The following is a 57,671-nucleotide window of genomic DNA, read 5'->3' as shown; positions in this document are numbered from 1 at the left end:
TTTGCTATCACCAATAAAAAAGCCGCTATTTTAACGATAGCGGCTTTTTTATTGGTGATTTCTCAAACCTACAAACTTGTTTAGATAATCCATCTTATTAATAGGTCTATCAAACTTTTAAAAAATTAGCCCATTAAATCTGCTTGCACGATTTCAATCCAGTAGCCGTCAATATCTTTAATAAAGACGATATTTTTCATACTGCCCTCATCTGGGCGTTTTTTAAACTCAACGTTATTTTCATCGAACCAAGCAACCGCTTCATCCAAATTGGGCACACTAAAGCAAATATGACCAAAACCTTGCGGTTCAGCATTGCCATCATGATAACTAAAATCCGCTTGGGTCTCGGTGCCATAGTTATGAGTCAATTCTAAAATACCGCGTTGACGGAAGGCAAAAATCTCTAAATCAGCACCAGCTGGCAAGTTTTCACGCTCGCTTTCAGTCAGCTTGGCCAAGAAGTACAAATCAAAACCCATCGCTGGGAATTTTTTCACCGCCAATAAGGTCATTCCTAAGACGCCGGTATAAAAAGCCAATGACTTAGCAGGATCTTTTACCCTCAGCATCGTATGATTAAAGGTATAGCCTGTGGTTTGAGCTGAAATCGGCTGAACGCCGTCAGTTTTTACACTGCTTGCAGGTTGGGCTATGGCGTTTTGATGATTAGTTGCTTGGTTATTAACTGCTTGGTTACCTGTTTCTTGATTGCTAATTAAGCTTTCTGAATCAGTCATAATTTCCCCAATATTTCAGTATTTTTAATCGTTAATAGTGGATACGGCGTCGATGTTATCGCGTATCAGCCAGCCGTATCCTAACTATGATAGACATTTCATGCTAAATGTCTATTAAACATCTAAAAACCGTACCTTGCCTGTCTCTAAATTATACTCGGCACCCACAACAAGCAGCTGACCGCTATTGGTTAGGTCTTCTAGCGCGCGCGAACCATGTTTTAATTGGCTAACCGACATGCGTACATTGGCGCGGATAGAGCGATCGACCAGCTCATCTGCATCGACATCTTGACCATTGGCAGTAGCAAGTTCATGCAAGTTATAGACGCTGGGACGGATACGATCAACGATTGATTGCAAGTTTGGTGAGTAGTTTTGCTCAGGATTAATCAGCGCCTCAACACATGCGGTCACCGCGCCGCAATGCGAATGCCCAAGCACTACCACCAACTTGGTGCCAAATTTTTCGGCGGCAAACTCAACCGAACCAATTTGCGATGGCGCAACCACATTGCCCGCCACGCGTATGACAAACAAATCGCCCAAGCCCTGATCAAATACAATCTCAACCGGCACACGTGCGTCCGAGCAGCCCAAAATAATCGCTAACGGGTCTTGATCACTGATTAATTCTGGACGTTTTTGGGTACAAGGGTCGGTGCTGGTCAAACTATCGACATAGCGTGCATTGCCTTCTTTAAGCAGCGCTAATGCTTCTTGACCAGTTTTTGGGCGGGTATCGTTAGGCATAAAAAGGGATCCTTGATTATTAATGTGGGTAATATTCTAATTGCGCTAGCGTACTGCTTTTGACGTTGACTTATCTTTAAGCTCAGCCGTTTGCTATGGCAAATATCACTGTATTTAGCATACATAAAATGATTGTATAGGAAGCAAGCCAAAAAAATGGTAAAAATTCTTTATTTTAATATCACTCGTTACTTTGCCACTTTATTAACAACCATGAGATAACTTTGGCACATAGATACAGCCCCTATGCTAAAAACGAACAAGCGCTACCAACCAACGGATAACGAACTTGCACTAATTTACCGCAAGGGTTTGTTATAATACCCAGCAAGCAGACCCCATATAGCCATCGCTTATCGCCATGCTAAATAACGTGCGATACCAAATGACTCAATAAGCCATTAGCTACCTTAAATAATTCGTTAAACCAAAAAGCCATTATGCTACTGACATTGCTGACAGTATCTAATATTCATAACGCTACTGAGCGTTTGGTATTTTAGGAATCAACCTTATGACCGAATCAAATTTACAGACGCAGTCCACGCCTGCCTCAACCCATACTGACAAGGTGCTGCTGCAACTGACTGGTCTAAAAAAAATCTATGACCAAACCGAAGTATTAAAGGACATTAACCTTGATATTCAGCATGGTGAATTTATAACCTTGCTTGGTCCATCAGGCTGCGGTAAAACGACTTTATTACGGTTGATTGCCGGTTTTGAGCAGCCTAATGCTGGGGCGATTTATCTCGATGGCGTCCAGATGGCAGGCTTGCCCGCGGATAAGCGTCCGGTCAATACCGTGTTTCAGCAATATGCGCTATTTCCGCATATGACGGTGGCGCAAAATGTCGCATATGGGCTTAAACTTAAAAAAGTGCCAAAAGATGAAATTCAAACGCGGGTGCGTGAGATGCTAGCGATGGTACAACTTGAGCATTTAGCCAACCGCAAACCGCAAGATTTGTCTGGTGGTCAGCAGCAGCGGGTGGCGATTGCGCGCGCGGTGATTAATCGTCCTAAACTATTATTGCTCGATGAGCCTTTATCGGCGCTCGACCATAAGCTGCGTCTGCAAATGCAATCTGAGCTTAAACGTCTGCAACGGGAGCTTGGCATTACTTTTGTCTTTGTCACCCACGATCAAGAAGAAGCGCTGTCGATGTCAGACCGCATTGCGGTAATGAAAGACGGCAGATTTCAGCAAATTGGTACGCCGATTGAGATTTATGAAACCCCTGCCAATTTATTTACCGCCAAATTTATCGGTGAGACCAATTTATTTAAAGCAGAAGTCAAAGGCGTTTATCCTGAACAGCCCGATCGTGATGGGCGCGTGACCAATGGGCGGATTGAAGTCGAGGTCTGCGAGGCGCAAGCGCAAGAGGGTCCGACGACCTTACGTAATCTGCGCCGTCCTGACTTTGCCAATGACGTGCAAGTTGGCGATATCGTCAATTTATTGCTACGTCCGGAAGATTTGCGCATTTATGATCCCAATGATAAAGAGCATGGCGGCTTACTTGGGCGGGTAATTGAAAGTAATTATAAAGGCAGCACCTTAGACTCGATTATTGAGTTGACTAACGGTCATATTATTAAAGCCTCGGAATTTTTTGATGAAGATGACCCAAGTTTTGATTATAAGCTGAATGAAGGCGTCAAAGTATCGTGGGTAGATGGCTGGGAATGGGTGTTGCCAGAAGAACAAGATGGTACACTTGATAGCGGCATTGATAATGGAATGAATAATAGCACTAGCAAATTAGCTGCCCAAAAGGATATCAGCTAATGGCGCGTCCTAACTTAAGCAACAACAGCCCTTTTCGTACTGCAACGCTATGGCTGATTTGGGGTTGGCTACTCATCTTTGCCTTATTGCCAAATATACTGGTGATTGCGGTCAGCTTTTTGACCCGTGATAGCACAGCTTTTATTAGTTTGCCGGTCACTATCGACAGCTATGTGCGCATGATTGACCCACTTTATTTCGATGTCTTTGTGCATTCATTATGGATGGCGGGCATCACTACGGTCATCTGCTTATTACTCGGCTACCCGTTTGCTTGGTTTGTATCTCGAGTCAGTAAACGCTGGCAGCCACTGTTGATGCTCATGCTGATACTGCCATTTTGGACCAACTCCTTGGTACGAACTTATGCGCTAAAACTCTTATTTGCCAGTAATGGCTTGATTAATAAATCCTTATTAGCAATCGGCATCATCGATGCGCCCATTGATATTTTATATACCCAAGGCGCAGTCATTGCGGGTTTAACTTATTTGTTATTTCCTTTTATGGTGCTGCCTTTATATGCGGTATTTAGCGACTTACGCAATGATATGCTGCTTGCTTCGCAAGATTTGGGTGCTTCAAAACGACAAACCTTTTGGCATGTGGTATTACCCTTAACCACACCGGGGATTATCTCAGGGGTGCTGTTGGTACTACTGCCAGCGATGGGTATGTTTTACGTCGCCGATATTTTGGGCGGCTCGCGTAATTTACTCGTTGGTAATATTATCAAAAACCAGTTTTTAGATGCGCGTGATTGGCCATTTGGTGCGGCCGCCAGTGTACTATTAACGCTTGCCATGGCGGTATTATTACTCGCTTATCGCGCCAGTAGCCGCCGTATTGGCAAGACTGATTTTAGCGAGGTGGCTTAATGTCTGGTAATTCATCTAATAACTCGTCAATCAATAGCTCACCCATAAAAGCCAAACGCTCTATCAAGCGACCTAGTATCGGCAGTATAGCCGCCAAAGGCTATCTCGGTCTGATTTACACTTTATTATATCTGCCCATCATCGTATTGGTGGTGATGTCATTTAATAAGTCAAAAATTGGCTATAACTGGGGCGGCTTTAGTTTAAAGTGGTACGAGTCGCTATTTAACAATCAGGCGATGCTTGATGCCTTTTGGCATTCTATTGTGCTGGGCTTGGTTGCCGCCACGGTTTCCACCGTTATCGGCACCCTGACTGCACTGGCGCTACATCGCTATGACTTTCGCGGTAAAGGGCTGCTAAACGGGCTGCTATTTGTGCTGATGATGTCGCCTGAGATTGTCCTAGCAATATCGCTATTGGCGCTGTTTTTATTAATCGGACTGCAGCTCGGTTTTGTCTCGCTGCTACTGGCGCATATTACTTTTTGCCTGCCGTTTGTCGTTATAACCGTCTTTGCGCGTTTAAGTAGTTTGGATGAGCGTTTAATGGAAGCAGCGCGAGATTTGGGTGCTAGCGAATCTATGATGGTACGTACGGTCTTGATTCCAGTGATTTTCCCTGCGGTGATGGCAGGTTGGTTGCTTGCCTTTACCTTATCGCTTGATGATGTGGTGGTATCGACCTTTGTCACCGGCCCTAGCTATGAGATTTTGCCATTACGTATTTATTCTATGGTACGCGTGGGACTTAAGCCTGAGGTCAATGCTATTGGGACAATTTTACTCGTCGCTTCGTTAATTTTGGTGGTTATCTCGCAATTGCTCCTACGTCGGCGCTGATGTTAAATTTTACTTTAATAACAGCTTTAACATCATTAGATAAAAAGCTTTAACCGTTTTTTCAGCCTTTATTTTTAAACCTTTATAAGTCGCAATTTCTCATTTTTTTAACGTCAGTGGTTAGGTCATTTTATGCTAGAGCTTCGTCATCTTAATACACTAACTGCGCTGCGAGCCCATGGCTCATTGGCCGCTGCTGCCGATGAGCTGCATGTCACCGCCTCTGCGGTCTCCCATCAGTTAAAAGAGCTGGAAAATTACTACGATATCAGTTTGGTCAACCGTCGCACGCGTCCGCTGACTTTTACGCCAGCGGGCAAAACGGTATTGGCGCTGGCAGACAGTATCATGCCGCAGGTTACGCGCACCAAAGCAAACTTAAAACGCTTAGCCCATGGTCAAGCGGGCAGATTGCGCTTAGCGTCTGAATGTCATAGCTGCTTTGATTGGTTGATGCCGATTCTCAATCACTATCGCCGCGAATGGTCGGATGTCGAATTGGATTTCGCTACCGGTTTTGAGCCTGAGCCGCATCATTTATTGATGGAAGGTGATATCGATTTATTGATTACCACCAGTAATTTACCAATAGAAGGTATCAGCTATCAGCCATTATTTGAGTATGAGAGCCGTTTGGTACTATCGCCTACCCATGACTTGGCTGAGCAGGCATTTATCCACGCCAAAGACTTGGTTGATGAAACCTTGATTGCCTATCCGGTGGAAGCTAAGCGCCTCGATATCATTGCTAATTTTATGACGCCAGCACAGGTCAGCTTTAAAAGCATGCGTACCACCGAACTGACTGCGATGCTTATTCAGTTGGTTGCTAGTGAACGCGGGGTGGCGGCATTACCTGATTGGGTGGTCGCTGAATATGAGAAAAAAGGCTGGGTGGTTTCGCGGCCATTAGGCAGTGGCGTCTACTGTCAGCTCTATGCGGCGACGCGCACCTCGAGCCAAGATACGGCGTATATGCAAGGGTTTGCGAGTTTATTAGAAGGGATTGTAAAACCGGTATAGCTAGTGCTTTTTTTAAAAAGTTGTTTAAAAAAAGAGCCGTATTAAAAATTAATATGGCTCTTTTTTATTGCTGCATTTTTATTATTACAAAACCAACTTAAAGAAATAAAAGCCAATTGCCGTTGCTAATAACGTCAGCCCCACATGTAGCCCAATCAGTCCTAAGCCCGCAAGCAGTTTGCCATTATGGATAAAGGTAAATACTTCGACGCTAAAGGTGCTAAAAGTTGTCAGCCCGCCCAAAAAACCAGTTATCACAAACAGTCTAATATTGGGAGACAAGCCGCTGCCCACTCGTTCAAACCACACCAAGGCTAGCCCTATCAATAGCCCACCTAAGACATTAGCGCCAAGCGTCCCAAGTGGTATCCAGTGATGCAGCGGATTAAAACGCGCCAGCCACCCTCGCAGGCAAGCGCCAATAGCAGCACCTAGTCCAATTGCAAGCCACTGCATAAGTTATCCTTGAGTGAGATAAAGTTTAATAAATTGGATACAAGCGACTTTTTAGCGCTTATACCGCAGGCAACTCGGTCATCGGCCAACGTGGTACGCAGCTGACAGCCAAATCATCTGCTTGACCCGCTTGCAAACGCTCGTAACCTGCATAGGCAATCATCGCCCCATTATCGGTACATAAAGCTGGTGGCGCGTAATGAACCGTAGCATTTATTTTAGCAAGCTCGCTTTCTAAGGTTTCACGCAAATGGCTATTAGCACTGACGCCGCCTGCAATAACCAAGCGATTCATATCGACCTGTTTAAGGGCTTTGACGCATTTTTTCACCAAGGTATCGACCACGGCATGCTGGAAACTGGCAGCAATATCGGCGCGAACTTGCGGATCACTAGCAGAGCCATTGCCCGAGCCCCCTGAGAATGGGGTGTCCTTGATAAGATTATGTACCGCAGTTTTCATACCGCTAAAAGAAAAATCCAAACCACGATGGAGCATTGGACGCGGTAAATTATAGGCATTTTGATTGCCCGTTTCCGCTAATTTAGCGATGTTTGGACCGCCCGGATACGGCAAACCGAGCATTTTCGCCGCTTTATCGAAACACTCACCCGCCGCATCATCGATGGACTCACCAAGGATTTCATATTGTCCGATACCGTGTGCGGCAATCAGCAAAGTATGACCACCAGAAACCAGTAACGAGACAAACGGAAAAGCTGGCGGATTAGCACCCATGAGCGGCGCTAATAAATGCCCTTCCATATGGTGAATACCAATCGCTGGTACGTCCAAACCATAAGCCAAGCTGCGACCAAATAATGCGCCCGTCATCAGCGCACCGATAAGCCCCGGACCTTTAGTATAAGCAATAGCATCAATCTCATCTTTAGTGATATCACATTGCTCTAGCAATTCGTTAAACAAAGGCACCAGCTTACGAATATGGTCGCGGCTGGCAAGCTCGGGCACCACACCGCCATAAAGGGCGTGCAGCTCTATTTGTGAATACAGTACCTGCCCTAGCAGACCTTTATTGTCGCTCGTTATCTGCTCGCTATCAAAAATCGCCAGACCAGTCTCATCGCAAGAGGTCTCTAAACCCAATACTTTCATCTATATGCCTTTATATTTGCCTTGTAGCATTAATAAAAAACCGCCACTGTTAGCTTACAATGGCGGTCAGTCGAGCAAATTTCAACAAGCAGAGTTAACTGGCTGCAGCGACCATATAATCAACTGCGGCATGCACTTGCGCTTCACTTACTTCAGCATTTGCCTGCGCCGGCATTTTGTTAAAGCCTTTTGCAGAATGCATACGTAGCGTATCTATGTCTTTAGCAAGGTGCGGCGCCCAATCTTCTTTATTACCAAATTTCGGCGCTTCTAACAAACCGCTTTCATGGCAAACCTTACACTGTTTTTCATACAGCTTTGCACCAGCATCAGCGGCTAACACTTCTGTCTCAGCAGCAGCTGCAGGCTCGGCTTCTACTGCTTCAGTTGCTTCTGCTTCAACGGCAGGTTCAGTGGCTACTTCAGTTTCTGCAACTGGCGCTTCAGGCTCTACAACCACTGTCTCTGTTTCATTGACAGCAGCAGGTTCTTCAGCTGCCGTATTGTCGCCGCCACTACAAGCACTGAGTGTTAATAACGCACTAAGACTCAGGCCAGACAGCACCAATTTCACAACTGATTTTTTCTTCATGGTATTTTGTTTCATGGTTATTCCCTCGTCTATAGCTTGTTAGTAAAACAGCTTGTTAATAAAATAGCTGGCTAGTGGCTGTCGCTACCTTCATCACAACGTACTTTTATCGTAAAAGCTACTAATTCGCTACTGCTGTCGCATCTGTAGTGGCTGCATCCGTAGCTGGCGCCTCTGCACTTTTAGTCTCAGTTTCAGTACTAGCCACTTCGGTATCCGCGCCTGCAGTTGCAGTATCTTCTGATGTAGCAGCAGCGCCTGCTTCTGTGCTAGCTGTGGTGGATTCAGTACTTGCCGCGGCGTCTGCTTCAGCCGCTGGCATTGGCGCTGTTTCTGGGAAATTCAGCTCTTCTGCTTCAGGTGCGTTTTTACGCGCAAGCTCTGCTGCTTCATCGACGCGGTCTTTTGCTAAGACTTCGTGCGACTCGCCTTCTTTATCCCCACTGCAAGCACTGATACCAAAGCCAAGGGCAACGATAAATGCTGTGCTTAGCGCCGTGTTTAGTACTGATTTCTTCATTGCAACATCCTTAATAAAGTGCACATAAAACGATTGATATTATGCAAATTATCATAGCATAAACTCTGCCTAAACCGTTATAGACAGTAGGGTTTTTTATTTCTGTTTGTACCATGCAGCAAATTTATCCATTCATACACTTTTAAGGAGCACTATGTTAAGGGCAAGCAAATCATGAGTCTAAATGAGTTACGACCGTTATTGCTGATAATAGCGTGCAACTTAATGATAATTATGGATTAATGCGCAAAAGCCTTTGACTTTACTGCCATTTTTGATTAAAATAAGCGCCCTTGTGCTATTGCGCAAGACTATCCTAGTTTGAGCTGATGCCGATAATCTTGAGATATTACGGCTAAATACTAATACACAGCCAAACTAATGCCCTTACATCTCATCCTAATAAAGGAGCTTTCATGCCTGCAGTTAAGGTTAAAGAAAACGAACCAGTTGACATCGCTATCCGTCGTTTTAAGCGTGCTTGTGAAAAAGCCGGCGTTCTATCAGACGTACGTAAGCGTGAATTTTATGAAAAACCAACGCAAGTACGCAAGCGCAAAAAAGCCGCTGCTGTAAAGCGTTATAAAAAGAAATTACAACGCGAAACTATTCGTACCACTCGTATGTACTAATCACTAATACGATTAGCTAAATACCAGCGCTACACTAACGCCACTGTTATCGATGAATAACAGTGGCGTTTTTTATGCTACAATTTTTGTTATTCATGCTGATAAATGCTCAGCAGATTTTTATTTAACACTTTACCCCAATTATTTTACCAACAGTTATTTTACGAAAAACTATTTTATCCATACTCATAAGGAATAATAACAATGAGCCAACTTAAACAGACCTTGTCTGACAGCATCAAAACTTCGATGAAAGCGCGTGAGCTTGAGCGCGTTAAAGTATTGCGCAACGTCCAATCGGTGGTCAAGCAAATTGAGATTGACCGCCAGACCGAACTTGATGATGCGCAAGTATTGGAAGTGCTACAAAAGCAGCTAAAACAACGCCATGAGTCACTGACAATTTTTACCGAAAATGGCCGTGATGATTTGGCAAATAAAGAGCAGTTTGAAATCGATATCATCACCGAGTTTATGCCAAAACAAATGGATGATGCCGAGCTTGCCGCTTTGGTCAATGCCGAAATCGCTGAGCAAGGTGCCACATCGATGCGTGATATGGGCAGCGTGATGGGCGTGTTAAAAAACAAAACCGCGGGCCGTGCTGACCCTGCACTCATCTCTAAACTGGTAAAAGATGCCCTGCAGGGTTAATCAAAGTTAAGAAAAACTATATATTCTTAATCTGCTTATCGACCCAAGCGATAAAAACAACCGCCTAAGGCTTAAAGTCTTTGGCGGTTTTTACGGCTTTGATTTCGGCATTGATATTGGCAAGTAACGGACGAGCGCTGCTCGCTTGCGCGGTTTTTTGCATTTGCTCAGTCAATTGCTTGGCTTGCGTCAACGAGGTCAGCGCGCGGTCATAGCGGCCACTCCATAGCTGGTCATGACTGCGATAACGCAGCGCATTAATGGTGGCGATTTTTGCCAGCGGCGCTGAATCGGTGGTTTTAGCAATTTTTTCATTGGCCAATTGCAAACTTTGCCATGCATAACGGTCGCTTGGCTGCTGCTCAGTCAAGGGCTTAAGCAGTGCTTGCGCTTTGGTTGGCTGATTGCTATTGGTCAGTGCTTCAGCCAAATAAAGACGCAGGTCACGGCGCTCAGGATAGAGGCGCTGCTGACTCTCTAGCAGCTCAGCCGCTTGTTGCCATTGATTTTGCTCAGTAAGGATTTGGCTTTGGGTAATAGACAATAAAGGCTCTAATACTTGGCGCTGCGGCGCGGGCAACGCTGATAGCTCAGTATATAGCTCATTGGCCTCTTTAAAACGCTGCTGCTCGCCATACCAATACATCAGCGCCAATTTTGCGCCAACGCTATTTTTAGCAGCGGTCGTCAATGCAGTTTCGGAGACGTGTTTGCCGGTACTTTGTACACGCCAATACAGCAAATCAAACAACGCTTGATGGCGCTGCTGCTGGTTTAATGACAATGAGGTATAACGCTGAGCGCGGCTTTGCGACTCACTTAAGCGCTCATTACTTAAAGGATGCGAGCGCACAAAACTGGGTAAGAATTGATTGGCGGTTTGGTTTAATTGGCTTTGTTGATTCATCGTCGCAAAAAAGCGTGGCATCGCCCGTGGATCATAACCAGCTTGGTTCATGATTTGCATCCCAACGCGGTCAGCTTCACGCTCATTATTACGGCTAAAAGCCATACTGCTATTCATCGTCGCCGTTTGGCTGCCCATCATGACGGCAGCGGCTGCATCACCATCGACCGCTGACGCCGCAATCGCCGCAAGCATACCGCCTATTTGCATCAGCAAGGCTTTTTTGCGCTCATCCGCCCCGCTCTCATAATGGTTTTGGCTAATATGTGCTACTTCATGCGCAATGACGCTGGCAAGCTCATCCATACTGCTTGCCGCCAGTATCGTACCGGTATTCAGCCCAATAACCCCACCTGGCGCGGCAAAAGCATTGATACTGGGATTATCAATAATGACCAAGCCGAGTGGCGCTTGCTGGCGCGCTTGAGCATTTAACCGCCAAGTGATGTCTTTGACCGTTTCGTGTATCCAAGGGTCATGCTCCATCTTAGTGCGACCATTGATGTTTCTTAACGACCATTCGCCAAGCAGTTTATTTTGATATTGCTCAGCAAAGCTTAATCCTTGTCCACGCAAATTGGGCAAATCTAACTCGTCTGCATTGCTAGACTGCCATGAATCATAAGCAAAGGGCGCAGCTTGTGTGCTGATAGCGTTGGCAGTGGTTGCCAGCATTAGTAAAGTAGCAGACATACCTAACTTTAGCGCAAACGCGCCTTCTGCTAATGTCTTTACTGGTTTTTTAAGCAGCGATGGTCTATGAGAATAATACAAGTGCGTATCCTATACGAGTAATCATAACGTTTTTTTGACTATACGAGCTTGTTTATCCAAGGTCAATTGCCGTCTGCTTCTGGCTACCAATCACGCTGCCGTGCGTCACGATTGTGCAACATGGTTGTGTAAATCTAGACGGTGTAAATTTATAGTCCGAACTTAAGGTTTAAAACATAAATCTATTGCTTAATGCTAGGGCGTGTCCTCACTTTAAAAATGGTGATAAAAGTGAGATAAATTGTAGCCAAACGAGGAAAATAGTGCAGTTAATATCGGGATATTACCCAGCTATTTGACGAGGTTTGGCAAAATTTAGCCATTTTTAGCCCATTTAGATGTCCATCGATTGAATTGAGTACACGCCCTAATAAGGTGTTCTGATTGACCAAACATTATGATGACTATATTCAACTGCAATTACATAGTGGCAATTTGCTATAATGGTAGGCCATGCTAAAGGCTTCTGGGCAGTACTATACCAAGCCAAGCTCTCTTAAACAGCCGTACTGTCTTAAATACTGCTACCTTAAACATTGATATCTTAAAGGTTAATTTTATGTCTGCTGATAACCAATCCATCATTGTACAAGGCTCGCATGCTGTGCATCTGTCAGAAGCTTTATCAGATACCTTGCCTGAAGCAAAGCAGCAAGCGATAAGACAGCTGTTAGAGTTATTGTCAGCAGACACCTTTAGTGCAACCGATAACGGTAAACTAAATGATAGCGCAGGTTTGAAGCACGAGACGATTATTATTAAAGATATGGTAGACGGGCGCGGACTTGCCTGCCCGATGCCACTGCTCAAAACCAAAGTGGCGCTGCGTCATGTAGCCGCAGGCGAATCGTTATATGTGGTTGCAACCGACCCAAACTCGCAAGCGGATATCACTGCGTTTTGTGAGCAGAGCCAGAAAACAGATACCGCAAACCCATTATTGTTGGTCATCAATCAGGCAACAGCAGTAAATAGCGAAGAGACTACAGCAACAAAATCTAAATATTCTGTTGATACAATATATCACTTCATCATTACCAAAACTGATAGCAACTAAGCGGCGCTATCCTTTACAATTACAACTATAAAGATTTTTATCTGACTCATTGCTTATCTATTTAACCAAGGTCAAGAATATGGCTAATACTTCTACTAACGCTGCAAATTCCCGTAAAAAAGACAGCGCAGCGCCCGAAAAAAACGAAGCACGCGATGCGGCGCTAAAAGCTGCAGCGGCGCGTCCGCCTTATGACGCCAGCGCGCTTGGCGATACCAGTACTCGCGATTTGGTCCCTGCGATGCCAACGCATTTATCTGCGCCCGGGGTAAATTTGGGTGCTTATATCAATACCGTGCATCAAATACCGATTTTGACACCGACCCAAGAGCAAGAGCTTGCCCATCGCTATTACGATGAAGGCGACGTCGAGGCGGCGCGTTTACTTGTTATGTCGCACCTGCGTTTTGTTATTCATATTGCGCGTAGCTACTCAGGCTATGGTCTGCCGCAAGCCGATTTAATCCAAGAAGGCAATTTAGGGCTAATGAAAGCGGTAAAACGCTTTGACCCTAATAAAGGCGTACGTTTGGTATCCTTTGCCGTGCATTGGATTAAGGCTGAAATTCACGAATTTGTCATCCGTAACTGGCGCATTGTCAAAGTTGCCACCACCAAAGCGCATCGCAAATTATTCTTTAACTTACGTAGCCTTAAAAAGACCAACAACCAGCTAACCCTTGAAGAAGCTGATGCCATTGCCAATGATTTAAATGTGACGCGCAAGCAAGTGCTTGAAATGGAATCACGTTTGACGTCGTATGATGCATCATTTGAAGCGCAGTCAAGCGATGATGACGATGGACGCTATGCGCCGCAGCTGTTCTTAGAGGACGGTATTGACCCTGCCGAGATGGTTGAAGAATCTGATTGGGAAGAAAATAACTCTTCTGCACTACTGGCGGCGATGGATACCTTGGATGATCGTTCACGCGATATCGTCGAGCAGCGCTGGCTTTCTGAGCAAAAATCAACCTTACATGAATTGGCCGCGGTCTACTCTATCTCAGCCGAACGTGTGCGCCAAATCGAGAAAAATGCCATGGATAAAATCCGTGAAGCCATGACCATCGATAGCGTGATATTACCTGATGATATTCAGTAAGCAGCTTGTCAGCTAAAGCTTCTTATTAGATGAAAAGAGCCATTATTAAAGTTCCTTTTATAATACGAGTTTGACCATGCTAAATTGGATAAGTATTGCGGCGCTTAATATGGCTATCGCTGTGGCTTTGGGTGCCTTTGGTGCCCATGGTCTTAAAGCTATCGTCAGTCCTCAGCAGCTTGAATGGTGGCAAACAGCAACCTTATACTGGTTTATACATGGGCTTGGGTTATTGCTGGTGGGCATTCTTATTCGGCTAAATTATGCGACTCAAACCACGGCGTGGTTATTGCAGGTCGGGGTGATTATCTTTGCGGGCAGTTTATATGCCATGACGCTTGGTGCGCCGCGCTGGTTTGGGGCGATTACCCCTATCGGCGGTGTATTGATGATTGCAGGTTGGTTATGGCTTGCAGTAACGACGTCTCGTTTAAATCACGCCGGTATTTGATAGCTACTTTGGTTTAAATAATTAAAACGCACAATCAGTCGTTTAAAATGAATAACACAGCTAACCGTCATCGATAAAATTTCAGTTACAGATAAACATATATTAAAGATAATTTGATAAAAAGGAATCTCAAGTCATTAGGGAGCACATACTATGAGTAATATTAATGTAAACGGTAAGACACTGCAGACCACCCATCAAACGGTACAATTGGTCGTCAATGAACTTGGGCTTAGTACCGGACGCTACGCCGTTGAAGTCGATGGTGAGCTGATACCAAAAAGCGAGCTTGATAAACTGCGTATCGTTGAAGGTATGAATATTGAAGTCGTACAAGCGGTTGGCGGCGGCTAAGATTTATAAACCACACCATTTAAAAAAGACAATAAAAAAGACCTCAACGATAATACGTTAGAGGTCCTTTTTTTGCTTAGCTTATCGTTTGTTTCATTTCAATCATTAACACTATTGATCGTCTATCATCAACAATCCTGCTATTTATACTATTTATTTATGAGCTAAGAATTATCAATGGTTACGACAATAAAGCTTATATGATAGAAAATCCACCTAACATGACAGCTAAACATTGCTATTAAACCGTGTGGCATTTAAAGCTAAACCGCAGGCGCTGCCTCTACATCGGTTAAATCTTCATAGCGTTCATCGCGCCCTGGACCCTGAGTTTTCTTACGGTCTTGACGGGTTTTATATTTACGCACTTGTCTATCAAGTTTGTCTGCCATGTCGTTAATAGCTTTATACATATCGTCTTCAAGGGCTTGGACAAACATCTCTTGACCTGCGACTCGCATAATTGCTTCGGCTTTATGAGTCTTTTTACCGCCATCACTTGCGCCGCTGTTGTCTAGCGATAATATCACTTTAATACTTTGAATCTGATCGAAGTGACGCTCTACTTTTTCAAGTTTTTCGCGAACCGCTTTGTCCATGGCATCGGTAATACTGATATGGTGACCACTGATAGAAACATTCATATTATTGTCCTTTTATTATTGCTTATATTGCTACTTATAATCAACAGATGAGCCAGCACTTGTGCTTTTATCACCCTGCCTTACCAATAACTGACCTAGTATCTTTTTATGTTTAATAAGTATATTTAATAAGATTTAGCGCTTAGCTTTTTAATCATTAACGTCTTTATCCCTCTACTCCTTTAGTAAAATATAAACGCATTTTTATCATATTTTAGATTGATGATTTATACAAATAAGCCAAATCGATACTTGGTTTTCGTTGTTGGTATGACTCTAATTTGTCATGAAAAGCGAATAGTAGCAAGACACTAAACTGTAACTAAATGTAATAAAAACTGATGTTTCCTGCATGTTTCTATATAATCAAAAAATTTTATTTTTTATATTTACGAAAAAACATATTGATAAGAGCAGTACTGCATTGATAAGCCATTGAATCACAACATTTAATACTTTTGTTTGCGCTGGGTAGAGGATCCGATATTCATCGCTTCACGATATTTGGCCACTGTTCGTCTGGCGATATCGATACCTTCTGCTAATAAAAAATCTTTTATGCGACTGTCAGATAAGGGTTTTTTAGGGTCTTCATCAGCGATAAGCTGCTTAATCATGGCGCTGATGGCGGTTGAAGAGATATCACCGTCGCTACTGCTGACGTGAGATGAGAAGAAGTGCTTGAGGGAAAACAACCCTTGGGGCGTTAGGATAGTCTTACTGGTAGTCAGGCGCGAGACAGTCGATTCATGCAAATCAACTTCTTCGGCAATGGCTTTTAAAATAAGCGGCTGCATGGCGGTTGCACCATGTTGCAAAAACTCTTGCTGGTAGCGCACAATACTGGTCGCTACTTTTAACAAGTTTTGATTACGCTCCTCGATACTACGAATAAACAAGCGCGCATCGGTAAGGTTTTCACGCAGATACTGATTGTCAGGGCTGTCATCACCGCGTTTGACTAAACTGGCATACTCTTGATTGACCCGCAGCTTAGGCAAGGTTTCAGGATTAAGACGTACCTGCCAGCCATCTACTTGGGCAGTAATATCACCTCTATTGCTATTGTGACGGCGAATAGGCATAACCAACACATCAGGAATATCATAGCTTGCTGATGGCTGCATATAATCAGGCTGACTGCTTTGGAATAACAAGCCAGGTGATGGATTCAAAGTACGTAATAGAGTAAGAGCGGGTGTGATATATTCAGGTGCGAGTCCCGTCAGCTCAGTCAAGGCTTTGATATTATTACTAACTAAATGCTCACTGGCTGAGAGAAGTGCTTTGGCTTCTTTAAGATACTTTGTATTCGTATCAAGCTTGGACAATTGCAGCGCTAAGCATTCGTTGAGATTGCGCGCGCCAACACCAAGCGGGTCACACGATTGAATAATGCGCAGTACCGCCATGATCTCATCATGCTCAACGCGCTCATCCCATTGGTAAAAGCTTGCCATGGTATCAAAGCTCTGTAACAACTCATCGATATCAAGGCGCACAAAGCCCATATCATCCATAGAGTCCATCAAGTACTCGGCAATGAGCGTATCTGTCTCGGAGAGATGTTTGAAATTTAACTGCCAGCGCACATGGTCTTGAATGGTCGCGCTGGTGCTGCCCTGATAGCTATCAAACTCATCGTTCGTGCTACTGCCTGAACTTTTAGCGACGGACGTATAGTTGTCAGTATCAAAGCTACTATACCCCTCTCCACCCAGCGCATCACTGTCTATTGCATCATCGTCAAAACTGGATTGTTGTAATTTATCCAAACTGTCACTAAAGTCATTATCATATTCAGAGGCATTATCATAATCACCAGATGAGGTGGTAGACGATGTAGAAAATGCATCAATGCCAGTATGTTGATTCCAACTATCCAGCGTTAATGATTCGCCAAACTCATTGAGCGCCTCATCATCACTCTTGTCGTACTCATCATTATCATCATCGTCATCTTCGATACGTTCAAGCAATGGATTGCTATCGAGCTTCGCCTGTACCTCCTGCGCGAGCTCAAGACTAGAGAGCTGCAACAATTTAATAGCTTGCTGCATTTGCGGGGTCAGTTTTTGTGAGGTGCTCAGCGTGGTCGCCAATCCAAACGACATACTCATGGGTGACTTATTACACTCCGATCAGGGTAAGATTCTATATGTTATGCTGGTTAAAGCCTGCGATTATTGACGCTTATACTGATTAAAAATGGGCTTTAAGCGGTCAGGTCATGACGATAGCATTTTTTGCTACAATGTTGCTATGATAATTTATACCCTGTCCAGATAAGCTATTTTTTAGCTCTTGCTCAAATTATAAAAACATCAATAGCTTTATAGGGCTGCTAAGCGCTTAATCATGTAAGACCAACGCAAACTTATGCATAAGAGTCGTGAATAACAATAGGATAAAAGAGCAAATAAGAGGGAAACTCAATACACCTTAAAATCGAGAACAATACTATGAATGAGATAAGAAATAACGGACAACTCACCGTTGCTGCTGTGCAAATGAATAGCCAGCAAAATATCGAGGACAATTTAGCAGATATAAAAGCCGCCATTATCGATGCACGCGCACAAGACGCACAGTTGGTAGTGCTACCAGAAAACTGCTGTAGCATGGGTCGACAGTTTGCCACTGCTGAGCGTTTTGATGAGCTGTCAGCAACGATAGCTGACTATGCGCGTACTTATGGTATCTATGTACTTGCAGGCTCACTGCCCTGCCCTTACCGCCCTGATGGCGTCATCGTACCCGATGGTAGATTACGCCAAGTCAGTCAGCTGTTTGCCCCCGATGGTACGCGAGTAGCGCGCTACGATAAGATTCACCTGTTTACCGCGACTGTCGCCGATAAGCAAGGCAGCTATAATGAAGCGGCAACCTTTGAGCCCGGTACCCAAACAGTCGTTACGACACTCGAAGCAAATGATGGTATTTATCAGCTCGGTATGATGGTTTGCTTTGATTTACGTTTTCCAGCATTGGCGCAGCGGCTACGGCAAGCGGGCGCGGATTTGCTAAGCGCGCCATCAGCCTTTACTTATTTGACCGGGCAAGCGCACTGGTCGCTGTTACTCCGTGCACGTGCGTTAGACAGTCAGTGTATGGTGATTGGCGCAGCACAAGGCGGCGAGCATGCTTATAAGGATGGCAGTAGCCGTCAGACATGGGGTCATAGCACGATTACCGCTTATGATGGCACGATTATCAACAGCTATGAGGATAGTGACTTGAAAGACCCTGCTAATAAAAATTATGCTTTAGTATTAGCAAACTTAGATAAAAAATTACAAATTCAAGGACGGCAAAAGATGCCTATCTTTGACTGCCATCGTTTGGCATAGATGTAGGTTTAAATGATTAAAAATGAAACTGGCACTACATCTGTAACTGCAAATTAAGTAGCTTCAACTTAAGTAATATCTCTGTCACTGTTATTTTTCGCATGAGTCGCGCGCGGATGGGCTCGGTCATAAACTTGGGTCAATTTAGCAAAATCAACATGAGTATAAATTTGCGTGGTGCTGATATCGCTATGGCCAAGCATTTCTTGTACCGCGCGCAAATCGCCACTACCAGATAACATATGCGACGCAAAGCAGTGGCGCAATAAATGTGGATACATATTTTGCGCGATACCCGCACGTGTAGCCGCAACTTTGAGGCGTTGCTGTACCGCCCGTGTTGATAAGCGCGTGCCTAATTTCTCACTGATAAACAAAGCGCTGTCCATCTGCTCTACCCACAGATTACGGTGCGGCAGATAACGTTTAATCGCCTCGGCAGCTTTGATACCTAATGGCACCAAACGTGTTTTATTGCCTTTACCCGTCACGCGCACGCGCAGGTCAACCAAGTCTATATCTGCCATATCGAGCGCCACCAATTCACCGACACGCAGACCGCTGCTATAAAGCAGTTCAAACATTGCTTTATCGCGCAACCACAAGCGTGCTTGTTCGGGCGTATCAGGTATCTCTTGGTCAAGCAGCTGAGTCAATAAATCCACATCGGCGATAGACGGCAGCGGTCTAGGGCTACGCTTAAGCTGATAGCCGGTGGTTGGGTTAATACGTGCTAAATCCTCTTCTATCAGCCAGCCATAAAAATGACGGATAGCCGATAACTCTTGCTGGACGCTCGCAAGTGCCAGCTTGTCTTCATCGAGGCGCTGGCTGATATGCTGGGCTAATTGGCGCTTATCACAGCGCGTCCATGTCAAACGTTTGCCGCGTAAAAATAGCGCCAACTGGTTTAAGCCCGCAAAATAAGCCACCAACGTATGTTCGGAGTGATTTCGCACCGACAGCGTATTAAGCCAACGATGTACCGGTGCTAACAGTCCACGTAGCGCGGCATCCGACTCTATAGCAGCAGCATGCTCAACTGATAGCCACGCTTTCGACTCAGAATCTGAGCTAGGCTCTGTCGTCTGACGGTTTTTATTGAACATAGCCTTCTTAGAGATGACCATAACGTTTACCTAGCAGCAAACCTACACCGCTTGTCATTGTTCATTAACCTATTATCCATTAACCTTCTGGAATAGGTTTGATGCCGGCTTGTGCCATCAGACCATCTGGGCTAAAGACGCCTTCGTAGACGAACGCCGTTGGACCGGTCATCATCACTGAATAACCCGGCTGCCATTTGATAATCATGCTGCCGCCATAAAGCTGGGCGCGTACGTCTTCGCCTTCATCGAGCCAGCCTTCACGGATACCGACCGCCACTGCGGCACAGGCACCGGTACCACAAGCTTGGGTCTCACCAACACCGCGCTCATAAACACGCAAACGAATATGGCGCTGATTCATCACTTGCATGAAGCCGACATTGACGCGCTCTGGAAAGGCAGGATGCGATTCGATAGCTTTGCCTAAAGTCTCAACGTCGGCATCGAGTACGTCGTCAACTTTAATAACCGCATGCGGGTTGCCCATATTGGCAACATAAAGCTGTACAGGAGTGCCATTAACGTCTAAATGATAGGCGTTTTGGATTTTGGTCGTCGCTCTTGGAGTAAAGGGAATCTCGCTTGGCTCGAACTTTGGTTTACCCATATCGACTTCGACCCAGCCATAGCGGTCTGTCGTCAGCGAAATAATGCCGCTTGCCGTCTCAACGCGCAGCCGCTGCTTAAATGACAGCTTACGCGCTTGTACAAAACGGGCAAAACAGCGCGCGCCATTACCACACTGCTCGACCTCTGTGCCATCGGTATTAAAAATGCGATAACTAAAATCAACGTCAGGACGCATCGGCGGCTCAACAACGAGCAATTGATCAAAGCCAATGCCCAAATGGCGATCGCCCAACAGTTGCACCAAATCCTTGGTTAACTCTAAGCGCTGGGTCACCAAATCGATGACCATAAAGTCATTACCCAGCCCATGCATCTTTGTAAATTCTATTAGCATATCCTTGTTATCCTATCCTATTTTTATGTATGCCTTATATTAGCACGCTGTCAGATACAATCATAATTATCACCGCTATCAAAGGCTAAGTTAGTGCTCTACAACCGAACAAATATTTTTGATTAGACTTTGAATTAAAGCAGGCCATAAAAAACCCATTGTCGTTATAACAATGGGTCATTTTTAATGATTAAGCTTTAATCATTAAGCTTTCATCATAAAACTTTAATTATTAAACATCGCGGCGTTTTTAATAGGCTACTTATCTTGCCACAACATTTCATCGGCATATAACGCTTCAAGCGTTTCACGCTTACGAATCAATTGATGATTATCATCGGCTACCATCACCTCGCTGGCACGACCGCGCGAGTTGTAATTGCTACTCATGGTAAAGCCGTACGCGCCAGCACCGGTTATCGCTAAGATATCGCCCGTTGCTAATGACAACAAACGGTCTTTTGCTAAAAAGTCACCGGTTTCACAAATCGCACCAACAATATCCCACGGTTGTGTGCCATCGGTATCGATACCTTTGTTGGGCAGAACGCTTGGAATCACCGCCATTTCAGCTTGATATAAAGCCGGACGAATCAAATCATTCATTGCCGCATCGACAATAGCAAAGTTTTTATGCTCAGTTGGTTTTAACACATCAACCTTAGTTAAGAGCACACCCGCATTGGCCACGATACTGCGACCGGGCTCAAAGAATACCGTTAAACCAAGCGCCGTCAATTTTGGTAATAACGCTTGGGCAAATTCATCGATAGATACGGGCGTCTCATCGATATAACGCACGCCGAGGCCACCGCCCAAATCAATATGACGCAGCGCAATGCCTTTATCACGCAGGCTATGTATCAGCTCAATCACTTTATCTAAAGCTGCTACAAATGGCGCAACTTCCGTCAATTGCGAGCCAATATGACAGTCGATACCAACGATATCGATATGCGATAATTGCGCCGCTTGCTCATAGACAGCGACGGCATTTTCATGGTCAATACCAAACTTGTTGTCTTTTAACCCTGTTGAAATATACGGATGGGTCTTAGCATCGACATTTGGATTGACCCGTAGCGAGATTGGTGCCGATTTATCCAACTGCTTTGCGACATCATTAATCAAGGTCAGCTCGCTAATCGACTCGACGTTAAAGCAGCCAATACCTTGGGTCAGTGCATATTCGATATCGCTATAGGTTTTGCCAACGCCTGAGAATACCACGCGCGCAGCCTCGCCGCCTGCCGCCAATACGCGCATCAACTCACCACGTGAAACGATATCAAACCCTGCCCCTGCTTGCGCCAAGATACCAAGTACCGCCAAATTGGAGTTTGCCTTTACCGCATAACAAATCTGATGCGGTAGACTGGCAAAGCTTGTGGTATAAGCTTGATAGACATCTAAAATAGCTTGCTTTGAGTACACATAGCACGGCGTGCCATAGTTTTTAACTAATTCATCAATACTGACCTGCTCCATATGCAAGGCACCGCCTCGATAATCGAGCGCGGGCAAATGGGCGGTTAAGGCTTCAGGATGCACATACAATCCCTGCTCGGTTTGGGTAGTGACTGACTGACTCATATAAATATCTCTAATATAATCAATGTATTAAGGTTTTAAGGCATAAAGGTGAATAGCTTGTCGGATACGCTAAAAATCGTTTGAGCGTTTGCATTGTAATAAGCAATAATCAATGATTAATAATCGTTGGGATCGGTGCTCGGCTCAGGCAACTGAAAATTATCTGTGTTTTGCTGGTTATTTTGATTGTCGTCAATTTTAGCAAAGGCAGCATCTTGCGGATGACTGCTGCTATCAAGCACCGGACTATTAGTTTCAACTGTTTGGCTGCTAGATTCTACTAGATACAAATCACCTTTTTGCCCGCAGCCTGTCAATACTGTAGAACCTATCACCAGAGTAGCTGCGATAAGCTTATAAGTAGCAGGGCGACTGGCGCTTACACTTGAAGCAGTGCTTAAGTCAGCGCTTTTAATCTTAGGAGTGCGGCGTATAGTAAACATAGAATGGCTAACCTGTAATCTTGCAACCGTTTGGTTTGAATAAGATAGGATAAGAATGAAAATAACTATCAATAAAAAACAACCAAGGCGGCAATAGGGAAATAGGACAATTTTTTAATCATAGCATTATTCGTTAAAGCTGTGCGCCTACCACTTCTGTTTGAGCCATAAATTTATGCAAATAAATGACTGAACGTATGAATAGATGGCTTTGATAGATAGGTCTTACAGCATTAATAAAGCTGCAGCTGATTAACCCAGAAAAATTTACTTACAATTTTTATAGAGTGTATTTTTGTCTCATTATAGCTGATAAACACTCGCGACCTTCGGTGTACACTTGTATTAAGCACTTATGAGATTGCTGATTAAAGCCTTATAGTTATCGTGGTATACGCGCAAAAATATGGTACATTATACTTAACCCTTGTGGCTGTGACGAGGCGCTAGCATGCGTCCTATTAACCTTTAAAAGTACGAAAACCTAAGTTTTGCAAGACCAGATTTCTAAAAACTGGCTTCTAAAAACAGATAGATGCAAACCTTTAACGTCCTTTAAAGCAGTCCCAGCCCAAGAACAATAAAAATCAGCGATGTCATTGTTTACGTATGTCAGCTGTTCGGCGTACGCCAGCAAGGATATGGCTGGTTTTTGTTTATACAACCGGTGATAATCGATGACGATTCACCACTTACAAAATATAATCTAAGGATAGAGTATGAGTGCCAGCCTAACCACGACTTTTGATGACAAAAATACCGAAACATCAAACCTGACCAACCCCACCTTAGTCCTCAACTGCGGTTCCTCTTCTATCAAATACGCGCTCATCAGCGAAGACAATTCTACTCGTATCACAGGTTTGGCCGAAAACTTAGGCCTCGACACCGCCCGTATCAAACACACGACGTTAAATGGTGAAAAACTAGAAATCGCCATTGCTGGTGGTCGCCACGAACTTGCCTTAAAAAGAATCCTTGAGCTCTTAGAGCAGTATCACTTTATCGCGGTCGGTCATCGCGTGGTACATGGCGGCCGTGAATATTCAGAAGCGGTACGGGTCAATCAGCATGTGCTAGAAGAAGTGAAGCGCTTAAAAGTGTTGGCACCCTTACATAACCCTGCCAATGCTTTGGGTATCGAAGCGGTACAGGCCATTTATCCTGAGATTCCACAAGTGGTGGTCTTTGATACTGCTTTCCATCAAACCATGCCGCCGGTGGCTTTCCGTTATCCGCTGCCAAAAGCCTTTTATGACGAACATAAAATCCGTCGTTATGGCTTCCATGGTACCTCGCACGCCTATGTATCAGAGCGCGCCAGCGAAATTACCAGCGCCAAAGGCCCGCACGGTTGGTTAACGGCGCATTTAGGCAATGGTTGCTCGGCAACGGCTGTTTACGATGGCAAAAGTCTTGATACCAGTATGGGTCTGACCCCGCTTGAAGGGCTAATGATGGGCACGCGCAGCGGTGATGTAGATCCAAGCTTACACATTCATCTTAAACGCCAACTCGGTATGAGCTTAGAAGAAATTGATAAAGTACTTAATAATGAAAGTGGTCTGCTCGGTATCTCAGGCTTATCAAATGACTTGCGTACTATTGAGCAAGCAGCCAACGAAGGTCATCAAGACGCCAAGCTTGCTATTGAGATGTTCTGCTATCGCGTCGCCAAATACCTTGCTAGCTTAAGCTGTGCCCTACCTAACTTTACGGGTATTGTCTTTACCGGTGGTATTGGCGAAAACTCGGTCACCACGCGTACGCGTATCTTAGAGATGATGCCGCATTTTGGTATCAAAGTAGATGCCGCTAAAAACGCCAGCTTGGTCGGTGGTCGCGAAGGCAGTTTCCAAGCCGACGATAGCAGCATTGAGCTATGGGTAGTACCGACCGATGAAGAATGCCGTATCGCTCAAGAAACGCGTCAAGCCTTGGGTTTACAGTAAGATTGGTAGCAATGTATAAAGAGTAGTACCACCTTGTTAAAAATATAATAAACAGTAGGATATATTATGCAAACTATTTTACTTGTGCCCATCAGCCGCGGTATCGGCGTGACGTCAGCGGCGTTAGGCTTGATTCGTGCTTTTGACTATAACGGCATTAAAGCGGGCTTTATGAAGCCGTTTTTGCAAGATGATACGCTCGATAAGCAAAACAGCTTGGACAGCTCAAGCGCCTTGGCCATGCACGCTTTTGGTCTTAAGCCGCCAGCATCTATCAGCCGTCAACGGGTTGAGCGCATGATAGGTGACGACAATCTTGATGACTTGATGGAAGAAGTGGTCGTCAACTACCATACCCTAGGCGATGACTATGATGTGGTCATTTGCGAAGGCTTGGTATCAACGACTGAAACCTCTTATGCCGCCCAAATCAACCGTGCGATTGCCCATGCGCTCGATGCCAAGATTATTTTTGTCAGCACCGCTGATACCAGTAAGCCTGCTTATTTGGCTGATAAGCTCGATGTCCATGCCCGCGAATTTGGCGGTATGGCAAGCGACCGTACGCTTGGCTGCATCTTGATGCGCATGCATGATTTGCCAAACGTACAAAGCACCATGGAAAATCAAATAGTCGCACCGGGTGAAGCGGTTGTAAGCTTGGATGAAGGCTTTATGCAAGAAGTCCAACGCCTATCACCACACTTTAATACCGAGGAATTCCGTTTAATAGGAGTCGTACCATTTAGCGACTCATTATCTGTACCGCGGACGTGGGATATCGCCGCTGAGCTCGACGCCACTTGGCTCAATGTTGGTGAAGCAAAATCACGCCGTATCAACCGTATCAGCTTAACTGCGCGTTCGGTTGCGCGTGTCGATGAAGTATTTAAACGTGGCACGCTTATTGTCGTGCCCGGTGACCGTGATGATGTATTATTGGCAGCGGGACTTGCCTGCATCAACGGTATCCCACTGGCAGGCTTGGTATTAACCGGTGGCGTGGTACCAAGCCCAACGGTCGCTGAGCTATGGCAATCAGCGCTCAAAACCGGTATCCCTGTGATGAGTGTCGAAGATGACAGCTTTGAGACGGTACAAAGTCTATTACACATGAGCGCTGAGATTCCAAGCGATGATACGGAGCGCGCTGAAGAAGTGGCGCGTTATGTCGCCGCGCATTTGGACTTGAGCTGGATTAAAGCCTACTTTAGCCAAAACCATGAGCCGCGCCTGTCACCATCAGCTTTCCGTCATCAAGTGGTGAAAAAAGCGCAAAATGCTAAAAAACGCATCGTGCTACCAGAAGGCTCGGAACCACGTACGGTAGAAGCTGCTTGTATTTGCCAAAGCCGCGGTATCGCCAATTGTGTATTGCTTGCTAAGCGTAGCGACGTCGAACAAGTTGCTAAAAACCGTGACTTAGTCTTGCCAGAAGGGCTTGAGATTATCGATCCTGATAGCCTTGATATGGATAAATATATCGCTGCCGTGGTCGAGCGCCGTAAAGGTAAAACCAATGCCGAAGTCGCTGCTGAATACCTAAAAGATACGGTGTATTTGGGTACGACTATGCTACAGATGGATGAAGTTGACGGCTTGGTTTCTGGAGCGATACATACCACGGCAAATACCGTGCGCCCAGCGTTTCAGTTGATTAAAACGGCACCGGAATACTCACTCGTGTCGTCAGTATTCTTTATGCTGTTACCTGAACAAGTGGTTGTTTATGGTGACTGTGCCATCAATCCTGACCCGAATGCCGAAGAGTTGGCCGAAATTGCTATTCAATCGGCGCAGTCGGCGGCAGCCTTTGGTATCAATCCAAAAGTCGCCATGATTAGTTACTCAACCGGTTCTTCAGGTACCGGCGCTGACGTCGAAAAAGTCATCCGCGCGACTGAAATCGTCCGCCAGCGTGCGCCGCACCTCGCTGTCGATGGACCACTGCAGTATGATGCTGCCTCTGTCATGAGCGTGGGTAAACAAAAAGCGCCTGACTCACCCGTCGCTGGACAAGCAAACGTCTTTATCTTCCCTGACCTAAATACCGGTAACACCACGTATAAAGCGGTACAACGTAGTGCCAATGTGGTCAGTGTTGGACCGATGTTGCAAGGCTTAAATAAGCCAGTTAATGACTTATCGCGTGGGGCATTAGTCGATGATATTATTTATACCATCGCCCTGACTGCGATCCAAGCGCATAGCGATGCGATTTAATTGCATTAAAACTTATCAGTAATCACTCTATATTTAACCGATTATCATTATGATGGTCGGTTTTTTTATGGCTGTTAAACGCTATAGTTAGGCATAATAAAATCGATAAGCGCGATAAGCGCGATAAGTGAATAGCCACATGCTATAGTCCATCTAAAATAAATTAACCTTAACTACCTTCTTATTTACTTTTTCACTCACTTATTTATGTCAAATACTGTTAAGCATCTCCCTATAACCAATACTACCTCAGCCATTCGCGCTTATTTGGGTGGCTCATTTGATCCTGTGCATAATGGTCATCTGCAACTGGCGATTTACGTTTATCAAAGTCTACTGCCACTAGCTGAGCAGCAACAGCGCGAGCTACAGGTGTCATTATTACCCAATGCGCGCTCACCCTTTAAAGAGGACAGCACCAATCCTGAGCACCGATTGGCGATGTTAAAGCTGGCAACGCAAGAGTCGCCGCTACAAATTAACGAGCTTGAGCTCTGGCAAGCGCCGCCCGTTTATACCATCGATAGCGTACAGACCTTACGCGCCCGCTACCCTAATGACAGTTTGATATTTATCATGGGGATGGACAGCGCGCGCAGTTTGGATAAATGGAAAGACGGTTTAGCGCTGACTGATTATGTCAATCTATGGGTGTTTAATCGTGAAGATAACCCCGATTTTAATAAAAACCTCCTTGAGGTTGATTGGCAAACTCCCTTAAAGTCGCAACTTCCCGTGCCGCTGCAACCTTTAACCGTCGATTCAATCACTGAGTTATTAATACATAATATTCAACCTTTAACGGATAGCAGTGTGTTGAAAAACAATTACCAAGGTCGCATTTATATAGACCCGCGCCCTGTGGCAGCGATATCGAGCACGCAAGTAAGGCGGCAATTGCAGCAACAACTTTACCAACCACTACCGCAAGCATCTCAATCGCTAAATATAAAGCACGCTGCCGAAACGCAAATCGCATCTTTACAGCCAATAAATGCTATCATTAGCGAGACTGCACCCAATTCATTCGCTAAATGGCTAAATCCTGCTGTTTATCAATATATTATTACCCATCAGCTATATTCTGCTGCCCAATTCCGTTAAAATCGCCTTATACTTTTAATTTTGCCCACTTTGTCCATTTTGTCTCAAAAAACGTCTGCCTATCTACCTATATGTTAAGGGGCACGTTAGAGAATGCATTGTGACGATTTACCATTTTATTTTTAATATTGACGATTCAAGAGATTACAATTTATGACTAACACCATGACTGACGAACGCTTACAAGAGTGCTTAACCCTTGTCCAAAGCGCTCTAGAAGATATGAAAGCGAAAAACATCACCGTAATGAATGTAGAAAGTTTGACTGACGTGATGGAGCGTATTGTCATCGCTGACGGTACCTCTAAGCGCCATGTACGCGCCATGGCTGACAGTGTCGGCGCTGAAGCCAAGCAAGCGGGTTTTATGCCACTTGGCCGTGAAGGCGGTATTGATTCTGACTGGACCTTGATCGATTTGGGTGCCGTTGTCGTACATATGATGACGCCACAAGCCCGTGATTTCTATGACTTAGAAGGCCTATGGTCATCGCCTGAGCAATTGGCTGAACTGGTCGCTGTGCCACGTGAAAAGAAAACCGTTGGTCGCCGCAATAAAAACAAATAAGATTATCTACTGCGATAATTTTTTAATACTGAAAAAGCACAAGCAAAAAGACCAGATGAATACTCTGGTCTTTTTTTGTTTAGAAATTAGTACTCATAAATCTTAAGGTGCTGATAAACTTTAAAATGCTGCAACCGTATAATCAGCCGCTTGATTAGGCTAAGATAATATGCAGTATTAACATCATTAAAATCACTAATGAGCTAGCCACTCGCCTAATAAATCCCTATCGATTAGGATATTCCATGAGCATAGAGCAAACAGCATCTTCTAGCCAAAAAAATAGCGCTGATTTCAATCAACCCTTACCGCTACATATCGCCAATCTAATCTGCGTCCGTGCTGGCAAAGCCATGCCATTCGCCCGTGAACAGACGAGCGCGATTGATAAAGCACCCATCAAAGCGCCTGTTGCGGTCAACTTTATGGGGCTTACCACCGATGAACAAGCCGACCGACGCCATCATGGCGGCCCGCTAAAAGCCGTGCATCAACTAGCGGTGGCGACTTACGATAAGATTAACGCTGAGTTTGGTCTAAAGGTACGCGTTGGCACATTAGGTGAAAACCTAACGACCGAAGCGGTCAATGGTTTGCCTGCAATGGATGAGTCGACGGTTTGTATTGGTGACGTTTTTCAGTATGGTCAAGATGAAATCATTGATGGGAATGGTGGCGATAGTGTGCAATTACGCATCGTGCAACCGCGCCGCCCCTGCTACAAAATCAATGACCAAATCGGACAGTTTAGTAAAGTGCCCAATATCGCCTCTTGGGTAACTAAGCAAGGTATCGCTGGCTGGTATTTTCAGGTCGTACGTGACGGTATGATTAGCGCTGATTTGCCGGTTTATCTCATCGAACGTCCCTATCCTTTTGCAACGCTGGAAAAGTTATGGCAATTGGCCAATTCAAAAGAGAAGTTTGACGCTGAGGTTATCGAGCCGTGGCTTGCGATTGAGTGTTTGGAAGAGAGCTGGAAAACGGTTTTGGCGAAGAAAATGTGCAAGGATTAAAAAGCTGTAAAAATATCTCAATCTTATCTAACTACTACCAATATAAAATAAAGGTAAGCATCATCGCCTACCCTTATTCATACAGAGTATTTCATGGCAAAAAATATCTTTTTAGCATTAGCATGTGCCTTAACGCTGCCCCTAATTGGCTGCGTGACCACTAATAACACCCAAATAGCAAATACTGAACCCTTCATTATTGATAGCGAGACTTACCAAGCCACTGGTAAAAGTGAGCGTATTAAAACCATTGTCCTGCATTATACGGTGAGCAATAATGCCCGCGCTATCAAGCTTTTGACCACTGGTGACGTTAGCGCCCACTATCTAATATTGGATAATAACGATAATAAAATTTATAACTTAGTGCCCGAGGGCGAACGCGCGTGGCATGCTGGCGCGGGCGGTTTTGCCGGTAGAACGATACTCAACGATACCTCTATCGGCATCGAGATTGTCAATGCAGGCATTAAGCCTGAATATCGAGATACCTTAAAAAACGGCGCGCTCGACTATCATCCTTATGAGCACTATGTCCAATTTAATGAGTTGCAGATTAAAAAAGTGGCGCAGCTGGTGCAAGATTTGGCAAAAAGATATAATATCTCAGCAAAGAATATCATCGGTCATGCGGATATGGCACCGTCGCGTAAAATCGACCCCGGGGCGAAATTCCCTTGGCAGCGACTGTATAAAGAGTACGGCGTTGGCGCTTGGTATGATGAATTTGACAAGCAATTCTTTATGAATCAAGACGCGTTTGCAGCGGCAACGATACCCGAGATTAAGCAAGCGTTTCGCGATTACGGTTATCAAATCAATAACACTGATGAATGGGATAAAGCCAGTCGCAATGTCGTGTATGCCTTTCAATTGCATTTCAGACCGCAGCAGCCAACGGGCGAGCTGGATTTAGAAACTTATGCTATTTTAAAGGCACTCAATAAGAAGTATGCTGGTCGTGATGACTTTTATTAATGGATAAAAAATATTAGGAGACATAAGGCATGAGTAACTCTCAATACAACGAGCAAAATGAGCAAGACGAGCTACAGAAATATCTAGAAGAAAAAGCCAAACAGGAGCAAGAAAAAGAGCAGGAAGCCGAGCCGCTCTCTGCGTATGAGGCTTGTGTGCTAAAAGAAAGCGCTAGAATTCATGAGTTGATTGCTGAGGCGCAGAAAGAAGTTAAAAAGTAAGTCTGTACAATAAAAAATCCCAAATATGAAATAATAAAAAGGACTTACCATGAGCGCAGGCTTAATCAAACATTTAAAGAAGAAAACCGAAGAAGACAGCAATACTAGAATATTGATGTCGCAATGGGAGTTTGATGAAAAGCTCGTCGGTAAGTCGCTTGAAAATGTGGGTAGTTATTACCCACACTTTAGTAGTCATAACGAATCGCACTCTCAGCAAATACTCGTCAATATCGAGCGTCTGTTAGGTAGCAATATTGAAAAGCTGACAGCGACAGATACTTGGCTAATATTGGAGGCAGCCTACTGGCATGATATCGGTATGCTGTTCAATGCAGATGAAGTTCAAGATGTAATTGAAAATGAGCATTTCAAAGACTACGTTGAAGAGCTTGCTAATAACAATGTTCAAGACTTACATGAGTTTGCGAAGGTTTGGCATAACGATGGTTGGGAAGCTGCCCTTGTTCATTATGATAACCCTTATAAAGGCGTTGAAAAATATCGTCAGATGGTTGCCGAATGGTATCGCAAAGGTCACGCCAAAAACTCAAACGACGTTGTTTTGAAGCCATTTGAAAAGCTCAATATTAGCTCTCCGCGTACTGAATTACTCCCCAAACGTATCTATCGTTATCTTGGTCAAATCTGTTGGTCACATGGGCGCAATTTTGAAGAAGTCATGAGCTTATTACCATTCCGTCAAACTGGGATGGGTACAGAAGATTGCCACCCTCGTTTTGTCGCTTGTCTACTACGTTTAGGTGACTTATTTGATATTGATGACAACCGCTTTTGTCCTGTCATGGCAAGACAAGTTGGTAATATGCCGTCACTTAGTGAAACGCATGAGCAAAAGCACAAAGCTATTCGTGAGTTTCAATTAGATAGTGAAACAGTAAGCATAACGGCTATTTGTAGTACTGAGATGGCATATATTGAATGTCGCAATTGGTTTGATTGGATCAAGGAAGAGATTCAAAACCAAATGTCACAATGGAAAAATATCGTTCCTCATCGTGATTTTGGCTTACTTCCAACAATCAATAAGCTTGATGTTGAGATGGATGACTCGAAAATTTTGCTTAACGACAAACCCATGAAGTTTTCATTAGATGAACGCAGCGCTATTGAGCTACTACAAGGTAATAATCTGTACGAAGATGATATGAGTATCTATAGAGAGCTGATTCAAAATGCTATCGATGCTACGATGATAAGAGTTTGGTTAGAGCATGGACAAAAAAATAGCATAAGAAAACTACCGAATAATAATAATCCTTACAGTTCTGAAACCAGAAAAATATTTAAGGATTATCCTATTAACTTAAGCTGTAAAAAAATAGCTGACAACAAAAAATCTACGCTCTGGACTTTTATTATTAAAGATAATGGCATCGGCATATCTCGCAAAGATCTTGAATATATGCAAAAGATAGCAGGCTCTAAAAACAATAACGAAAAAAAGAAGATTATTCGTCAAATGCCAGAATGGATGCAACCTTCTGGAGAATTTGGTATCGGTTTACAGAGTGCTTTTTTATTAATGAAAGACTTACCAATTACACATCAAAAAATAATCATATATACAAAAAGTCGAATAACTCATGAAAGCTTAAAAATTGAATTAAATTCTCCATTATCTAACAAATCAGGGTACTGTTTTATAGAGGAGATCAACGACCTTGGAGAGTATGGAACCGAATTACATGTCACCGAATCATTCTCAATAATTAACATGAAGGAAATAAATAACCCTAAATCCATAGATCTTTTCTCAAAAGTTAAATATATATACAACAATAACGAGCTGGAAGTGATAGAAAAATTAAATTCAATATATAAAAATATAAGTAATAATACCGTATGCTTTAGAATTGATCAAAGACTACCAAATATAATGTATAAAAACACTAAAAATACTGATATTTCGCCTAAATCAATCCATAGAGATAAAATGTATTGGAACAGTGAAAACCTTACTGCTTTAAAACCTGTAATTCTAGAGTTTGATGAATTTTATGATGGAACTTCAATCGTGAAGATTAACGGCTATCGTCATAAAAAAATTCCACAAATACTTTATAAAGGTCAATTTTTGAAGCTTCAATCTCAAGGAATTAATCGAAAATATTATCAAAATACTGAAAATAGTACTTTTTCGGATGATTTTGTTTGTTTGATTATGGATATATACATTCCCGAAACTAGACAAATAGTAAGCTTGAGTCGTGACAAAGTTAATGATTCTGATAAGGTCTTTAATCTTTTATTGTCTAGCTATGACAAACTAGTACAAGAGTTAAAATCAAAAAGTTATAGCTCCATCAACTTGTTCGATGGTAATATAAGAAAAAATTCCTTGTTTTTGAAATTAAATAATATTGATTCTGATGATTCTTGGCAGGACTTTAAATTAGACGAAGGGTTAACGATAAAGGATTTTCTAAATGAAGATAAAATCAGCCTATATAGTCATGAAGAAAGTCGGGTAAATTCTATTATTGGTTACTCAAACCTTATTACAAGTTCAAACGCTAAAATAGTAAAGTCTTCTACTTTAAGAGACTTAATAACAAACAAAACTTTTAGGGATATACTCAGGGTTAATGGTTTTTATATTTATAGTCAAAATACACGTTTTCGGACAAGGGAAATAGAGTTTCTATCAAAAGATAAAGTCGAAATGGATTTTTTAGAAGAGTTTATTGATGATATAGAGATAGAAGTAGAGGATTATCAATTTGATCTAGATAGAATATTGGTAGAACAGCCTTTAAAATTTGATTCTAGTGTTTTAACGTTAGGCGTTGTTAACAACTTTATCCCTTTAGCAAAAATAGATGTAAGCTTAACTAATAAACTAGGCGGCGAGATAGCAACTTCAAATTTAAAATTGAGTTTTGGAAATACCGATTATATTTTAATACCATATCTAAAATTAGAAGGAAATATAATAGAAATTGGTAATGATCAGATTTTTGAAATTTTTAGCAGTAATACCGATAGTGATTTTAATCAATTTAGTTTATCTTATGAATCATTAAAAAATGTTATAGTTGATTATGCGAAAATAAATAAGAAAGAATGGTATAAATCTTATCTTAATGGTAAAGGTTTTAAACCCATAGACCTTACACGTTTAAATGAATCATTTAAACCTTCTCTATAGATAAAATAATTATTCCAAGGCACAGTTTATCTCATCCCCTACTGGCAGATACAAGTAGAGCAGAAAACTCTCTTTAAGAAATTTTCACTTACGAGGCTATAATTGAAATGCAATTTTTTAATGCTTCTCAAGATTAGATTCCCTACTCAAAAATAGTCAAACCCCAAACACAAAAAAGGTGAGCATAAGCCTACCTTTTTTTATGTCTAAAGTTAATTCAAACTATCCTAACGCAACCAAGCGCGGGCGTTACGGAACATACGCATCCACGCGCCGTCCTCGTCCCACTCTTCTGGCTTCCAGCTGTGATTGTAGGCACGTAGCGTACGCTCAGGGTGCGGCATCATGATGGTGACGCGACCGTCGGTGCTACACAGACCCGTGACACCGCCGAGCGAACCGTTTGGATTAAGCGGATAAGTCTCGGTTGGATGACCTTGGCTGTCGACGAAGCGCATGGCGAGCTGACCGTGTTTTGCCATACCGTCGATCTCGGTGTTGTCCAGCGTGGCATAGCCTTCACCGTGCGCGACAGCGATTGGTAAGATACTGTCTTGCATGCCTTTGAATAGGATAGACTTGGTGCGCTCGACTTTGACGTTGACCGTACGCGCTTCAAAGCGAGCTGACTTATTGGCGATAAAGCGTGGGAAGTTTTCCGCACCTGGTATGAGGTCTTTTAACTGCGCCATCATCTGACAACCGTTACAGACGCCGAGTGAGAAGGTATCTGGACGGGCAAAGAAGCGCACGAACTGCATACGCAACTCGTCATGGAACAAAATAGAATTCGCCCAGCCCGAGCCTGCGCCGAGTACATCACCGTAACTAAAGCCACCACAAGCGACCAGACCGTCGAAGTCACGTAGATTGATGCGACCTTCAAGCAAATCGCTCATATGGACATCGACCGCTTCAAAGCCTGCTTGGGTGAAGCCTGCTGCCATCTCTGACTGACCGTTGACGCCTTGCTCACGCAGGATAGCGACTCTTGGCTTAGTTTCGCGGCTGTTTAAGTATGGTTCTTCGACCTTTTGATTGAGATCAAAGTTTGGTGCAGCGATAAGACCTTGATGGCTAGCATCGCTAATCAAGTCATATTCTTGCTGTACGCAAGCTGGGTTGTCACGGCGGCGGGCGATTTGATAGCTGACCTGACTCCACTCTTGTTGTAGCTCAGAACGCTTAAATCGTAAGGTATCGTCACCCATCAGTGTTGGCGTTTGGATGATTAAGCTATCTTCTTCCGAGCTTTGACCAACTAGGCTCATCATTTCGCTGACGTTAAATTCTTCTGCCAATTGCATTAAAGCCGCGACGTTTTCTGGCAATACCTGAATAACTGCGCCTAGCTCTTCACTGAATAATTGACCGAGCAAGTTATCATCAGTTAATGATAGCTTGATACCTTGGCGGCTGGTGAACTGCATCTCTGCGATGGTCGCAAGCAAACCACCATCACCGATATCGTGATAAGCACTAATGACGCCTTGCGCGTTACCCGCTTGGATAAAGTTAAAGAAGTCGACCAAGTCGCTTGGCTGCGTTAAATCTGGGCAGTCGTTACCTAATTGGCTTAGTGTTTGCGCAAGGATTGAACCGCCTAGACGCAATTTACCTTTCGACAAGTCAATACGGTAGAACGCGCTATCGCCATTGATCAGTTCAGGCGTTAGGGTTTTTGCCACATCAACGACAGGTGCAAAAGCAGTAATCACCAAGCTCATTGGCGAAACGACTGATTTATCTTGGCTACCGTTATCATCTTCATCTGTCCAGTTAGCGCGCATCGATAGCGAGTCTTTACCAACGGGGATAGCAATACCAAGTGCCGGACATAGCTCTTCACCGATCGCATGCACAGCGTCAAAAAGCGCAGCGTCCTCAGTGTCTTCGCCACAAGCTGCCATCCAGTTTGCTGACATAGTAATATCAGATAGCTGAGTAATACGCGCACCGGCGATGTTAGTAATCGCTTCACCAACGGCTAATCGTGCAGAAGCTTTCGGATTAATCAACGCAACAGGCGTACGTTCGCCAACACTCATCGCTTCACCGCTCATTGGCTGACCATCTAACGCAATCAGGCCTGAAGCAGTCACCGCGCAATCTGATACGGGCACTTGATAGCGACCAACATACTGATCACGCACGACCATACCCGTAATCGAACGGTCGCCAATGCTAATCAAAAATGATTTGCTAGCGACGGTAGGATGACGTAGCACATCTTTGATTGATTCGGCTAGATTGACGTCGCCAAGCTCTAATGCTGGTAATGTGTTCTCTTGACGCTCAAAACTGCGCTGCATCTGCGGCGTACCGCCAAGCAATACTTGCATCGGCATATCGACTGGCTGCTCAGGGAGCAATTCGTCATTAACGACAAGCTGACGGATTTCCGTGGCTTCGCCTAAGATCGCATACGGGCAGCGCTCACGGGCACAGATGGCATCAAATTGCTCTTTGCTCTCTGGGCGAATCGCAAGGACATAACGCTCTTGTGCTTCGTTTGACCAAATCGCCATCGGTGACATGCCCGCTTCTAACGACGGAATTTTACGTAGATTTAATACCGCGCCCATTTCATGGTCATTGACCAATTCTGGCATGGCATTTGATAGACCGCCTGCACCAACATCATGTAGCGAGACGATTGGGTTGCCATCTTTACTATTGTTACTAGCGTCCATATCGTTACCAGCTAGTGCCCAGCAGCGATCGATAACTTCTTGGCAGCGACGTTCCATCTCAGCGTTATCACGCTGTACAGAAGCAAAGTCCAAGCCTTCATCGAGTGAACCACTATCGACCGAAGAAGCCGCACCGCCACCAAGACCAATTTGCATCGCAGGGCCACCAAGGACGATAAGCAGGTCACCTTGCTGAATGGCGTTTTTCTCAATCAAGTTGCGTTTGATATTGCCGTAACCGCCTGCCAGCATAATGGGCTTATGATAGCCGCGCATTTTGCTGCCGTCTTTTGCCGCTGAAGTGTCCAATTGGAAACTACGGAAATAACCGCATAAGTTTGGACGACCAAATTCGTTAGAGAAATTGGCTGAGCCTAATGGGGCTTCGGTCATAATTTCAAGACTGGTTGCCATACGATCCGGCGTACCATAATCCTGCGTACTTAATTGACCTGACTGCTCCCATTTTTCCGCAAGCTCTGGGATATGCAGATGTGACACATGGAAACCAGTTAAACCGGCTTTTGGTTTACCGCCACGACCGGTTGCGCCTTCATCACGAATCTCACCGCCCGCGCCCGTCGCTGCACCCGCATAAGGAGCAATCGCCGTTGGATGGTTGTGGGTTTCGACTTTCATTAAGATATCGATTTCTTCTTGATGGAAATCGTAAGGATGCGCTGAATTGGCATCCATTGCATCAGTAGGGACTGGGTAAAAACGTAAGCCTTCAGAACCTGCCATTACCGCAGCATTGTCTTTATAAGCCGATAAGATGCCTTGAGGATTGGCTTTATAAGTATTCTTAATCATTTGGAACAGTGATTTTGGCTGTACCGCGCCATCTACCGTCCATTCGGCATTGAAAATCTTATGACGGCAATGCTCTGAGTTTGCTTGGGCAAACATCATGAGCTCAACATCGGTTGGATTGCGCTTTAGCTCATTGACATACGCATTCATCAAATAGTCAATATCTTCGCTCGATAGCGCAAAACCAAATTCTGTATTGGCTGCTTCGAGCGCCGACTGACCTTGTCCAATCACATCGATATGATTGAGCGATGCCGGCTTTTCATCGTCAAACAATTTATTCACATCATTTAAATCATAGACCAAGCTTTGGGTCATGCGGTCAAACAATAATTGCTCAGCGGCTTTAGGTAGCGTTGCACCCACTTCGCCGTCTGCTTTTCCATCAATGGTTAGCGTATAAACAATGACGCGCTCAACGCGGTTAATCTCAATATCACAGTTATTAAAAATATCGGTCGCTTTACTTGCCCATGGCGATATCGTACCAAAACGCGGGCCTACGATGACTTGTAATTGGTTGTTTTGTGGAGCGGCGAGTTGGGTGTCTGCCTTAACCCCAAATAGGTCCAGCGCTTTTCTCTGCTCATCACCTTCAAGCTTGCGTGATAGCACATAAACTTGCTGAGTATTGATGTGGCTGACATTTAGCTCGGTTTTTTGCTGAAACTGACTGATGAGTTGCTGCGTCTGAAAATCGGTAAGAAACGGTTGTCCGGCGATGGTCATCATAAAGGCATAATCCGTAAGATCAAGGCATCTCTGCCATGCAAAGTAAATGGTCTGCGTATTATAACAAGAAGCCCCGTAATAAGCAGGTCAAAACCGAGATAAATTGCTGAAAAGCTCCGTTAGTAAGTAGGTTAGCAAGTCAGTTATCGAACTAACAACAGCTATAGATAGCGCTGAGCAGATAACTGTTCTGAGTTAGGTTTTAGCAGCCTTTTCAGTCATGCCTATTAAGCTACAACTTTTACAAATAATTTTTCTCAACAGAAAGCCTTAATGAATGAAGTCCAGCGTCACAATTTTTACCCAATGCTTATAGTCCTTACAAACACTCAACATCGCATTACTGGCAGCCTATATAAATCTCCTACGGGTAATCGTTATCCTAGATGGCAGTTGCTGGCGAGTTAAGCGCTTATCTATTTGCTTATTTAGCTAAAGCTTGACCGTTTAAACTGAATCTCTAATAAGATAAAAATTTAATCAATAACAATAATCCATTAACGAAAAATCAATCACTATAATGAAAAAGGACAAACACCATGAGTAACCAAGAGCATATCGCTAAAATTCAAGACGTCATTAAAGATGTGAAGTTCGCCATGATGAGTACCACCAATAAAAAAGGCGATATCCATGCTTGGCCGATGACCACCAATGAGGTCAATCTCGATAAGAAAGAAATTTGGTTTATCGGCGATAAATCCTCAGACGTGGTTAAAGATATTCAGGATGATGCAAGAATCGGTCTGACTTATGCCACCCAAGATGAAAAGAACTTCGTTTCTATTAGTGCTAACGCTGAATTGCCGACAGACAAAGCTAAATTGGATGAGCTCTGGTCACCGGTTTATAATGCTTTCTTTGAGCATGGTAAAGAAGATGAAAACGTACAATTGATTAAAGTCGTGCCTCATGGTGCAGAATGCTGGCTTAGCGGCAGCACTGTGGTGAATATGTTTAAGATGGCAGCCGCAGCGGTACAAGATGGCAAAACTGCTGAAGATATGGGTGAAACCTTTTCAGTCTCTTTATAAACTATCGCTAAAATATGGGACGTCCAAAATCCCCATAAAAAAACGCCAGTCGTATAATGCGACTGGCGTTTTTTAGTAAGCTTATTTTTAATCTATATTAACCGCTTTGTTTTAAATAGGGCCACGCGGCTTTTAGATAAATGAGCATCGACCATAAGGTTAAAATCACCGCGGCAACCATTAATACATAACCTATCATCTCAAGCGATTGCCAGTTTAATAATAAAACGGTGATGGCTATCATCTGAAAAGTGGTTTTGAGTTTACCGACATAAGAGACCGCCACGCTGGTGCTTTTACCGAGCTCAGCCATCCATTCACGTAGCGCCGATACGGCGATTTCACGCGAGATAATAACAATAGCGGCAATCGCCATAATGATATTGGGATGCCACTGCACTAAAATAATCAAGGCAGCTGCGACCATTAATTTATCGGCAACAGGGTCCAAAAAGCGCCCAAAGGCCGATACTACATTGAGCTTACGAGCAAAATAACCATCAAGCCAATCGGTAATTGCCGCAATAATAAAGACACCGGTCAGCAATAAATGGCGCAGTAAACTGTCGCTAAACTCACTCATGCCGACCCGAGCGATGACGTTATCTGAAATCGCGGGCATCCCAATACCTAGGGCGGGTGGCCAATAGGCAATCGCTACAAATAGCGGAATCATTAAAATACGCGCAATCGTTAGATTATTGGGCAGATTAAAAATACTTTTGTCATTTTGCGCCGGTAGCGGTTTTTGTTCTGGCGTGTGCAGCTGTGTACTCTCGGTCATGGCAAACCCAGTTGATAGTGAACGATAAGAATGTGGTTAGCTTAGCACTTTTACGGCATGGCGTCATGCCATCTCTATAGGTTGGTTTTGGCTTTGGTGCGTTACCCTTTATTTTGACCAATAAACGCTTATAAATAGAGATTTATAAGTGCCTTATTATTTTACTACTTCTTGACAATATAGGCAGGTATAACGCCCTCAAAACGTAATGACATGTAAGCAAACTAGGTAAATCAGCCATTTTCGGTTATTATGGTCAAATAAATACAGTTGTACACTGATAATTGTAAGCAGATGTAAGAAATTCTTGAAATATCGGATTCTGACATCATCTTTATATTAACAATAATAAATCTTGCTCAATTTATTTGTGACTCGTTTACATCAAAATCGTTAATAGCAAAAGTAACTCGGTCGCATGATAAGTTTTCCTCAGCCCACGACACCTCCTTCGTGGGCTCTTTTTTTGTCTGCGCTTTAGTATTAATCAATCTTATTATTCCTATAGCCTAATATTACTATCTTGACTGTTAAATACTATCAAGCATTAAAGCTTATGTTTGGATTTAAATGGCTCTGAGAACTGCAAAATTAAAAAGCCCACAAAAGATAAAATAATGGCAATCTCATAGCGACCGTAGGCGACCGAGATACCTATAGCGCCCGTATTCCAAAGACTGGCTGCCGTCGCCGTGCCTTTTGAGCCTTCTTCGTTTTTAAAAATCGCCCCACCACCGATAAAACCCATACCGGTGATAATGGCATACATGATTCTCGCCTCCCCAGCTGAATCATAAATATCCATGCCTACGAGCATAAAAGCACAGGAAGCAATCGTTACGAGCGGAAAGGTTCTAAGCCCTGCGCCGTTGTCTTTCATTTCACGGTTTAAGGCAATCGGTAAGGAGAGAATAAACGCTATACCCAATTGAAAAAAATGATATTGCATCAGCTCTATATCGATATCAAATCCAAACATGGCGTCCTACCTCCTTTTATTTAGTTCGCACAGATGACTTAACCCGCACTAATTAATGAGCGCGCGCAAATCCTTGCCACTGTTTGTGTTGCCATCTGATAACAGCTTTCGATATTGCCCTGCCCGCACCAGTCGCCGCTGACAATCCATTGCTGCTCGTTATCAGCCAATATGCCTACTGCATCTTTATTAGCATCTGTATTATTAGAGTCTGTATTAGAAACCTTGACGGTCGCCGCATAACGCCAGCGATGACAGTCAACTTGGCTTGGTGTACTGTCTGCCTTCCAACCTAAGGCTTGCTTGGCGGCTGCTAATAACTGCGCTTTTATCGTATCCATATCGGCATCGACGTGCTGCTCTGACCAATCATTGCGCGCATGAATAGTAATACTGGGTAATAGCTCATTATGCGCAGGCTTTTGCTGCTCGATAAAGATTCTATCAAGTATAGAATCCTGCACATACGCCACATCCCATACCATTTCCTGATGCTTTAATGATTCAGGCAATGGCTGCTTATCATCCCAGCCAAGCATCAAGGTATAGCAGGCTTGCATTTGTGGCTCAGTGATTTTTGCTAATTCAGAAAAACCACTATTTGCCATCAGTTCTACAGCTTGAGCATTTGGCGCGGTACAAATGACCCAATCAAAACTGCCAAGACTGTTGCCGTCTTCATCAAACAGTTCAGTTTTCTGACTGGTTTCTTTGCTGACTTTATTAGCGAGAGTTTGCTTATGTTCTGCCAAAGCCACGACGCGGGTTTTAAATTCGATGGTCGTATACTGTAACTCATCGGCTAATGCTCGCCCCCAACTGGTCATTTTTGGCGTGCTGATATAGCGCGCCTGAACCCTGCTCCATTGCTCTTTAGCTTGAATATCAGCTGTCTGATTATTCGCATCTATTGGCGTTAAGCTCACTACTTGCGCGCACCAAGGCTGTAGCAAACCTGTCTGTAACCAAGGCTTAATAAACTGCTGAAAGCTTGTACTCTTGGCGGTAAAAAACTGTGCACCAAATGCCCATTGCCATTTTTTATTAGTGTGGCTATCGGTGCGATAACGAGTCGCCAAACGACCGACGCTGCGAGATTTTTCAAAAATGGTAATTTCTGGTATTAAGGCTTTGTCATTAACTTTCTGGTCATTAATTTTCTGGTCATTCATTTGGCTAAAAGCACGCTCTAATAAGGTTGCGGTAAATAAGCCCGTTAAGCCGCCACCAATAATGGCAATTTTCGGCGATGATGTCTGAGCAAGCAGCAAAGAAGAGTCAGGCATAATGACAGTAAACCTTATAAAGTAGGGAGCAAATATAGTAGATTCAATGTAAAAAACACCGTGCTGCTGGGATGAGTTTTTCGAAGCCTCTGGAGTGCGAAGCACACAGCAAGCGAGGAAAATTTATACCAGCAGAAGATTGTTTTGAACGTGGCTCTTTTATCTTAAACCGACTATAGAAACCATAGAAGCTGAAGCCATAAAACAGCGCCGCTATATTAAATATATTGAACCTTTAAAGCCGGTCAATATCAATAACGTCTACGTAAAAGAGCCATGCTATTTTTGCTAACATGGCTCTTTATTGTTTCACTTACATTTATAAAAGCTTATTTATAAGCCTAATTATTGGCTATTGGCGCTAAAAAATTACTTTTGACGATTTTATCTATCGATACCTACTAGATAGCTATCTAATAGCTCCTATCAGTCTCCGCGTTCAGCTTTCACCACATCAACTAGCTCATTGATAACGGCGCTATCAGCAAGGGTCGATAAATCACCCAGTCCAACATATTGCCCTGCTGCAAGATTACGCAGGATACGGCGCATGATTTTCCCAGAGCGCGTCTTGGGTAACACATTGACCATATAGATAGCATCTAAATTGGCAATCGGACCAATCTCCATACGCACATGGCGGTTCAGCTCTGATTTTAGGGATTCGGTAGCAGTTTCGCCCGATTTTAGGATAATAAAGGCGCATATACCCATACCGCGAATGTCGTGCGGCATACCAACAATAGCCGCCTCAGCGGTCGCCGGATGCGCCACTACCGCACTTTCAATCTCTGCGGTGCCCAATCGATGTCCTGAGACATTGAGCACGTCATCTACCCGTCCGGTAATCCAATAGTGCCCGTCTTCGTCTCGCTGCGCGCCATCACCCGTAAAATAGTAGCCCGGATATTCTGTAAAATAGGTTTTTAAAAAACGTTCATGATCATTATAAATGGTACGCATCTGCCCCGGCCAGCCGCCGCTAATTGCAAGGTTGCCTTCGGCCGAGCCTTCGAGTATCTCGCCATCACCGTCAACAACGACGGGTACAATACCGTACAAGGGATTCATCGCCGCACCCGGTTTCATATCTACCGTGCCCGGTATCGGCGCCAGTAAAATACCGCCGGTTTCCGTCTGCCACCAGGTATCGACAATCGGACATTTACCGCCGCCGACGACATGATAGTACCAATCCCACGCTTCCGGATTGATCGGCTCACCAACGGTGCCGAGCAAGCGCAAACTTGAACGATTCGACTCACGGACAAAGGTATCACCCTCTTTCATCATGGCGCGAATCGCCGTCGGTGCCGTGTACAAAACCGTGACTTGGTGTTTATCAATAATATGACCGATACGCGCCCACGTTGGATATTCTGGTACGCCCTCAAACATAACGGTCGTCGTACCATTGGCAAGCGGCGCGTAAGTAGCATAGGTATGACCCGTCACCCAGCCGACATCCGCCGTACACCAGTAGACATCGTCTTCTTTAATATCAAACACATCACGGAAGGTAGAAAGCGCATAGGTGATATAACCGCCAGTGGTATGCAACACGCCTTTGGGCTTGCCCGTTGAGCCTGAGGTATATAATAAGAATAGCGGGTCTTCGGCATTCATCACTTCAGGTTCGCAATGCTTTGACTCACCATCAACCAAACTGTGATACCAAACATCGCGGCGACCACTCATTGGTACAGAATTGCCCGTACGATGCACGACAATGACGTTGGTCACACTATCAGTACCATCCATGTCTAAAGCGCGGTCGACACTGGCTTTGAGCGGCGTGCGCTTATTACCGCGGATACCTTCGTCAGCGGTAATGACCAGTTTAGATTGACTGTCAATAATACGGTTGCCCAAACTCTCAGCAGAAAAGCCGCCAAATACCACCGAATGCACCGCCCCAATACGGGTACACGCCAGCATGGCCACCATCGCTTCTGGTATCATGGGCATATATAAGGTGACGCGATCGCCCTTTTTCACTCCAAGTTTGCGCATGGCATTGCCTAGGCGACAAACCGCTTCATGCAGCTCTTTAAATGAGATGATTTTATGCAGTGACGGATGGTCACCTTCCCAAATAATCGCCGGTTTATAGGGGTTATTTTTAACATGGCGGTCAAGGCAGTTGACTGAAATGTTCAGCTCACCATCTTCATACCATTTGATATGAAAATCTTCTAAGTCATAATTAACATTGCTAATTTTGGTGGGTTTTTTTATCCAATCAATCAGCTCGGCACGCTTCGCCCAAAAGGCATCGTTTGCCTCAGGTGACGCAATGGATTGTTGATAGTCTTTAGTGTATTGTTCGGCGGTGGTATTGGCAGCGGCGACAAATTCAGCCGTGAGAGGAAATGATTTCTGAGTCATCGTAGTCATCCTTTTCTAATTATTATGACCGGTAGCGGCTTTCATGAAGCGACTGACGTCAAACGCCAGTCGTCAAACAACAATCGCTGCTACAGGTGATAAGCGTCATCTTCCATAATGTGACACCTAAGGATAGTTTGACAAATAAGCGCGAGGGTTGCAAGACATCAACCGCGAATCACAACAATTCCTCTGCACAGCTGTATACTTGATAAAGCATTACATATCTTGATGAATCGATTGATTATTCAATAATATTCTCTATACCTGCATTTTTATAATCTTTAGCAGTTTTCGGTGCATAGAGAATCTCTCATCGCCTTATTTAATCCTTGTAAGCTGAAAGAAAACATGGACAATGGCTACCTTAAAGATCGGCTTAAAAATAGCGGCAAGCTATATTTAGTAGCCTGCTATTTCTTTGCCTCAAAACCTACTATTTATTTTATTGCTAATTTTATTGTTAATGTTATAGCTACTTTTATTACTGCCTTTATAGCTACCTTTTATTTTAACCTTTACAACCTCTCGCTTTTTGGAACATATCGTCATGGAAAATACCCGCAATGCACCATCACACAATCATTATGATGTCATCGTCATCGGCGCTGGTGCGTCAGGGTTATATTGTGCGCTCACCGCGGGTCGCCGTGGTCGCCGCGTCTTGGTGCTCGACCATGCCAATAAAGCCGGTAAAAAAATCCTCATGTCAGGTGGCGGTCGCTGCAACTTTACCAATTACTTCGTCGAGCCTGAGCATTTTATCGGTAGCAATGCGCATTTTTGTAAATCCGCGCTGAGCCGTTATCCGAGTTGGGAATTCATCGGCATGGTTGAGCAGCACAAAATCCCTTACCATGAGCGCGAGCACGGACAGCTATTTTGTGATGATTCGGCGCAAGATATTTTAACCATGCTCCTTGATGAATGCGCCGCCGTAGGTGTGCAAGTCAGACTCAATACCCAAGTCGACAGCGTGCAAGCACTCGAAAACGATAAAAAATCCCGCTTTCAACTATTAACAACCAAAGCGCTCAGTAAAAAAGAAAAACAAGAGAGAAAAGACAGCGGCAATCAAAGCAAGCTGCCGCAAACCAGCTATCGCTGCGAGTCGCTCGTGGTAGCGACGGGCGGCTTATCGATTCCGACACTCGGCGCGAGCGGATTTGGTTACGAGCTTGCGCAGCAGTTTGGACATACGCTGGTAGCAACCGATGCCAGCCTTGTACCTTTTACTTTTACCGATAAAACCGGTGAGCTGATTCGCACGCTTGCCGGTATCAGTCTGCCGGTGATTGCCAGTAATGAGCGCATCTCCTTTAAGCTGCCGCTGCTCTTTACCCATCGCGGACTGTCTGGTCCGGCTATGCTGCAACTGTCCAACTATTGGCATCTTGGCGAAACCATCAGCATCAATTTGATGCCTGATATAGATATGACGGCGCTTTTTCTTGCCCATAAAAAATCACACCCACGCCAGCTTATCCGCACGGTTTTGGGAGACAATACCGACAATGCTTTGCCGAAAAAACTGCTGGCAGCGCTACAAACGCATTTGTGGGACGATATCAAAGATACCGAGCTTGCTAATATTAAAGATGAGCGCTTGATAGAGCTTGGGACAACGCTGAACGGCTGGCAGCTAAAACCGTCTGGCACCGAAGGCTATCGTACCGCTGAAGTCACACGCGGCGGCATCACAACCGATGAAGTCTCGTCAAAGACCATGCAAAGTAAACATCAAGACGGGCTATATTTTATCGGCGAAGTGCTCGACGTCACCGGTTGGCTTGGTGGCTATAATTTCCAATGGGCATGGGCCAGTGGTTTTGTTTGCGGTGAAGTAGTTTGATATTAAGGCATACCTTTAATTCAAACGCTAGCTATTCAAATTCTAGCTATTCAAACACCAGTTATCTAAACGCAGGTTATCCAAATGGGATAGAAACCAATAAACGCTTGATAACTGTGAATATAATCATTATATAGACTCATATAAATTTAGAATTACTTAATAGTTAGCAGAACATTATTATTGAAGCATTATTATTTAATCATGAGCATTTAAATAACTCATGTTAGATAATTGTGGCTAAAGAATAACTGTTAACTAGATGGGTATTTATTAATACGCTTAGGCTTACGAGGTGTTCAATGCGTTCCATCAAACATATTTATGGTGATAAAGAGCCGCATTGGGTCGGCGACGGTTTTTATGTCAAAACCTTGTTCAATCACCTAGATGATGATCCTGATTTTAATCATCGTCATACTGACCCGTTTTTATTATTAGACTATGGTCAGCCGACCAACTTTGCCCCAAATCCAAACTATAAGACGCAGCCGCACGGCGTTGGGCAGCATCCGCATAAAGGTTTTGAGACGGTAACGATTGCCTATGCCGGCGAGATTAGTCATGCTGATTCGGCCGGTGGTTATGGCGTCATCCAAGAAGGCGGTGTGCAATGGATGACTGCGGGGCGCGGTATTATGCACGAAGAGTTCCACTCGCCAGCCTTTGGCCAACGTGGCGGTCCTTTTAGCATGGTGCAATTATGGGTGAATTTGCCGAGCGCCCATAAGCTGACTGAGCCCAAGTATCAAACTTTAACACGGGCTGATTTGCCTATCGTTAATTTAACCGATAATGAAAACGGAAATGAGATAGGTAAAGCAGCGATTATTGCAGGTGAGTGGCAAGATACGACAGGCGCGGCAAGTACCTTTACGCCTATCAATATGTGGGATATCGAATTGCATAGCGCTGGCTCAACGACACTGCAAGTGCCAAACAGCCATAATGTCATGATATTGGTACAAGAAGGCGCGCTACTGATTAACGATACGCCAGTGAGCGCAGGTAGTCTGATTCAGTTTGCCACGCCAACTGATACTGATCTTGATTCTGATATCAATGCTGCCCATGAACCATCAGCAACGCAGGTAAGCGATAGCATTAAGCTAACATACCCTAAGCTCTCCGATGATGAACAAGCGCCAAGTACGGTTAAATTACTACTATTAAGTGGTGAACCGATCGGTGAGCCAGTAGCAGGCTACGGTCCGTTTGTCATGAATACCCAAGCAGAGTTAAAGCAAACGTTTCGTGATTACCAAATGGGTAACTTTGGTAAATAGCCAAATATTACCCATTAAAAAAGCCACCTTGCTGATTATCGCAGGGTGGCTTTTTTATGCACTGTCACTTTATCCTAATCAATAAAGCCACCTTGCTGATTATCGCAGGGTGGCTTTTTTATGCACTGTCACTTTATCCTAATCAATAAAGCCCGTTGAATGATTTATCCGATCAACATTTATGCTTGATTTAAAAACGGATAATCGGTATAGCCTTCCGTACCACCACCATAAAAGGTTTGCGGATGTTGCTCATTAAGCGGCGCACCTTCACGGATACGTTCCGCTAAGTCAGGATTGGCAATATAGTCACGACCAAAAGCCACCGCATCGATATAGCCATCTTTGATATTCTGCTCTGCTTTTTCAGCGGTATAGCCACCAGCAGCAATAATCATCTGCCCAAAAGCGTCACGAACGCGCTGACGGAATTCAGGGCTATAAGGCGTACCACCTGCCCAGTCAGGCTCAGAGAGATGCAGATACATCAAACCGCGCTTATTAATCTGCTCAATGAGCCAGATGTTTTCGTCTTCATTGTAGCCCGCTTCGACATTATTAAACGTACCAAGCGGTGACACGCGAATACTGACATGGTCAGCATCCCACGCAGCGACACAAGCATCGATGACATCAAGGGTCAAACGCGCACGATTCTCGCGGCTACCGCCATATTCATCATCACGCTGGTTGGTTTGCTCAACCCAAAACTGATGCAGCAGATAACCATGCGCGCCATGAATCTCTACGCCATCAAAGCCTGCTTCTTTGGCATTTTTGGTCGCAAGCCCAAAGTCAGCGATAACTTGCTGCACTTCCTCAAGCGTGGCTGGGCGTGGCGGTGTGGCAGCAACGCGAATCGCTTGATTATTACTGTCACGCAATGAGGTACGTACACCAACGTCGATATCAGACGCTGAGATAGGCGCTTTGCCATCTGGTTGGACGCTTTCGTGGGCGACCAAACCCGTGTGCCATAACTGGACGACAATCTTGCCGCCTTTAGCATGAACATTATCAACGATGGTTTTCCATGCCGTCGTTTGGTCTTGGGTATGAATACCTGGCGCGCCCGCATAACCTTTGGCCTGAAAAGATACCTGCGTCGCTTCGGTAATGACCAATCCTGCGCCACTACGCTGCGCATAATACTCGCTGGCTAACGCCGTAGGAACATCGCCCGGTTCAACCGCACGTAAGCGGGTCAACGGTGCCATGATGATGCGATTCTTTAGAGTTTGAGTGCCCATTTTTACGGGTTCGAATAAGTTATCGTGTGCCATGAGATGCCTTGTTTGTTGTTATAAAAATACGGTTTTAACAGTGGTTAAATATTGATAAATAGCGCTTGTCATTATCATATTGTCACTTATCATTATGAAGCCGTCTATTGATCAGCCGTGTTCTTTATAGGGGGTAGAGAGGAGGATTCCAAGTAAAACTTACAAACAAAAACACCGACACAAGTATATTTTCAACCTTTTAAACGCTATTATTTATGTGACCTTATAAGGGTATTAAGATAATAAAATCAGTGGAAATCTTATCAAACGATATATGCGCCACCCATACACCTTTTGCCAATTTTATAAATAACTATCACCATTATTAGCCTTCACTTTTTTGGCATTTACTTAAGGGATAGAGTCCATGCAAAAAACCATATTATCACTTACGATAGGACTAATTTTCCTCTTGAGTGTGAGCGTGGGTGTGAGCGCCTGCCAACCCAAATCAGATGCGTTATCTGAAGCAAATGAGGCGAAAAATACAGAACAAGTCAATAAGCAGGCATCCTTAGAAAAATCAGCAACCAAAACGACTACCGCAACAGACTCAGCGCTAGACGCAAAAACCTGCTTAGAGTTGAGTAAATCCATGGGAAAAGTGGATAACAGCAGCAAAATTGAAGCTATTTATGCCATCCAAAAACAATTAACAGCCTGTTTGCCAACGGCCAGTAATGCCGAAGTATTGAATTTGCTAAAAGACTATCAAGCGATGTATGAGCATTTTTTATGGGAGGAAACTGATATTAGTGATTCAGAATTTGACCAAGATTTTTTTGACGTGATGAATGCCTTAGAGGAAGGAGAAAAAGTAACGGAAGAAAAACTAAACAATCTGAGCCCACGCGTACGCTACTTGATTGGCCTCATCCAAAATGATGCTGATGTTAGAGTTTACAATTTAGGCGAAGGTTACTATGCCTTTAATCATGATTTGAAAGCAATGGCAGATATTTTTACCCCTTATTTGCGCCAAGACCAAAAAGCATTTATCCAGCGGATGGCAATAGAAAATCAAGACATTTTTTTGAGTGATGCCGCCATTACTACCTCTTTTGCAGAGTTAGTTGAGCGTGCGGTGTTTTGGGAAGATTATATAACACGTTATCCAAATGGCTATGCTGTGCAAGATGCCAAGGTGCTACTAGATTCGTATCGCTATTACTTATTTTTTGGCTCAGACAATACCGGATGGACGGATGATGATATTCGTGAGTTTCTAGAACCAGAATATAAGCAGACGATGGTTGCACTCAGCAAACGTCCCGATAGTATTTTAGCAAAAGATGCAACAAACTATCTTAACTTTATGGCGTTATCCGATAGTGAGCGTCAACAGCTTTATCCAGCGCCTAGTACCGATGAAGATGGTGACGGGATGCACTATAGGTCAATGACCTACTATCGATTAAATCAAGCCATGCAGATTCCATCCATTTGGCATACTGAGGGTGATAATCGAGAATGCTTGGAAGGGCTGTTTTGCCAAGATATAAGCGTTGATTAATAAAGCGCATTTCAAGCAATAAAAAAGCACCTGCTTTTTAAAGTAAGTGCTTTTTCTAATCGTTATTTTTAACAAACAATCTTAGGGCGTGTCCTCAATTCAATCGATAGACATCTAAATGGTCTAAAAATGGCTAAATTTTGCCAAACTTCGTCAAATAGCTGGGTAATATCCCGATATTAACTGCACTATTTTCCTTGTTTGGCTACAATTTATCTCATTTTTATCACCATTTTTAAAATGAGCACACGCCCTAGTCAATTCTTTAAAAATGATAACCAAGTTTCATACCGAGCGCGTAGCCCGTACCATCATCGATATTGGCTACCCGACCATCAACCTTGGTATCGACTGGACCGCCTTCAAACCACATATACTGACCGCCCGCAGAAACACTAAGCTGCTCGGTCAATTTGTATTGCGCGCTTAATCCCAAGCTTTTGATAGAGTCATAAGGTCCTAATAAACTGAGCGGCGCACCGGTGCCATGGTCATAACCCAAGCGTACTTCGCCTGAAACTTTTGGATTAAACTGTTTACCCAATGCCACCTCAACCGCGTAACCGTCTTTTTTATAGGCCGCTAGTGGCTCTTGTGTTGATAACGATGCCAAAGGCGGGGCAACACTAAAATTACTCCAATCTACCCAGCGCGCGTTGACCATACCTAAAAGCTGATACTTTTCACTGAGGCCGGTTTGGAAATCAAAATTGACCGACTGCGGCATTTTAACTTCGGTCTTGCCCGCTAACGGTAAGGCAACTTCGTCAGTAGCTGGTCCCGGTGTTACCCCATCACCGCCAGCGATAGGCGGCAAAATAACTTGCAGGTTTTCTACCCCAGATACCTGATATTTGGCGGGCGCGCGATACGTTAACGCCGCGCGCAAGGCAATCTCCGGCTTCTCATACGCCATACCAATCACCGGCGCGAGCGTGCTTTCGTTTTCAAAGTCTAACGTATAATAAGTCGGCGCTATCGCCACAGGGTTAATAGCCGCTTCATTAATAGCACCCAAAGTTGCGGCTTCAGTTGGCGTAATCGTGCCATTATTTTGTTTATTGACCAAATCATAATAAGCGGTAGTCGTTGGTATGCCAAAGAGCGCGCCCGCCTCATCGATCACTTGTGACACTGCCGTAGTCAAACCTACTGGCTGCGCGCCAGTAATTTTGCCTTTTAGCGTTTGGTATTCAAGACCACCATATAACCACACATTATTGCTAATCTTACCGCCGCCTAAAAGCGTGATACCGGTTGTCTCTACTCGCGCCTCGGTCGTGCCCATGCTATTGTTAAATATATTCCCTGCTGGATATTGGGTATCGACGCCAAAGGGTTGCTCGTAAATCACTGCCAATGCCGTATTGGCTGTCGGGGCGATTTTAATAGCCGCGCCGGGTAAATCAAAGTCATCCATCATGTCGCCGATTTTATTACCAGCAGCATCGGTGCCTTCAATTTTTGGGTCAACATACGCATAAGATAGCTCGGCATAATTACCCGGCTCAAAAAAAGGCGCGACCGATTGTTTGCTGTATTCGATGCCAGCGGCATGTGCTGAGCTGATGGCGAGACTTAACGCCGTCAAAGAGCCGGCAGTGAGCAAATAGCGCGAAGAACGAGAAAGGGTAGCAGAATTCATAAATCCTAAAAACAGCTGAGCGCTCATGACAATATCCTTTTGTCAGTTAAAAACACAACCAAACCATAAAATTATTTACACTTTTTATAGTTGGCATTGGTTTCTAGATTAAATAGCGAATGTCGACCTTTGTCAATATATCAGCAGCAACTTTATGGGATTCTCTATTTAATTGAACAGCAGAAAAGGTTAAGCTCTTAACGCTTCTCTAATTTTTTTCGCTAAAACTTTAATGCGTTACTTGTATTCATTTAGAAAATTAGTCAACTTATTTATGCAAAATTGGCTTAATATCATATTTAACAATCCTTTCTCGATTGCCCTTTATTTTTTAAGCAGAGAAAATATAATGTCAAAATCACTTTCCAAACTATGTTTAGCTGGCTCATTAGTTTTAGGCTTAAGCGGTTGTATCGTCAGCGAAAAGCTCGATTATCAATTGATGGTACAAGAAGATGCCAAATGGGTGGCCGATGAGCAATTTACCGACACGATTATTGCTGTTGGCAAGCCTGCCGCGCCTATTCAAGGCGTTGAGCATGCCATTGTATTTGCCGGAGAAAAGCGCAGCTATTTGGTGCAGAGCGCCAAGAGAGATCGTGAGTTTATTGATATTTTAGAGCAAGTGGATTTGGCTTATTTTTCCTTTAAACCGATGCCGGCATTCAATGCGCCATATTTTAGAATAAGAATAGGCGAGCAAGGCTGCACATCAAAGCAAGGATGCATTGCCACCATATTATGGTTTGAAAAACCGACCCATCTACTAGCCGCCAGTGAAACTGCTAAACTTGAAGGGTTTGATTTTACTTGTCATGATGGTTTTGCAGGTGGTATGACACGCTGTACAAAAAATCTCTGGCGCCTCCCTGTGACGGTGGCACCGGCGGTGAAAAATATCGAGACGTTATCATATCGCTTGCGCCAACCGACCACGCTAAAGTTTTATCATTATCAGCCAGACAAAGCATTAGCAGAAGAAAAAAGGCTGAAAGCGCTGATGCCATTTGCCAAGGCGTTTGACATCATTACCTTTCCCATTCAATTTATTATGGTAGAAGGTGTTAATTAAGCGCCATTGATTAAAAGGCTATTTATCAATTAGAAAAAATCAATATCTCAGGATTTCAGCATCTTTTTGATAGACAACTCTAAAGACAGATAGGTACCAAACAATATCACCACCGAGCCGATAATCGCTGGCGTGTCTAAAGCCTCACCAAGCAGCAGATAGCCTAAAATAATGGCAAAAATCGGAATCACTAAGGTAATACTGGTCGCGCGCATCGGACCGATACTTTTAATCAATTGATTCATAAAAATCAGCGCGATGGCGGTTGAAAAGACGCCAATACAAATCACTGACGTCCAAGCAGTGAGGCTAATGGTTTTGCCATAGGGAAACTCATAAACCGCTATCGGCAGCATGATAATACTGGCGATGATAAGCGAGCCTGCGGTAATCGCCACCGGCGAGACATCGTATAAATAGTTTCTGGTGATATTGGCGCCGACGGCATAACCGACACAGGCCAATAATGCGTAGCCCATCGGCAGTAACCCTGAGCCTGACTCAGCGCCCTGCCCGCTGCCGCCAAATAAGTTCTCACTCATCAAAATAACCACGCCGATAACGCCAATGATTAAGCCGATAATTTGTTTTTTTGACAGTCGGTCTTTAAAAAAGGTGCTGGCGATAAAACCGCTCATCATCGGTACAGACGCATTAAGCACCGCCAACACCCCAGCATTGACCGAGCGCGCTGAAAAGGCAAACAGGATAAAAGGGATAGCCGCAGAGAACAGTCCGACTAGGGTCAGTACTTTCCAGTTATCACGTATACCTGCTCTGTTTTTTGAGCTGATTAAGACAAAAACCAGCATCACCAAACCGGCAAATACCACCCGCAAACTGGCAAACGCTAGCGAGCCAAATTCTGGCACGCCGATACGGTAAAAAATAAAAGACAGCGACCACATAAAGGACAGTGTCATAAAAATAATGAGGTCGCGGTTGGACATGGGTGAATCCTATCAAGCGTTAGACGTTAAAAAAACCACGATGATAACTGGTTAAACGCTTGAGAGCTGTTGTCTTTTTATACTGCTTGCAGATTTTTTATAGCTTTACCTTATCCAAAATAAAATCAATATCTTTATCGCCGCGCCCTGATAGATTCACCAAAATCGTCTCATCCGCTGACATATCTTTGGCGATTTTCATCGCATAGGCAATGGCATGTGCCGACTCTAAAGCAGGGATAATACCCTCAAGGCGTGATAGCGCCATAAAGGCTTCTAAACATTCTGCATCAGTCGCTGATTCATACGTAGCCAGTTGTAAATCTCTTATGTGCGAATGCTGTGGTCCAACGCCCGGGTAATCTAGACCAGAGGCAATCGAATGTACCGGTGCAGGCTCGCCTTTTTCATCAAGCAATACATAACACTTAAAGCCATGAATCTCGCCTTTGACGCCGAGCGACATTGTCGCCGCATGATTGGGTGTATCCAAGCCCTCACCTGCAGGTTCCACGCCGATTTTTTGTACCTCTGCATCATCAAAAAAGCCGCTAAACATGCCAATAGCATTGGAGCCACCGCCAACACAAGCGACCACCTTATTAGGTAGCTTATCCGTCGTCGCTAAGAACTGCGCTCGTGCTTCATGCCCAACCACCGATTGAAAATAGCTGACCATTTCAGGATATGGCGCCGGCCCCAGTGCCGAGCCAATCGCAAACATACTGGTATCAAGCTCACTCAAATAAGTCTCAAAAGCGCTATCGACTGCTTCTTTTAGCGTCCCTGCACCGCGTGATACTGGCACGATATTGGCACCCAAAATCTTCATCCGGCTGACGTTTGGATGTTCTTTTTTAATATCGACCACACCCATGTGTATTTCACACTCCATACCCATCAAGGCCGCTGCCGTTGCCAACGCGACGCCATGTTGCCCCGCGCCCGTTTCCGCAATCACCTTTTTTTTGCCTAATTTCTTGGCTAATAACACTTCACCCAAACAGTGATTAATTTTGTGTGCGCCCGTATGGTTTAAATCCTCACGTTTAAAATAAATCTGCGCGCCGTCGCAATGCTGGGTCAAACGCTGCGCATGATAAATGGGACTTGGACGACCAACATAAGTCTCACGCAAGCGCTTCATCTCTTTGATAAAGTCGTCGTTTTTGATAATTTCACGAAACCCTACTTCGATCTCGCTCATGGCTTTAGCAAGCTCAGGATGACCAATTTTGCCACCGAACTCACCATATAAACCCTCGCTATTCGGCAAGATGGATTGATGTAAACCGTAGTCCGTGGCGGTATTTTGCGTTGTCATAGTTAAGCCTTATTGTTTTAAATTAATTACTACTATTGTTGTCTTTGCCGAATTATTTAGCGTTTTTAATGATAAGAATGTTTTAATGTATTTGCGTTCTAGTACATTGAAACAAGATAGTAAGCGAAATTCCCTATTTGGTCAAGTTTACGCCTTCCTATAAAAATAACTGACTAAAAACTGGCAAGAATAATCGATGAACGAAAGCCCGATTTATCTATAAGTATTACAGCAATCGTGTGACTGAAATAATAACGCAACCTATGTTTGCTAATATGATGCTCGCTTGGCTTAGCGCACCTTTACAGTCAAAAGCTAATATTATTCAACTCGGGCTTTTTTAGCTTAAATATCAAATTAGGATACACCATGCAACGACGCCAACTGATTAAAGCCATGGGTTTAAGCTTAGGCGCTATCAGCACCTCCGCTGCGGTGAGTGGCTGCCAAACGCTTGCCAAGCAGCCAAAACTACCAAGCACCATCACCCAAATGGGACACTTCCCCAATATCATCGTCGGTAGTGGTTACGGCGGCGCGGTATCAGCGCTACGATTAAGCGAAAAAGGTCATAAAGTATTGATACTTGAGATGGGTATGCGCTGGGATAGAACGCCCGAACATAATACCTTTTGCAAAATGATTAGCGCCGATAAACGCTCAAGCTGGTTTAGCAATATGCCAAACGCCCCTATCCCGATTCCAATTCCTATCAGAAAATACCCGGGAGTTTTGGATTTAATCGAATACGACGATATGAAAGTATTCGCAGGGCGTGCTTATGGCGGCGGCTCCATCGTCAATGGCGCGATTGCCATTCAGCCAAGACGCTCGCATTTTGAAGAAGTGTTTCCTTGGATTGATTCTAATGAGATGTACGATACCTATTTTCCCCGTGCCATGAAAAACCTGAAAGTCAGTAAAATCCCTGAATCGTTTTTTAATGAGTCCGAGCATTATGAATACACTCGTGCAGCTGAACGCCAAGCCGCGAAAGCTGGACTTAAAACCGAATTCTTTGGTAATAGCTATGACTTTGATTATATGCAAAAGGAAGCGCGTGGCGAAGTCTATGCGTCAGCACTCGGCGGTGAAGTGATTTATGGCAACAATGCGGGCAAGTATTCACTGGATTTAACCTACCTAAAAGACGCTGAAGCCACTGGCAACGTCACGGTCAAAACCTTGCGCAAAGTCAATAGCATCCAAGCGCTCGATAATGAGCAACTCAGATTAGAAGTCCACGTCCTCGATACCACGGGCGGCATCGATAAAGTTGAGCATTATACCTGCGATAAGCTATTTCTAAATGCGGGCAGTACTGGCACCTCAGAGCTGCTACTCAAAAGCCAAGCGCAAGGCAAACTAAACAACCTAAACGAACATATTGGTCAGCACTGGGGGCCAAACGGTAACATCATGACCGGACGTAATTTCGTCCACGCCGCGGGCACCACCCAATCTACCATTCCGGTCAAAGGGATAAATATGTGGGACGGCGATAGAGGCGGTTCAAAATACAAAATTTTTGCCGAACTCGCGCCATTGCCATTGGGACTTGAGACTTGGACAACGCTATATCTCGCCATCACTGACAACTCAGAACGTGGCAACTATTACTTTGACAAAGCCAGCAAAACCGTCAAACTAAACTGGAAACGTGAGCAAAATGAGTACTCGGTAAACGCTGCCAAAGAGCTGATCGAAAAACTCGCTAAAGTAAATGGTGGCTCGACTTCAAGCTTATTATTCACCAAAGGCTTCGGCGATAACTTCTGCTATCACCCACTAGGCGGCTGCGTACTTGGCAAAGCGACTGATGGAGTTGGACGCGTCAAAGGGCACGAAAATATATACGTACAAGACGGCGCGTTAATCCCCGGTAGCGCTGGCGTCAATCCGTATGTCTTTATCACGGGACTTGCCGAGCGTAATATGGCGAGTATTTTGAGGGAAGATTTTGGGTAGGTTAATAAGTAATGAATACAAATTTAATCCACCAATTTAGAGGATAAATCTTCAAAATTAATGGATTAAGCTTTGCGAGC

47 protein-coding genes are annotated in these 57,671 nt (G+C 44.2%); 25 read left to right on the top strand and 22 right to left on the bottom strand.

The annotated features are described in order from the left end of the window. Positions 1–125 precede the first annotated feature (125 nt). Positions 126–740 (bottom strand): lactoylglutathione lyase, encoded by a 615-nt coding sequence (gene gloA / locus PG901_RS05940; RefSeq protein WP_271133855.1) that lies wholly within the window; start codon positions 738–740, stop codon positions 126–128. A 114-nt stretch (positions 741–854) separates the two neighbouring features. Then, positions 855–1,493, bottom strand: coding sequence for a carbonic anhydrase (locus PG901_RS05935; RefSeq protein ID WP_201564647.1), 639 nt, complete (start codon positions 1,491–1,493; stop codon positions 855–857). Positions 1,494–2,007: 514 nt separating this feature from the next. On the opposite strand from PG901_RS05935, the gene potA reads away from it, so the two are divergent. From potA to PG901_RS05915, 4 genes are all read left to right on the top strand, one after another. Then, positions 2,008–3,288, top strand: a complete 1,281-nt coding sequence (gene potA, locus PG901_RS05930; protein ID WP_271133854.1) for a spermidine/putrescine ABC transporter ATP-binding protein PotA — start codon at positions 2,008–2,010, stop codon at positions 3,286–3,288. Beyond that, positions 3,288–4,166, top strand: coding sequence for a spermidine/putrescine ABC transporter permease PotB (gene potB / locus PG901_RS05925; protein ID WP_201625296.1), 879 nt, complete (start codon positions 3,288–3,290; stop codon positions 4,164–4,166). The genes potA and potB overlap by 1 nt, the downstream gene beginning before the upstream one ends. Next, complete coding sequence (gene potC / locus PG901_RS05920; RefSeq protein ID WP_201625295.1) at positions 4,166–5,008, top strand: spermidine/putrescine ABC transporter permease PotC; 843 nt, start codon at positions 4,166–4,168, stop codon at positions 5,006–5,008. The genes potB and potC overlap by 1 nt, the downstream gene beginning before the upstream one ends. Positions 5,009–5,140: 132 nt before the next feature. Further along, positions 5,141–6,031, top strand: a complete 891-nt coding sequence (locus tag PG901_RS05915) for a LysR family transcriptional regulator (RefSeq protein ID WP_201625294.1) — start codon at positions 5,141–5,143, stop codon at positions 6,029–6,031. 84 nt (positions 6,032–6,115) lie between these two features. Here the strand turns inward: PG901_RS05915 and PG901_RS05910 are convergent, their stop codons facing one another. From PG901_RS05910 to PG901_RS05895, 4 genes are all read right to left on the bottom strand, one after another. Further along, positions 6,116–6,487: a CrcB family protein gene (locus PG901_RS05910; protein WP_201619043.1), complete on the bottom strand. Its 372-nt coding sequence runs from the start codon at positions 6,485–6,487 to the stop codon at positions 6,116–6,118. 58 nt (positions 6,488–6,545) lie between these two features. Next, entirely contained in the window at positions 6,546–7,604 is a 1,059-nt protein-coding gene (tsaD, locus tag PG901_RS05905; protein ID WP_271133853.1) for a tRNA (adenosine(37)-N6)-threonylcarbamoyltransferase complex transferase subunit TsaD, read from the bottom strand. A gap of 94 nt (positions 7,605–7,698) precedes the next feature. After that, positions 7,699–8,211 carry a c-type cytochrome gene (locus tag PG901_RS05900; protein ID WP_271133852.1) on the bottom strand — a complete coding sequence of 171 codons (513 nt, stop codon included), beginning with the start codon at positions 8,209–8,211 and terminating at the stop codon, positions 7,699–7,701. Between the two features lie 106 nt (positions 8,212–8,317). Continuing rightward, positions 8,318–8,716, bottom strand: a complete 399-nt coding sequence (locus tag PG901_RS05895) for a hypothetical protein (RefSeq protein ID WP_271133851.1) — start codon at positions 8,714–8,716, stop codon at positions 8,318–8,320. Positions 8,717–9,132: 416 nt separating this feature from the next. On the opposite strand from PG901_RS05895, the gene rpsU reads away from it, so the two are divergent. Both rpsU and PG901_RS05885 read left to right on the top strand, forming a co-directional pair. Further along, entirely contained in the window at positions 9,133–9,348 is a 216-nt protein-coding gene (gene rpsU, locus PG901_RS05890) for a 30S ribosomal protein S21 (RefSeq protein ID WP_010195908.1), read from the top strand. Positions 9,349–9,552: 204 nt separating this feature from the next. Beyond that, positions 9,553–10,002 (top strand): GatB/YqeY domain-containing protein, encoded by a 450-nt coding sequence (locus PG901_RS05885; RefSeq protein ID WP_271133850.1) that lies wholly within the window; start codon positions 9,553–9,555, stop codon positions 10,000–10,002. Positions 10,003–10,066: 64 nt separating this feature from the next. Here the strand turns inward: PG901_RS05885 and PG901_RS05880 are convergent, their stop codons facing one another. Continuing rightward, positions 10,067–11,683 (bottom strand): M48 family metallopeptidase, encoded by a 1,617-nt coding sequence (locus PG901_RS05880; RefSeq protein WP_271133849.1) that lies wholly within the window; start codon positions 11,681–11,683, stop codon positions 10,067–10,069. Between the two features lie 559 nt (positions 11,684–12,242). Here PG901_RS05880 and PG901_RS05875 point away from each other — a divergent pair. The 4 genes from PG901_RS05875 (at position 12,243) to thiS (ending at position 14,650) form a co-directional block, all read left to right on the top strand. Continuing rightward, positions 12,243–12,740 carry a sulfurtransferase TusA family protein gene (locus PG901_RS05875; RefSeq protein WP_271133848.1) on the top strand — a complete coding sequence of 166 codons (498 nt, stop codon included), beginning with the start codon at positions 12,243–12,245 and terminating at the stop codon, positions 12,738–12,740. 241 nt (positions 12,741–12,981) lie between these two features. Then, positions 12,982–13,845 carry an RNA polymerase sigma factor RpoH gene (gene rpoH, locus PG901_RS05870; protein ID WP_201545792.1) on the top strand — a complete coding sequence of 288 codons (864 nt, stop codon included), beginning with the start codon at positions 12,982–12,984 and terminating at the stop codon, positions 13,843–13,845. A 76-nt stretch (positions 13,846–13,921) separates the two neighbouring features. Then, entirely contained in the window at positions 13,922–14,296 is a 375-nt protein-coding gene (locus PG901_RS05865; RefSeq protein WP_201624353.1) for a DUF423 domain-containing protein, read from the top strand. Between the two features lie 153 nt (positions 14,297–14,449). After that, complete coding sequence (thiS, locus tag PG901_RS05860) at positions 14,450–14,650, top strand: sulfur carrier protein ThiS (RefSeq protein WP_201564603.1); 201 nt, start codon at positions 14,450–14,452, stop codon at positions 14,648–14,650. 263 nt (positions 14,651–14,913) lie between these two features. Here thiS and hpf read toward each other — a convergent pair whose 3' ends face one another. Next, positions 14,914–15,294 carry a ribosome hibernation-promoting factor, HPF/YfiA family gene (hpf, locus tag PG901_RS05855; RefSeq protein ID WP_201564601.1) on the bottom strand — a complete coding sequence of 127 codons (381 nt, stop codon included), beginning with the start codon at positions 15,292–15,294 and terminating at the stop codon, positions 14,914–14,916. A 449-nt stretch (positions 15,295–15,743) separates the two neighbouring features. Then, positions 15,744–17,414, bottom strand: coding sequence for an RNA polymerase factor sigma-54 (rpoN, locus tag PG901_RS05850; protein WP_271133847.1), 1,671 nt, complete (start codon positions 17,412–17,414; stop codon positions 15,744–15,746). Between the two features lie 342 nt (positions 17,415–17,756). Between rpoN and PG901_RS05845 the strand changes: the two genes are divergently transcribed. Further along, entirely contained in the window at positions 17,757–18,644 is an 888-nt protein-coding gene (locus PG901_RS05845) for a nitrilase-related carbon-nitrogen hydrolase (RefSeq protein WP_271133846.1), read from the top strand. A gap of 68 nt (positions 18,645–18,712) precedes the next feature. Here the strand turns inward: PG901_RS05845 and PG901_RS05840 are convergent, their stop codons facing one another. The 4 genes from PG901_RS05840 to lptM all read right to left on the bottom strand — a co-directional run bounded on the left by PG901_RS05840 (position 18,713) and on the right by lptM (position 22,756). After that, entirely contained in the window at positions 18,713–19,753 is a 1,041-nt protein-coding gene (locus PG901_RS05840; RefSeq protein ID WP_442966854.1) for a tyrosine recombinase XerC, read from the bottom strand. Between the two features lie 79 nt (positions 19,754–19,832). Beyond that, a complete protein-coding gene (gene dapF, locus PG901_RS05835) occupies positions 19,833–20,720 on the bottom strand; it encodes a diaminopimelate epimerase (protein ID WP_271133844.1) in 888 nt (295 codons plus the stop codon). A gap of 258 nt (positions 20,721–20,978) precedes the next feature. Then, positions 20,979–22,313 (bottom strand): diaminopimelate decarboxylase, encoded by a 1,335-nt coding sequence (gene lysA, locus PG901_RS05830; RefSeq protein WP_271133843.1) that lies wholly within the window; start codon positions 22,311–22,313, stop codon positions 20,979–20,981. Positions 22,314–22,429: 116 nt separating this feature from the next. Further along, positions 22,430–22,756, bottom strand: coding sequence for an LPS translocon maturation chaperone LptM (lptM, locus tag PG901_RS05825; protein WP_271133842.1), 327 nt, complete (start codon positions 22,754–22,756; stop codon positions 22,430–22,432). Positions 22,757–23,475: 719 nt separating this feature from the next. Between lptM and PG901_RS05820 the strand changes: the two genes are divergently transcribed. The 8 genes from PG901_RS05820 to PG901_RS05785 all read left to right on the top strand — a co-directional run bounded on the left by PG901_RS05820 (position 23,476) and on the right by PG901_RS05785 (position 33,989). Then, on the top strand, positions 23,476–24,708 hold the full coding sequence (locus PG901_RS05820; RefSeq protein WP_201624362.1) for an acetate/propionate family kinase: 1,233 nt from the start codon (positions 23,476–23,478) through the stop codon (positions 24,706–24,708). A 66-nt stretch (positions 24,709–24,774) separates the two neighbouring features. Further along, on the top strand, positions 24,775–26,931 hold the full coding sequence (gene pta, locus PG901_RS05815) for a phosphate acetyltransferase (protein ID WP_201619032.1): 2,157 nt from the start codon (positions 24,775–24,777) through the stop codon (positions 26,929–26,931). Between the two features lie 207 nt (positions 26,932–27,138). Beyond that, positions 27,139–28,035, top strand: coding sequence for a nicotinate-nicotinamide nucleotide adenylyltransferase (locus PG901_RS05810; RefSeq protein WP_271133841.1), 897 nt, complete (start codon positions 27,139–27,141; stop codon positions 28,033–28,035). 153 nt (positions 28,036–28,188) lie between these two features. Further along, positions 28,189–28,602, top strand: coding sequence for a ribosome silencing factor (gene rsfS, locus PG901_RS05805; RefSeq protein WP_201564570.1), 414 nt, complete (start codon positions 28,189–28,191; stop codon positions 28,600–28,602). Between the two features lie 245 nt (positions 28,603–28,847). Beyond that, positions 28,848–29,618: an MOSC domain-containing protein gene (locus PG901_RS05800; RefSeq protein ID WP_271133840.1), complete on the top strand. Its 771-nt coding sequence runs from the start codon at positions 28,848–28,850 to the stop codon at positions 29,616–29,618. Positions 29,619–29,711: 93 nt separating this feature from the next. After that, a complete protein-coding gene (locus PG901_RS05795; protein ID WP_271133839.1) occupies positions 29,712–30,596 on the top strand; it encodes an N-acetylmuramoyl-L-alanine amidase in 885 nt (294 codons plus the stop codon). 29 nt (positions 30,597–30,625) lie between these two features. Next, positions 30,626–30,817, top strand: coding sequence for a hypothetical protein (locus PG901_RS05790; RefSeq protein ID WP_271133838.1), 192 nt, complete (start codon positions 30,626–30,628; stop codon positions 30,815–30,817). A 49-nt stretch (positions 30,818–30,866) separates the two neighbouring features. Continuing rightward, complete coding sequence (locus PG901_RS05785) at positions 30,867–33,989, top strand: HD domain-containing protein (protein WP_271133837.1); 3,123 nt, start codon at positions 30,867–30,869, stop codon at positions 33,987–33,989. A 227-nt stretch (positions 33,990–34,216) separates the two neighbouring features. On the opposite strand, the gene purL is transcribed toward PG901_RS05785, so the two are convergent. Beyond that, complete coding sequence (gene purL / locus PG901_RS05780; RefSeq protein ID WP_271133836.1) at positions 34,217–38,227, bottom strand: phosphoribosylformylglycinamidine synthase; 4,011 nt, start codon at positions 38,225–38,227, stop codon at positions 34,217–34,219. Between the two features lie 539 nt (positions 38,228–38,766). Here purL and PG901_RS05775 point away from each other — a divergent pair. Continuing rightward, complete coding sequence (locus PG901_RS05775; RefSeq protein WP_201629190.1) at positions 38,767–39,261, top strand: pyridoxamine 5'-phosphate oxidase family protein; 495 nt, start codon at positions 38,767–38,769, stop codon at positions 39,259–39,261. Between the two features lie 97 nt (positions 39,262–39,358). On the opposite strand, the gene pgsA is transcribed toward PG901_RS05775, so the two are convergent. From pgsA to acs, 4 genes are all read right to left on the bottom strand, one after another. After that, the gene (gene pgsA, locus PG901_RS05770; protein ID WP_183619641.1) at positions 39,359–40,045 is read right to left on the bottom strand and encodes a CDP-diacylglycerol--glycerol-3-phosphate 3-phosphatidyltransferase; all 687 of its coding nucleotides are present in this window, start codon (positions 40,043–40,045) and stop codon (positions 39,359–39,361) included. Positions 40,046–40,592: 547 nt separating this feature from the next. Next, the gene (locus PG901_RS05765) at positions 40,593–41,024 is read right to left on the bottom strand and encodes an MgtC/SapB family protein (protein WP_183619640.1); all 432 of its coding nucleotides are present in this window, start codon (positions 41,022–41,024) and stop codon (positions 40,593–40,595) included. A gap of 38 nt (positions 41,025–41,062) precedes the next feature. Next, positions 41,063–42,310 carry an NAD(P)/FAD-dependent oxidoreductase gene (locus PG901_RS05760; RefSeq protein WP_271133835.1) on the bottom strand — a complete coding sequence of 416 codons (1,248 nt, stop codon included), beginning with the start codon at positions 42,308–42,310 and terminating at the stop codon, positions 41,063–41,065. A 426-nt stretch (positions 42,311–42,736) separates the two neighbouring features. Then, positions 42,737–44,698, bottom strand: coding sequence for an acetate--CoA ligase (acs, locus tag PG901_RS05755; RefSeq protein ID WP_271133834.1), 1,962 nt, complete (start codon positions 44,696–44,698; stop codon positions 42,737–42,739). Between the two features lie 550 nt (positions 44,699–45,248). On the opposite strand from acs, the gene PG901_RS05750 reads away from it, so the two are divergent. Next, positions 45,249–46,550, top strand: coding sequence for an NAD(P)/FAD-dependent oxidoreductase (locus tag PG901_RS05750; protein ID WP_271133833.1), 1,302 nt, complete (start codon positions 45,249–45,251; stop codon positions 46,548–46,550). Positions 46,551–46,852: 302 nt separating this feature from the next. Further along, positions 46,853–47,836 carry a pirin family protein gene (locus PG901_RS05745; protein WP_271133832.1) on the top strand — a complete coding sequence of 328 codons (984 nt, stop codon included), beginning with the start codon at positions 46,853–46,855 and terminating at the stop codon, positions 47,834–47,836. Between the two features lie 179 nt (positions 47,837–48,015). On the opposite strand, the gene PG901_RS05740 is transcribed toward PG901_RS05745, so the two are convergent. Beyond that, complete coding sequence (locus tag PG901_RS05740; RefSeq protein WP_271133831.1) at positions 48,016–49,119, bottom strand: alkene reductase; 1,104 nt, start codon at positions 49,117–49,119, stop codon at positions 48,016–48,018. Positions 49,120–49,486: 367 nt separating this feature from the next. Here PG901_RS05740 and PG901_RS05735 point away from each other — a divergent pair, with 367 nt between their 5' ends. Beyond that, positions 49,487–50,632, top strand: a complete 1,146-nt coding sequence (locus tag PG901_RS05735) for a hypothetical protein (RefSeq protein WP_271133830.1) — start codon at positions 49,487–49,489, stop codon at positions 50,630–50,632. Between the two features lie 265 nt (positions 50,633–50,897). Here PG901_RS05735 and PG901_RS05730 read toward each other — a convergent pair whose 3' ends face one another. Continuing rightward, positions 50,898–52,304, bottom strand: coding sequence for an outer membrane protein transport protein (locus tag PG901_RS05730; protein WP_271133829.1), 1,407 nt, complete (start codon positions 52,302–52,304; stop codon positions 50,898–50,900). 322 nt (positions 52,305–52,626) lie between these two features. Here PG901_RS05730 and PG901_RS05725 point away from each other — a divergent pair, with 322 nt between their 5' ends. Continuing rightward, positions 52,627–53,349, top strand: coding sequence for a hypothetical protein (locus PG901_RS05725; protein ID WP_271133828.1), 723 nt, complete (start codon positions 52,627–52,629; stop codon positions 53,347–53,349). Between the two features lie 47 nt (positions 53,350–53,396). Here PG901_RS05725 and PG901_RS05720 read toward each other — a convergent pair whose 3' ends face one another. Both PG901_RS05720 and trpB read right to left on the bottom strand, forming a co-directional pair. Beyond that, positions 53,397–54,299, bottom strand: a complete 903-nt coding sequence (locus tag PG901_RS05720) for a DMT family transporter (RefSeq protein WP_271133827.1) — start codon at positions 54,297–54,299, stop codon at positions 53,397–53,399. A 97-nt stretch (positions 54,300–54,396) separates the two neighbouring features. Beyond that, on the bottom strand, positions 54,397–55,623 hold the full coding sequence (gene trpB, locus PG901_RS05715) for a tryptophan synthase subunit beta (RefSeq protein WP_271133826.1): 1,227 nt from the start codon (positions 55,621–55,623) through the stop codon (positions 54,397–54,399). A gap of 369 nt (positions 55,624–55,992) precedes the next feature. On the opposite strand from trpB, the gene PG901_RS05710 reads away from it, so the two are divergent. Next, on the top strand, positions 55,993–57,591 hold the full coding sequence (locus PG901_RS05710; RefSeq protein WP_271133825.1) for a GMC oxidoreductase: 1,599 nt from the start codon (positions 55,993–55,995) through the stop codon (positions 57,589–57,591). The last annotated feature ends 80 nt before the right edge of the window (positions 57,592–57,671 follow it).

Origin of the sequence: Psychrobacter sp. ANT_H3 (assembly GCF_027919975.1) — a bacterium.
In the GTDB taxonomy this organism is placed as follows: Bacteria; Pseudomonadota; Gammaproteobacteria; order Pseudomonadales; family Moraxellaceae; genus Psychrobacter; species Psychrobacter maritimus.
Note: the sequence above shows the minus strand (reverse complement) of the source record. Positions and strands in the feature narration are given on the sequence as shown.

What these genes read in the sequence shown, in the direction of transcription:
- gloA (WP_271133855.1), bottom strand. Translation starts at nt 740, where the DNA reads ATGACTGATTCAGAAAGCTTAATTAGCAATCAAGAAACAGGTAACCAA.
- PG901_RS05935 (WP_201564647.1), bottom strand. Translation starts at nt 1,493, where the DNA reads ATGCCTAACGATACCCGCCCAAAAACTGGTCAAGAAGCATTAGCGCTG.
- potA (WP_271133854.1), top strand. Translation starts at nt 2,008, where the DNA reads ATGACCGAATCAAATTTACAGACGCAGTCCACGCCTGCCTCAACCCAT.
- potB (WP_201625296.1), top strand. Translation starts at nt 3,288, where the DNA reads ATGGCGCGTCCTAACTTAAGCAACAACAGCCCTTTTCGTACTGCAACG.
- potC (WP_201625295.1), top strand. Translation starts at nt 4,166, where the DNA reads ATGTCTGGTAATTCATCTAATAACTCGTCAATCAATAGCTCACCCATA.
- PG901_RS05915 (WP_201625294.1), top strand. Translation starts at nt 5,141, where the DNA reads ATGCTAGAGCTTCGTCATCTTAATACACTAACTGCGCTGCGAGCCCAT.
- PG901_RS05910 (WP_201619043.1), bottom strand. Translation starts at nt 6,487, where the DNA reads ATGCAGTGGCTTGCAATTGGACTAGGTGCTGCTATTGGCGCTTGCCTG.
- tsaD (WP_271133853.1), bottom strand. Translation starts at nt 7,604, where the DNA reads ATGAAAGTATTGGGTTTAGAGACCTCTTGCGATGAGACTGGTCTGGCG.
- PG901_RS05900 (WP_271133852.1), bottom strand. Translation starts at nt 8,211, where the DNA reads ATGAAACAAAATACCATGAAGAAAAAATCAGTTGTGAAATTGGTGCTG.
- PG901_RS05895 (WP_271133851.1), bottom strand. Translation starts at nt 8,716, where the DNA reads ATGAAGAAATCAGTACTAAACACGGCGCTAAGCACAGCATTTATCGTT.
- rpsU (WP_010195908.1), top strand. Translation starts at nt 9,133, where the DNA reads ATGCCTGCAGTTAAGGTTAAAGAAAACGAACCAGTTGACATCGCTATC.
- PG901_RS05885 (WP_271133850.1), top strand. Translation starts at nt 9,553, where the DNA reads ATGAGCCAACTTAAACAGACCTTGTCTGACAGCATCAAAACTTCGATG.
- PG901_RS05875 (WP_271133848.1), top strand. Translation starts at nt 12,243, where the DNA reads ATGTCTGCTGATAACCAATCCATCATTGTACAAGGCTCGCATGCTGTG.
- rpoH (WP_201545792.1), top strand. Translation starts at nt 12,982, where the DNA reads ATGCCAACGCATTTATCTGCGCCCGGGGTAAATTTGGGTGCTTATATC.
- PG901_RS05865 (WP_201624353.1), top strand. Translation starts at nt 13,922, where the DNA reads ATGCTAAATTGGATAAGTATTGCGGCGCTTAATATGGCTATCGCTGTG.
- thiS (WP_201564603.1), top strand. Translation starts at nt 14,450, where the DNA reads ATGAGTAATATTAATGTAAACGGTAAGACACTGCAGACCACCCATCAA.
- hpf (WP_201564601.1), bottom strand. Translation starts at nt 15,294, where the DNA reads ATGAATGTTTCTATCAGTGGTCACCATATCAGTATTACCGATGCCATG.
- rpoN (WP_271133847.1), bottom strand. Translation starts at nt 17,414, where the DNA reads ATGAGTATGTCGTTTGGATTGGCGACCACGCTGAGCACCTCACAAAAA.
- PG901_RS05845 (WP_271133846.1), top strand. Translation starts at nt 17,757, where the DNA reads ATGAATGAGATAAGAAATAACGGACAACTCACCGTTGCTGCTGTGCAA.
- PG901_RS05840 (WP_442966854.1), bottom strand. Translation starts at nt 19,753, where the DNA reads ATGTTCAATAAAAACCGTCAGACGACAGAGCCTAGCTCAGATTCTGAG.
- dapF (WP_271133844.1), bottom strand. Translation starts at nt 20,720, where the DNA reads ATGCTAATAGAATTTACAAAGATGCATGGGCTGGGTAATGACTTTATG.
- lysA (WP_271133843.1), bottom strand. Translation starts at nt 22,313, where the DNA reads ATGAGTCAGTCAGTCACTACCCAAACCGAGCAGGGATTGTATGTGCAT.
- lptM (WP_271133842.1), bottom strand. Translation starts at nt 22,756, where the DNA reads ATGTTTACTATACGCCGCACTCCTAAGATTAAAAGCGCTGACTTAAGC.
- PG901_RS05820 (WP_201624362.1), top strand. Translation starts at nt 23,476, where the DNA reads ATGAGTGCCAGCCTAACCACGACTTTTGATGACAAAAATACCGAAACA.
- pta (WP_201619032.1), top strand. Translation starts at nt 24,775, where the DNA reads ATGCAAACTATTTTACTTGTGCCCATCAGCCGCGGTATCGGCGTGACG.
- PG901_RS05810 (WP_271133841.1), top strand. Translation starts at nt 27,139, where the DNA reads ATGTCAAATACTGTTAAGCATCTCCCTATAACCAATACTACCTCAGCC.
- rsfS (WP_201564570.1), top strand. Translation starts at nt 28,189, where the DNA reads ATGACTAACACCATGACTGACGAACGCTTACAAGAGTGCTTAACCCTT.
- PG901_RS05800 (WP_271133840.1), top strand. Translation starts at nt 28,848, where the DNA reads ATGAGCATAGAGCAAACAGCATCTTCTAGCCAAAAAAATAGCGCTGAT.
- PG901_RS05795 (WP_271133839.1), top strand. Translation starts at nt 29,712, where the DNA reads ATGGCAAAAAATATCTTTTTAGCATTAGCATGTGCCTTAACGCTGCCC.
- PG901_RS05790 (WP_271133838.1), top strand. Translation starts at nt 30,626, where the DNA reads ATGAGTAACTCTCAATACAACGAGCAAAATGAGCAAGACGAGCTACAG.
- PG901_RS05785 (WP_271133837.1), top strand. Translation starts at nt 30,867, where the DNA reads ATGAGCGCAGGCTTAATCAAACATTTAAAGAAGAAAACCGAAGAAGAC.
- purL (WP_271133836.1), bottom strand. Translation starts at nt 38,227, where the DNA reads ATGATGACCATCGCCGGACAACCGTTTCTTACCGATTTTCAGACGCAG.
- PG901_RS05775 (WP_201629190.1), top strand. Translation starts at nt 38,767, where the DNA reads ATGAGTAACCAAGAGCATATCGCTAAAATTCAAGACGTCATTAAAGAT.
- pgsA (WP_183619641.1), bottom strand. Translation starts at nt 40,045, where the DNA reads ATGACCGAGAGTACACAGCTGCACACGCCAGAACAAAAACCGCTACCG.
- PG901_RS05765 (WP_183619640.1), bottom strand. Translation starts at nt 41,024, where the DNA reads ATGTTTGGATTTGATATCGATATAGAGCTGATGCAATATCATTTTTTT.
- PG901_RS05760 (WP_271133835.1), bottom strand. Translation starts at nt 42,310, where the DNA reads ATGCCTGACTCTTCTTTGCTGCTTGCTCAGACATCATCGCCGAAAATT.
- acs (WP_271133834.1), bottom strand. Translation starts at nt 44,698, where the DNA reads ATGACTCAGAAATCATTTCCTCTCACGGCTGAATTTGTCGCCGCTGCC.
- PG901_RS05750 (WP_271133833.1), top strand. Translation starts at nt 45,249, where the DNA reads ATGGAAAATACCCGCAATGCACCATCACACAATCATTATGATGTCATC.
- PG901_RS05745 (WP_271133832.1), top strand. Translation starts at nt 46,853, where the DNA reads ATGCGTTCCATCAAACATATTTATGGTGATAAAGAGCCGCATTGGGTC.
- PG901_RS05740 (WP_271133831.1), bottom strand. Translation starts at nt 49,119, where the DNA reads ATGGCACACGATAACTTATTCGAACCCGTAAAAATGGGCACTCAAACT.
- PG901_RS05735 (WP_271133830.1), top strand. Translation starts at nt 49,487, where the DNA reads ATGCAAAAAACCATATTATCACTTACGATAGGACTAATTTTCCTCTTG.
- PG901_RS05730 (WP_271133829.1), bottom strand. Translation starts at nt 52,304, where the DNA reads ATGAGCGCTCAGCTGTTTTTAGGATTTATGAATTCTGCTACCCTTTCT.
- PG901_RS05725 (WP_271133828.1), top strand. Translation starts at nt 52,627, where the DNA reads ATGTCAAAATCACTTTCCAAACTATGTTTAGCTGGCTCATTAGTTTTA.
- PG901_RS05720 (WP_271133827.1), bottom strand. Translation starts at nt 54,299, where the DNA reads ATGTCCAACCGCGACCTCATTATTTTTATGACACTGTCCTTTATGTGG.
- trpB (WP_271133826.1), bottom strand. Translation starts at nt 55,623, where the DNA reads ATGACAACGCAAAATACCGCCACGGACTACGGTTTACATCAATCCATC.
- PG901_RS05710 (WP_271133825.1), top strand. Translation starts at nt 55,993, where the DNA reads ATGCAACGACGCCAACTGATTAAAGCCATGGGTTTAAGCTTAGGCGCT.